Annotated in this window: 57 protein-coding genes (2 of these 57 only partly in view); 46 read left to right on the plus strand and 11 right to left on the minus strand. The window is 40.8% G+C overall.

The window, feature by feature from the left end; genetic code table 11:
- The 33 genes from QQK05_RS04540 to QQK05_RS04700 form a co-directional block, all read left to right on the plus strand.
- A protein-coding gene (locus tag QQK05_RS04540; protein ID WP_284296264.1) for an acetyltransferase crosses the window boundary here: on the plus strand, positions 1-46 show its 3' end. The gene continues 608 nt to the left of window position 1, outside the view; the window shows 46 of its 654 coding nt (coding positions 609-654); its start codon lies beyond the left edge, outside the window; the stop codon is at positions 44-46.
- A gap of 139 nt (positions 47-185) precedes the next feature.
- Positions 186-1,316 carry a sensor histidine kinase gene (locus QQK05_RS04545; protein ID WP_284296266.1) on the plus strand — a complete coding sequence of 377 codons (1,131 nt, stop codon included), beginning with the start codon at positions 186-188 and terminating at the stop codon, positions 1,314-1,316.
- Position 1,317: 1 nt separating this feature from the next.
- Positions 1,318-2,661: a sigma-54-dependent transcriptional regulator gene (locus tag QQK05_RS04550; RefSeq protein WP_284296267.1), complete on the plus strand. Its 1,344-nt coding sequence runs from the start codon at positions 1,318-1,320 to the stop codon at positions 2,659-2,661.
- A 170-nt stretch (positions 2,662-2,831) separates the two neighbouring features.
- Positions 2,832-3,170: a flagellar hook-basal body complex protein FliE gene (gene fliE / locus QQK05_RS04555; RefSeq protein ID WP_284296268.1), complete on the plus strand. Its 339-nt coding sequence runs from the start codon at positions 2,832-2,834 to the stop codon at positions 3,168-3,170.
- 14 nt (positions 3,171-3,184) lie between these two features.
- Positions 3,185-4,909 (plus strand): flagellar basal-body MS-ring/collar protein FliF, encoded by a 1,725-nt coding sequence (gene fliF, locus QQK05_RS04560; protein WP_407704850.1) that lies wholly within the window; start codon positions 3,185-3,187, stop codon positions 4,907-4,909.
- A gap of 34 nt (positions 4,910-4,943) precedes the next feature.
- Positions 4,944-5,972 (plus strand): flagellar motor switch protein FliG, encoded by a 1,029-nt coding sequence (gene fliG, locus QQK05_RS04565; RefSeq protein WP_284296453.1) that lies wholly within the window; start codon positions 4,944-4,946, stop codon positions 5,970-5,972.
- Between the two features lie 27 nt (positions 5,973-5,999).
- Positions 6,000-6,791 carry a flagellar assembly protein FliH gene (fliH, locus tag QQK05_RS04570; RefSeq protein ID WP_284296269.1) on the plus strand — a complete coding sequence of 264 codons (792 nt, stop codon included), beginning with the start codon at positions 6,000-6,002 and terminating at the stop codon, positions 6,789-6,791.
- Between the two features lie 24 nt (positions 6,792-6,815).
- Complete coding sequence (gene fliI / locus QQK05_RS04575) at positions 6,816-8,192, plus strand: flagellar protein export ATPase FliI (RefSeq protein ID WP_284296270.1); 1,377 nt, start codon at positions 6,816-6,818, stop codon at positions 8,190-8,192.
- Between the two features lie 11 nt (positions 8,193-8,203).
- On the plus strand, positions 8,204-8,647 hold the full coding sequence (gene fliJ / locus QQK05_RS04580; RefSeq protein ID WP_284296271.1) for a flagellar export protein FliJ: 444 nt from the start codon (positions 8,204-8,206) through the stop codon (positions 8,645-8,647).
- A 97-nt stretch (positions 8,648-8,744) separates the two neighbouring features.
- Positions 8,745-10,736 carry a flagellar hook-length control protein FliK gene (locus QQK05_RS04585; protein WP_284296273.1) on the plus strand — a complete coding sequence of 664 codons (1,992 nt, stop codon included), beginning with the start codon at positions 8,745-8,747 and terminating at the stop codon, positions 10,734-10,736.
- Positions 10,737-10,827: 91 nt separating this feature from the next.
- Positions 10,828-11,361 carry a flagellar basal body-associated protein FliL gene (gene fliL / locus QQK05_RS04590; RefSeq protein WP_284296275.1) on the plus strand — a complete coding sequence of 178 codons (534 nt, stop codon included), beginning with the start codon at positions 10,828-10,830 and terminating at the stop codon, positions 11,359-11,361.
- A 38-nt stretch (positions 11,362-11,399) separates the two neighbouring features.
- The gene (gene fliM / locus QQK05_RS04595) at positions 11,400-12,467 is read left to right on the plus strand and encodes a flagellar motor switch protein FliM (RefSeq protein ID WP_284296277.1); all 1,068 of its coding nucleotides are present in this window, start codon (positions 11,400-11,402) and stop codon (positions 12,465-12,467) included.
- 17 nt (positions 12,468-12,484) lie between these two features.
- Entirely contained in the window at positions 12,485-12,874 is a 390-nt protein-coding gene (fliN, locus tag QQK05_RS04600) for a flagellar motor switch protein FliN (RefSeq protein WP_284296278.1), read from the plus strand.
- Entirely contained in the window at positions 12,874-13,278 is a 405-nt protein-coding gene (fliO, locus tag QQK05_RS04605) for a flagellar biosynthetic protein FliO (protein ID WP_284296279.1), read from the plus strand. The genes fliN and fliO overlap by 1 nt, the downstream gene beginning before the upstream one ends.
- 8 nt (positions 13,279-13,286) lie before the next feature.
- Positions 13,287-14,051, plus strand: a complete 765-nt coding sequence (fliP, locus tag QQK05_RS04610; RefSeq protein WP_284296280.1) for a flagellar type III secretion system pore protein FliP — start codon at positions 13,287-13,289, stop codon at positions 14,049-14,051.
- The gene (gene fliQ / locus QQK05_RS04615; protein WP_284296281.1) at positions 14,051-14,320 is read left to right on the plus strand and encodes a flagellar biosynthesis protein FliQ; all 270 of its coding nucleotides are present in this window, start codon (positions 14,051-14,053) and stop codon (positions 14,318-14,320) included. Before fliP ends, fliQ begins: the two co-directional genes overlap by 1 nt.
- The gene (gene fliR / locus QQK05_RS04620; protein WP_284296283.1) at positions 14,321-15,103 is read left to right on the plus strand and encodes a flagellar biosynthetic protein FliR; all 783 of its coding nucleotides are present in this window, start codon (positions 14,321-14,323) and stop codon (positions 15,101-15,103) included. It abuts the gene before it with no gap.
- Positions 15,103-16,233 (plus strand): flagellar biosynthesis protein FlhB, encoded by a 1,131-nt coding sequence (flhB, locus tag QQK05_RS04625; RefSeq protein WP_284296286.1) that lies wholly within the window; start codon positions 15,103-15,105, stop codon positions 16,231-16,233. Before fliR ends, flhB begins: the two co-directional genes overlap by 1 nt.
- 96 nt (positions 16,234-16,329) lie before the next feature.
- Positions 16,330-18,432 (plus strand): flagellar biosynthesis protein FlhA, encoded by a 2,103-nt coding sequence (flhA, locus tag QQK05_RS04630; protein ID WP_284296287.1) that lies wholly within the window; start codon positions 16,330-16,332, stop codon positions 18,430-18,432.
- A gap of 32 nt (positions 18,433-18,464) precedes the next feature.
- Positions 18,465-19,946, plus strand: coding sequence for a flagellar biosynthesis protein FlhF (gene flhF / locus QQK05_RS04635; RefSeq protein ID WP_284296288.1), 1,482 nt, complete (start codon positions 18,465-18,467; stop codon positions 19,944-19,946).
- Between the two features lie 33 nt (positions 19,947-19,979).
- Positions 19,980-20,822, plus strand: coding sequence for a MinD/ParA family protein (locus tag QQK05_RS04640; protein WP_284296289.1), 843 nt, complete (start codon positions 19,980-19,982; stop codon positions 20,820-20,822).
- 27 nt (positions 20,823-20,849) lie between these two features.
- The gene (locus tag QQK05_RS04645) at positions 20,850-21,569 is read left to right on the plus strand and encodes an RNA polymerase sigma factor FliA (RefSeq protein ID WP_284296291.1); all 720 of its coding nucleotides are present in this window, start codon (positions 20,850-20,852) and stop codon (positions 21,567-21,569) included.
- A 39-nt stretch (positions 21,570-21,608) separates the two neighbouring features.
- Complete coding sequence (gene cheY / locus QQK05_RS04650) at positions 21,609-21,992, plus strand: chemotaxis response regulator CheY (protein WP_193023680.1); 384 nt, start codon at positions 21,609-21,611, stop codon at positions 21,990-21,992.
- Positions 21,993-22,033: 41 nt separating this feature from the next.
- A complete protein-coding gene (locus QQK05_RS04655; RefSeq protein ID WP_284296292.1) occupies positions 22,034-22,768 on the plus strand; it encodes a protein phosphatase CheZ in 735 nt (244 codons plus the stop codon).
- 15 nt (positions 22,769-22,783) lie between these two features.
- Entirely contained in the window at positions 22,784-24,937 is a 2,154-nt protein-coding gene (locus tag QQK05_RS04660) for a chemotaxis protein CheA (protein ID WP_284296294.1), read from the plus strand.
- A gap of 14 nt (positions 24,938-24,951) precedes the next feature.
- A complete protein-coding gene (locus QQK05_RS04665; protein WP_284296296.1) occupies positions 24,952-26,067 on the plus strand; it encodes a protein-glutamate methylesterase/protein-glutamine glutaminase in 1,116 nt (371 codons plus the stop codon).
- Positions 26,060-26,806 carry a flagellar motor protein gene (locus tag QQK05_RS04670; RefSeq protein ID WP_284296297.1) on the plus strand — a complete coding sequence of 249 codons (747 nt, stop codon included), beginning with the start codon at positions 26,060-26,062 and terminating at the stop codon, positions 26,804-26,806. The genes QQK05_RS04665 and QQK05_RS04670 overlap by 8 nt, the downstream gene beginning before the upstream one ends.
- A complete protein-coding gene (locus QQK05_RS04675) occupies positions 26,803-27,765 on the plus strand; it encodes a flagellar motor protein MotB (RefSeq protein WP_284296298.1) in 963 nt (320 codons plus the stop codon). The genes QQK05_RS04670 and QQK05_RS04675 overlap by 4 nt, the downstream gene beginning before the upstream one ends.
- A gap of 14 nt (positions 27,766-27,779) precedes the next feature.
- Positions 27,780-28,559, plus strand: coding sequence for a ParA family protein (locus tag QQK05_RS04680; protein ID WP_284296299.1), 780 nt, complete (start codon positions 27,780-27,782; stop codon positions 28,557-28,559).
- Positions 28,556-29,299, plus strand: a complete 744-nt coding sequence (locus QQK05_RS04685) for a chemotaxis protein CheW (RefSeq protein WP_284296300.1) — start codon at positions 28,556-28,558, stop codon at positions 29,297-29,299. The genes QQK05_RS04680 and QQK05_RS04685 overlap by 4 nt, the downstream gene beginning before the upstream one ends.
- A gap of 63 nt (positions 29,300-29,362) precedes the next feature.
- Positions 29,363-29,854, plus strand: coding sequence for a chemotaxis protein CheW (locus QQK05_RS04690; protein WP_284296301.1), 492 nt, complete (start codon positions 29,363-29,365; stop codon positions 29,852-29,854).
- A gap of 47 nt (positions 29,855-29,901) precedes the next feature.
- The gene (locus QQK05_RS04695) at positions 29,902-30,351 is read left to right on the plus strand and encodes a DUF2802 domain-containing protein (protein ID WP_284296303.1); all 450 of its coding nucleotides are present in this window, start codon (positions 29,902-29,904) and stop codon (positions 30,349-30,351) included.
- A 109-nt stretch (positions 30,352-30,460) separates the two neighbouring features.
- Positions 30,461-31,276: an MlaA family lipoprotein gene (locus tag QQK05_RS04700; RefSeq protein ID WP_284296304.1), complete on the plus strand. Its 816-nt coding sequence runs from the start codon at positions 30,461-30,463 to the stop codon at positions 31,274-31,276.
- 58 nt (positions 31,277-31,334) lie between these two features.
- Here QQK05_RS04700 and QQK05_RS04705 read toward each other — a convergent pair whose 3' ends face one another.
- Positions 31,335-33,182, minus strand: coding sequence for a M2 family metallopeptidase (locus tag QQK05_RS04705; protein ID WP_284296306.1), 1,848 nt, complete (start codon positions 33,180-33,182; stop codon positions 31,335-31,337).
- A 1,084-nt stretch (positions 33,183-34,266) separates the two neighbouring features.
- Between QQK05_RS04705 and QQK05_RS04710 the strand changes: the two genes are divergently transcribed.
- The 4 genes from QQK05_RS04710 (at position 34,267) to QQK05_RS04725 (ending at position 37,898) form a co-directional block, all read left to right on the plus strand.
- A complete protein-coding gene (locus tag QQK05_RS04710) occupies positions 34,267-34,893 on the plus strand; it encodes a TetR/AcrR family transcriptional regulator (protein WP_284296307.1) in 627 nt (208 codons plus the stop codon).
- A 246-nt stretch (positions 34,894-35,139) separates the two neighbouring features.
- The gene (gene nagZ, locus QQK05_RS04715; protein ID WP_284296308.1) at positions 35,140-36,156 is read left to right on the plus strand and encodes a beta-N-acetylhexosaminidase; all 1,017 of its coding nucleotides are present in this window, start codon (positions 35,140-35,142) and stop codon (positions 36,154-36,156) included.
- Positions 36,137-37,522, plus strand: coding sequence for an SLC13 family permease (locus QQK05_RS04720; protein ID WP_284296309.1), 1,386 nt, complete (start codon positions 36,137-36,139; stop codon positions 37,520-37,522). The genes nagZ and QQK05_RS04720 overlap by 20 nt, the downstream gene beginning before the upstream one ends.
- A gap of 10 nt (positions 37,523-37,532) precedes the next feature.
- Positions 37,533-37,898: a hypothetical protein gene (locus tag QQK05_RS04725; RefSeq protein ID WP_284296310.1), complete on the plus strand. Its 366-nt coding sequence runs from the start codon at positions 37,533-37,535 to the stop codon at positions 37,896-37,898.
- 38 nt (positions 37,899-37,936) lie between these two features.
- Here QQK05_RS04725 and dsbB read toward each other — a convergent pair whose 3' ends face one another.
- A complete protein-coding gene (gene dsbB, locus QQK05_RS04730) occupies positions 37,937-38,455 on the minus strand; it encodes a disulfide bond formation protein DsbB (protein ID WP_284296311.1) in 519 nt (172 codons plus the stop codon).
- Positions 38,456-38,522: 67 nt separating this feature from the next.
- A complete protein-coding gene (gene nhaB / locus QQK05_RS04735) occupies positions 38,523-40,118 on the minus strand; it encodes a sodium/proton antiporter NhaB (protein WP_284296312.1) in 1,596 nt (531 codons plus the stop codon).
- Between the two features lie 218 nt (positions 40,119-40,336).
- Here nhaB and fadR point away from each other — a divergent pair, with 218 nt between their 5' ends.
- Positions 40,337-41,047, plus strand: coding sequence for a fatty acid metabolism transcriptional regulator FadR (fadR, locus tag QQK05_RS04740; RefSeq protein ID WP_284296313.1), 711 nt, complete (start codon positions 40,337-40,339; stop codon positions 41,045-41,047).
- Positions 41,048-41,082: 35 nt separating this feature from the next.
- Here fadR and QQK05_RS04745 read toward each other — a convergent pair whose 3' ends face one another.
- From QQK05_RS04745 to QQK05_RS04755, 3 genes are read right to left on the minus strand one after another with little or no spacing between them, the layout of a single operon-like run.
- Positions 41,083-42,597 (minus strand): SpoVR family protein, encoded by a 1,515-nt coding sequence (locus QQK05_RS04745; protein ID WP_284296315.1) that lies wholly within the window; start codon positions 42,595-42,597, stop codon positions 41,083-41,085.
- 11 nt (positions 42,598-42,608) lie between these two features.
- Entirely contained in the window at positions 42,609-43,886 is a 1,278-nt protein-coding gene (locus tag QQK05_RS04750; protein ID WP_284296316.1) for a YeaH/YhbH family protein, read from the minus strand.
- 15 nt (positions 43,887-43,901) lie between these two features.
- Entirely contained in the window at positions 43,902-45,836 is a 1,935-nt protein-coding gene (locus tag QQK05_RS04755) for a PrkA family serine protein kinase (RefSeq protein ID WP_284296317.1), read from the minus strand.
- Between the two features lie 373 nt (positions 45,837-46,209).
- Here QQK05_RS04755 and QQK05_RS04760 point away from each other — a divergent pair, with 373 nt between their 5' ends.
- The 3 genes from QQK05_RS04760 to QQK05_RS04770 are packed head-to-tail and all read left to right on the plus strand — an operon-like array spanning position 46,210 to position 49,441.
- Positions 46,210-47,829 carry a methyl-accepting chemotaxis protein gene (locus QQK05_RS04760; protein WP_284296319.1) on the plus strand — a complete coding sequence of 540 codons (1,620 nt, stop codon included), beginning with the start codon at positions 46,210-46,212 and terminating at the stop codon, positions 47,827-47,829.
- A 46-nt stretch (positions 47,830-47,875) separates the two neighbouring features.
- On the plus strand, positions 47,876-49,015 hold the full coding sequence (locus tag QQK05_RS04765) for a porin (protein ID WP_284296321.1): 1,140 nt from the start codon (positions 47,876-47,878) through the stop codon (positions 49,013-49,015).
- 9 nt (positions 49,016-49,024) lie between these two features.
- Complete coding sequence (locus QQK05_RS04770; RefSeq protein WP_284296323.1) at positions 49,025-49,441, plus strand: type 2 periplasmic-binding domain-containing protein; 417 nt, start codon at positions 49,025-49,027, stop codon at positions 49,439-49,441.
- 70 nt (positions 49,442-49,511) lie between these two features.
- Here the strand turns inward: QQK05_RS04770 and sodB are convergent, their stop codons facing one another.
- Entirely contained in the window at positions 49,512-50,096 is a 585-nt protein-coding gene (sodB, locus tag QQK05_RS04775) for a superoxide dismutase [Fe] (RefSeq protein WP_284296324.1), read from the minus strand.
- Positions 50,097-50,350: 254 nt separating this feature from the next.
- Here sodB and grxD point away from each other — a divergent pair, with 254 nt between their 5' ends.
- From grxD to QQK05_RS04790, 3 genes are all read left to right on the plus strand, one after another.
- Positions 50,351-50,683, plus strand: a complete 333-nt coding sequence (grxD, locus tag QQK05_RS04780; protein WP_284296326.1) for a Grx4 family monothiol glutaredoxin — start codon at positions 50,351-50,353, stop codon at positions 50,681-50,683.
- Positions 50,684-50,793: 110 nt separating this feature from the next.
- Positions 50,794-51,399 (plus strand): peroxiredoxin, encoded by a 606-nt coding sequence (locus QQK05_RS04785; RefSeq protein WP_284296327.1) that lies wholly within the window; start codon positions 50,794-50,796, stop codon positions 51,397-51,399.
- Positions 51,400-51,536: 137 nt separating this feature from the next.
- The gene (locus QQK05_RS04790; RefSeq protein ID WP_284296330.1) at positions 51,537-51,893 is read left to right on the plus strand and encodes a hypothetical protein; all 357 of its coding nucleotides are present in this window, start codon (positions 51,537-51,539) and stop codon (positions 51,891-51,893) included.
- Here QQK05_RS04790 and rnt read toward each other — a convergent pair.
- Entirely contained in the window at positions 51,890-52,591 is a 702-nt protein-coding gene (gene rnt / locus QQK05_RS04795) for a ribonuclease T (protein ID WP_284296455.1), read from the minus strand. The two genes, QQK05_RS04790 and rnt, sit on opposite strands and share 4 nt — an antisense overlap.
- Before the next feature lie 171 nt (positions 52,592-52,762).
- Here rnt and QQK05_RS04800 point away from each other — a divergent pair, with 171 nt between their 5' ends.
- Both QQK05_RS04800 and QQK05_RS04805 read left to right on the plus strand, forming a co-directional pair.
- The gene (locus QQK05_RS04800; RefSeq protein ID WP_284296457.1) at positions 52,763-53,629 is read left to right on the plus strand and encodes a flagellar protein MotY; all 867 of its coding nucleotides are present in this window, start codon (positions 52,763-52,765) and stop codon (positions 53,627-53,629) included.
- A 78-nt stretch (positions 53,630-53,707) separates the two neighbouring features.
- On the plus strand, positions 53,708-55,549 hold the full coding sequence (locus tag QQK05_RS04805; protein WP_407704851.1) for a M1 family metallopeptidase: 1,842 nt from the start codon (positions 53,708-53,710) through the stop codon (positions 55,547-55,549).
- A 63-nt stretch (positions 55,550-55,612) separates the two neighbouring features.
- On the opposite strand, the gene QQK05_RS04810 is transcribed toward QQK05_RS04805, so the two are convergent.
- The 3 genes in view from QQK05_RS04810 to QQK05_RS04820 are tightly spaced (each overlapping or abutting the next) and all read right to left on the minus strand, a layout consistent with a single transcriptional unit that may run on beyond the window.
- Complete coding sequence (locus QQK05_RS04810; protein ID WP_284296332.1) at positions 55,613-56,404, minus strand: ATP-binding cassette domain-containing protein; 792 nt, start codon at positions 56,402-56,404, stop codon at positions 55,613-55,615.
- On the minus strand, positions 56,401-57,390 hold the full coding sequence (locus QQK05_RS04815; protein WP_284296334.1) for a peptide ABC transporter ATP-binding protein: 990 nt from the start codon (positions 57,388-57,390) through the stop codon (positions 56,401-56,403). The genes QQK05_RS04810 and QQK05_RS04815 overlap by 4 nt, the downstream gene beginning before the upstream one ends.
- Positions 57,390-57,671, minus strand: partial view of an ABC transporter permease subunit gene (locus QQK05_RS04820; protein WP_284296336.1) — the 3' portion only. It continues 612 nt past the right edge of the window; the window shows 282 of its 894 coding nt (coding positions 613-894); the start codon falls outside the window, past its right edge — the gene reads right to left on this strand; it ends in the stop codon at positions 57,390-57,392. The genes QQK05_RS04815 and QQK05_RS04820 overlap by 1 nt, the downstream gene beginning before the upstream one ends.

Here is a 57,671-nt window from a genome sequence, read left to right on the forward strand (position 1 = left end):
GAATAGCATCGTTTATCCCGCTCGAAATTACATAACTTCTCGCTAAACTTCCTACCATGCTTTATTACCGACAAACAATTGACTATCGTCTTTGTTTTGTTGGTAAGTTAATGAAAAATATGTATTTATTTTAATTGGCTTGTATTTTGCTCCACTCCAGCTGAGTTTATTATGGAGTGAGCAATATGACCATCGCGGTACCGTCATCTGTGCAGAAATCGAGAATTAATACGCCTAATGTATTGAACATTACAGGCGGGTTTCCGGTTTACCAGTCAAATAAGCAGATCAATGCACTTAAAGAAGAAAACCAACAACTCAATGAGTTGATTGATTTGATGCCCAATGGTGTCGTCATTCTTGATGGTAACGGTATTGTCACAAAGATTAATAAAATGGCGAAATCTTTACTCGATGAACCTATTTTGGGGCAAGCTTGGGCAAATGTCATCCAACGCTCATTCAAACCAAGAAAAGATGATTGGCATGAGGTGTCATTGAAAGATGGTCGCCGTGTTAAATTAGAAATTTCAGCCCTTGGTAACAAGCCAGGGCAACTAATAACCATTACGGATTTAACCGAAACTCGTTTATTACAAGATAAAATCTCCCACATGCAACGCCTATCTTCGCTGGGCAAAATGGTCTCAAGTTTAGCGCATCAAATCCGCACTCCTTTGTCTTCAGCAATGCTTTACTGTGCAAACTTAAAGAGCGGCAAGTTAGCCAACGAAGCTCGAGAGAAGTTTCAAGATAAGCTGATGACAAGACTTCAAGATTTAGAGAGCCAAGTGAATGACATGTTGCTGTTTTCGAAAAGTGGTAATGAACAGGTCGTTGAGGCTATTTCGGTAAATGACACAGTTAAGCAGGCTTATTCAACTGTTGAAGCTACCTGTGAAAGCACCAATGCAAAAATAAACTTACAGTTATGTGATGACGACTGCCAGATTTTAGCGAATCAACATGCGCTTAGTGGGGCTATTCAGAACTTAATTAATAATAGTGTAGAAATTATTGGTAGTGGTGCGCAAATCAATATTCGTACTTACTGCAGCCCAAGCGCAGCCTTTATTTCGGTTCAAGACAACGGCCCTGGTATTTCGCCAGAGTTGGCCCAAAAGGTTTTCGAACCATTTTACACTTCGCGTTCACAAGGCACAGGTCTTGGCTTAGCTGTTGTTAAGTCAGTGGTCAAAGCACATCAAGGCCAGGTTCATTTGCTAAGCAAAGCTGATGAAGGCGCGCATTTCTGTATCGAAATTCCGCTTGCAAATCAGATTGTCAATTCAGCAGAAAGTCATTCGGAGGCATAATATGAGTAACAAAAAAATCCTCGTCGTAGAAGATGATTTTGGTTTACGAGAAGCACTTGTAGATACCTTAACGTTAGCTGGGTTTGAATGCGTAGAAGCTGATAGTGGTGAAGCTGCGCTACTTCAGTTAAAAGAGACTGACGTGGACATGGTTATCTCTGATGTTCAGATGGGCGGTATGTCAGGGTTGAACTTGCTAAAAAATATTAAAAATAGTTTTCCTGATTTGCCTGTGTTGATCATGACAGCCTACGGCACGATTAACGATGCGGTACAAGCAATGAAAGACGGTGCGAGTAATTATATGGCGAAACCTTTTGCGCCAGAAGTATTACTAAACTTAGTCAATCAATATATGCCAGCCGAGCTAGATGGCGATAACCAACCCGTAGTTGCGGATGTTAGAAGTGTGGAATTGCTTCAACTTGCCAAAAAAGTGGCGACGACAGATGCATCGGTCATGGTCCTTGGGCCAAGTGGTTCAGGTAAAGAAGTATTAGCGCAATATGTACACAACAACTCTATGCGCAAAGAAAAGCCATTTGTTGCGATAAATTGTGCCGCAATACCTGAAAATATGCTTGAAGCGACATTGTTTGGTTATGAGAAAGGCGCATTTACAGGGGCAATACAAGCGTGTCCAGGTAAATTTGAACAAGCGCAAGGTGGCACGATTCTGCTTGATGAAATTACCGAAATGGATCTTGGCTTGCAGGCTAAAATTTTACGTGTCTTGCAAGAGCGTGAAGTTGAGCGATTGGGTGGCAGAAAAACTATTGACCTTGATGTTCGCGTGATCGCAACAAGTAACCGAGATCTCAAAGAGGCGGTTAGTGAAGGCGTTTTTCGTGAAGATCTGTACTATCGCTTAAATGTTTTCCCGTTAACATGGCTACCTCTTTCACAGCGCAGTGAAGACATTGTGCCTTTGGCTGAGCATCTTATAGCTCGTCATTGTCAAAAAAGTGCGCAGCCACTTTCTAATTTGAGTCAGTCAGCAAAACATAAACTGACATCTTATGGTTGGCCGGGTAACGTGAGAGAGTTGGATAACGTTATTCAACGCGCATTAATTTTGCAAAGTGATAATGTGATTGATTCGAGTGATATTTTAATCGAAAACCTTGAGCCTATTGCCATTCAGACAGCTAAAGTTGAGCAAAAGAAACTGGATGACAACTTAGGCAACGAATTAAAGCAACAAGAGCATCAGATCATTCTTGATACACTGCAAGCTTGCCAAGGTAGCCGAAAAGCTGTTGCTGAAAAGCTTGGTATAAGTCCAAGAACTCTTCGATATAAAATTGCTAAAATGCGTGAGAATGGTATCGCTATTCCTGCATAGATTTCTCTTCACTATTTTTTATAAGGCCAAAACCTCTCGTTTTGGCCTTGTTTTTATTATGTATATCAGTTAGTTATTAATGTGTAAAAAAATGTAATGCGTTGGCATTATGCTTGCTTTGATAGGTTATAGGTTTTTATAAACAAATAATTGACACAAGCGAGTTCATCATGGATATCAAAGGCAATTCTCTTTACGCTCAAATGCAAAGTATGGCAGTTGAAGCAACAGGTAATCGTTTGCCTACTCAAATGAATACCCAAGTCAATCAAATCAATAATTCAGGTAGTGATTTTGCAAACTTGCTATCGGATGCCGTTAATAAAGTTAACGAAGTCCAAAAAGAAGCTGGCGAGAAAAGAACAGCGTTTGAATTAGGTGATCAAAATGTTACGCTTGCCGAAACGATGATAGCAGCACAAAAAGCTAGCGTTGCATTTGATGCGACAGTTCAGGTTCGTAATAAGTTTGTAGAAGCGTACAAAGAAATTATGAGTATGCCGGTTTAAGCTAGCGGAGAAGTATGGTGTCTGATACGAATTCTACCTCAATGATGTCAACAGACGTTGGCACAGACCTAATCGCAAACGACTCTGAACCTAACGTCGAGAGCGAACAAAAATCCGGCTTTGCTGCCGCTATGGGTAATGTTGATGTTTTACGTCAAATTACCATTATTTTGGCGTTAGCTATTTGTTTAGCTATCGCAGTGTTTGTTTTGATGTGGGCTAATGAGCCTGAATACCGATTTTTGGCTAAGCAGCCAACAGAGCAGTTGATCAAAACAATGGATTACCTTGACGCAAACAAAGTTGAATACCGTCAAGAAAACAACACCATCTCAGTTCCTGAAGATCAATATCAACAAGTTAAAATGATGTTAGTACGTGAAGGCTTAACGAAAGAAAAAGAGCCTGGCACTGACATTATCATGCAAGATATGGGATTTGGTGTTAGCCAGCGTCTAGAAACAGAGCGATTAAAGCACTCACGTGAACAGCAGCTTGCTCGCACGATTGAAGCACTTCAATCAATTGCTAGCGCTAAAGTTTTACTTGCTATTCCTAGAGAAAATGTCTTTGCTCGAAAATCAAAAAATCCATCTGCAACCGTAGTGTTAACTATGCAGCGTGGTCGAATCTTGTCTGAAGAAGAAGTTGACTCAGTGGTGGATATTGTTGCATCTGCTGTTCAGGGGTTGAGTCCAAATAGGGTGACCGTGACAGACCAAAATGGTCGCTTGTTAAATTCAGGCTCCCAAGATTCTATTTCATCTCGTTCTCGCAAAGAATTAGAGATTGAAGAGAAGCGTGAACAACAATACATGGAAAAAATTGACTCAATTATGATTCCTGTTGTTGGCCTGGGTAATTACACCGCGCAAGTTGATGTGACGATGGACTTTACTAATACGGAAGAGACTTCTCGTCGTTACAACCCTGATATGCCAGCACTTCGAAGTGAAATGCGCGTTGAAGATACATCAATTGGTGGTGCCTTAGGTGGCATTCCGGGGGCATTGACTAATCAACCGCCACTAGAATCTGATATCCCAGAAAATGCGACAGGCGGTGCTTCACAACAAATGATGCCAAGCCGTAAACACGAAGAATCAACGAAGAACTTTGAACTTGACGAGTCGATTAGCTACACCAAACAGCAAACGGGTGTTGTTCGTCGTGTCAGTGTATCGGTCGCTATTGATTATACGTCGGTTGCTGGCGCAGACGGTGCAACCACACAAGAGCCGCGCAGTGTTCAAGAACTCGCAAACATTCGTCGATTACTCCAAGGTAGTATTGGTTTCAACTTACAACGCGGCGATATTTTGGAAGTCGTGACCATTCCGTTCTCTCGTATCGAACTTGGCGAAGCCGTGGAATTACCAATTTATGAGCAGCCTTGGTTCATCAAAACGCTAAAATTAGTGATGGGTGGCTTGGTGATCATCACATTGATTGTTTTCGTGATTCGTCCAATGTTAAATCGTTTGATGTACCCTGATCAAACGCCTGATGACTACGGTGAAAAATCACTTGATTCGAATGTTGATTTAGGTGATGACACGATGGATATGTTAACAGCTGATTTTGATGAAGATGCTGTAGGATTCGCGCCAGATGGCAGTTTACAATTACCAGACTTGCATCGTGATGAAGATGTATTGAAAGCGGTTCGTGCCTTAGTTGCAAATGAACCAGAGTTATCATCGCAAGTTGTTAAAAGTTGGTTGATGGAAGATGAGTGATATAGCAACAACTGAAAATGCCCCACAAGGTAATATGGTAGAAATGTCAGGTGGTTTTGACGTTTCAAAACTTGATGGGTCAGAAAAAGCGGCAATCTTATTATTGAGCTTGTCGGAAGAAGATGCAGCTCAAATTTTAAAGCACCTTGAGCCAAAACAAGTACAGCAGGTCGGTATGATCATGGCGGGTATGCAAGACTTTACCCAAGAAAAGATCACGGCTGTACATAAGGTCTTTATTAATGAAATTCAAAACTTCTCTACCATAGGGTTCCAGTCTGAAGAATTCGTCAGAAAAGCCTTAACGGCAGCGCTTGGTGAAGACAAAGCGGGTAACTTAATTGACCAAATTGTTATGGGGTCTGGTGCCAAAGGCCTTGATTCACTCAAGTGGATGGACTCTAAGCAGGTAGCAAATATTATTCGTAATGAGCATCCTCAGATCCAAACAATTGTTCTATCTTATCTTGAGCCAGAGCAATCAGCAGAGATTTTAGGCCAATTTGCAGATAAAGTTCGACTAGACTTAATGATGCGTATTGCCAACTTAGAAGAAGTGCAGCCAGCAGCATTGCAGGAATTAAACGAAATCATGGAGAAACAGTTTGCGGGCCAAGCTGGTGCTCAAGCAGCGAAGATGGGTGGCTTGAAAGCAGCTGCTGATATTATGAACTACCTAGATACGAACGTTGAAGGTGTCTTAATGGATGCAATTCGTGAGCATGACGGAGAAATGAGTCAACAAATTCAAGACTTAATGTTTGTCTTTGAAAACTTAGCTGATGTTGATGACCGTGGTATTCAGGCTATTTTACGTGAAGTACAGCAAGATACGTTAATGAAAGCCATTAAAGGTTGTGACGAGGCACTCAAAGATAAGATCCTGGGTAATATGTCTAAACGTGCTGCAGAAATGCTTGCCGATGATCTTGAAGCCATGGGGCCAGTGCGTATTAGTGAAGTTGAAGCCGCGCAGAAAGAGATCCTGTCAATCGCTCGTCGTTTATCTGATGCAGGTGAAATTATGTTAGGTGGCGCAGGCGGTGGTGACGAATTCTTGTAATTCATTGCCTTTTTAGCAGAGTGAAATATGACCAAAATTAGTCAAAAAACATCGACGAGACAGATGCTTACCAATCAAGATGCTTCTTCTTGGCAGTTGCCCGATGTTGAAGACCGTAGTCACGATGAAGAAGTTAACGCTCTGGGGTTTAAAAAAGGGTGGAAATATGAGCCACCTGAAGAATCTCAAGAAGAAGAGGTGGTGCCATTAACCGCTGAAGATATTGAAGCGATTCGACAAGCTGCATATGAAGAAGGGTTCAGCCAAGGTAAAGAAGAGGGTTTTGCTCAAGGTTACGAAGAAGGGAAAGCCCAAGGACATCAAGAAGGTATTGTCAGCGGTCATGATGAAGGACTTGCCCAGGGGCTTGCCCAAGGTGAAGAGCAAATTACTCAACTAGCAAATAATTGGACTGAGATGGTTGACGAATTGCACCAGCCATTAGCCAAGGTAGTAGGAAATGTTGAACAGCAACTGCTTGAATTAGTTGTCCAGTTAACCCAGGCGGTCACGCTTGAAGAAGGGAAAATTAATCCTGATATCATATTCCAAGCACTAGACCGTGGAATGAAAGCATTACCGAGTCAAGAAGCTCAAACACAAATCTATTTAAATCCAATAGACTTAAAACTTGTCGAAGCACAATATGGTCCCGAGTTTCTCCAAGAGAAAGGCTGGCGTCTTTTGCCTGCTCCTCATGTTGAGCAAGGTGGATGTCAAATAGAGAATGCAACCTCAAACATTGATCTCACCATGAAGTCGCGTTTAAAAGACGTGTTGGACTCTTTTTTGCAAGAAGCACTACATCAATCAAATTAAGCTACAACGAGTCAAATCCTTGTCATGCTAGATATTAGCCAACTGCAACAACGACTAGAAAACTGCAAAAACTTTGTCCATGCACAACCTGTGTCTGTTGCTGGGCGCTTAGTTCGTGTGGTTGGCTTGACGCTTGAGGCTGTAGGAGTGAAGGCACCAGTGGGTAGCCAGTGCCTTGTTGAAACCTCAAGTGGGGATCTTATTGCTGAAGTTGTCGGATTTGACGGTGAACATACGTACTTAATGCCCGAGCAGTCTCTGCAAGGGGTGTTGCCAGGCGCACGAGTCTTACCGCTAAATCAAAAGTCTCAGATACCGCTTACTATGAACTTACTTGGCAGGGTTATTGATGGTGTCGGCAAGCCACTAGACGGCAAAGGCCCTGTTAAGGTTGAAGAACATTATCAGCACAATCAGGCGCCATTGAATCCATTGTCACGTCGAGCTATTTCTGAACCACTCGATGTAGGTGTGCGCTCAATTAATAGTTTTATTACGGTAGGCAAAGGCCAGCGTATGGGCCTGTTTGCCGGCTCTGGTGTCGGTAAAAGTGTCCTTTTGGGGATGATGACTCGCGGCACGACGGCGGATGTTATTGTTGTTGGCTTAGTTGGAGAGCGTGGCCGAGAAGTAAAAGAATTTATCGAAGAGATCCTAGGTGAAGAGGGTAGACAGCGCTCCGTAGTCGTTGCGGCACCAGCTGATAACTCACCGCTCATGCGCTTAAAAGGCTGTGAAACGGCAGTAGCAATCAGTGAATATTTTCGAGATCAAGGTTTAAATGTGTTGTTATTGCTTGACTCAATTACTCGGTATGCTCAAGCGCAACGTGAAATTGCACTTGCTGTTGGCGAGCCTCCAGCGACCAAAGGTTATCCACCTTCAGTATTTTCAAAGCTTCCACAACTTGTCGAACGAGCGGGTAATGGTGGCGATGGACAAGGGTCGATTACTGCTTTCTATACCGTATTGACAGAAGGGGACGATTTACAAGATCCGATTGCTGATGCATCACGTGCAATATTGGATGGACATATTGTTCTTTCCAGGGAATTGGCGGACGCGGGTCACTACCCAGCAGTTGATATCGAAGCTTCTATTTCGCGCGTAATGCCGATGGTGACCAGTGAGGAGCATCAACAATTAGCCCGCTCATTGAAGCAAAATTATTCCTTGTATCAACAAAATAAAGATTTAATTTCTATCGGTGCGTATAGCGCAGGGAGTGATCCTCGAATTGATCAAGCGATTAAACTTCAACCTGTCATAAACTTTTTCCTTCAACAGCAAATGAAAGAAGTTATTCCTTACGACCAGAGTTTAGGCCAACTGCAAGAGATTATTCAGGCCGCTCAAGCTCATGCTCAACAAAACCAGCAGCAAACGCAGCCTCAGGGCTAAGGTAATCGGTCATGTCCTTGAAGCAACTGAATACACTTTATAAATTTGAAAAAGACAAAGAGCATCAAGCTGCAACAGCACTACAGCATGCCGAAGCGGATTACCAACAAAATATTGCTCGTTTGCAAAGTGTGAGTGACTATCGACTAGAGTATATGAAACGTTTGGATGAACGCTCTAAAGTCGGGATTGATTCAGCAACTTATACACATTTCCATGCTTTTGTTGCAAAGCTTGATTATGCATCTGGCCAAGTTGAGATTGCGTTGAAGCAAGCCAAAGCCCTAGTAGAACAAAGAAAACAACAATGGTTTGCGCAACAACAAAAAGTCCAAGCTGTTGAATTGTTGCGTGAAAAATTTATAGCTAAACAACAATTAAAGGCACAAAAACTAGAACAAAAGATGTTTGATGAAATTGCTACCCAGCAATTTATCCGAAGAAAACTGCGATAGCCCTACTGCCTAAGATAACTTGGTATTGCTTTTGCTTAATAACTACTAGCCCGAGACAATATCGTTTTCTGGTAAGAAGAATTAGAGATTAATATTCATGAGCCAAGCTATTAATATTTCATTAGATTTGCCTGCTACACCTGAGTTTAGCGCGTATGTTGCGACCGATGGTGAACCAGGGCAAGGGCAAAACCCTGCATTTGCTCAAGAGCTCGAACGGCAAGTATTCGCCCATGAAAACCACTCAAAGACTGATGTTGCCGCGCATGCTTCTGATGAAGTACGAGATGATAGTTGGGCGGCTTCAATATCGTCACCTGATATCTTAGCTGATGAACAGGTTTCAGATGCTCAACAAGTATTAGATACTGAAAATACGCAAGAAAATGAGGCAGCCATCATACAGAAAGCAGACGCTCAGCAGACTACTATAATCACTGATGTTGTGCGTGACACGCTGACTGCTAGTACTCAATCAAATGATGAAGAGTCATTGGTTAAAGGTTCTGTAACCAATAAAAATATTGCACCAGAAAAATTGTTGCAAATGCTGGACAGTGCTCAGCAAATGGTCACTAGCAAGACTTATGTCGCACCTGCCGTGTTGACTACGCAACAGCAAGTGAGTCCAAAACTAAGTGTTGCTTCGACAACGGAGTCTGTGGTTACAGCATCAGAAAAACTAGCTGCTACAACGACTCAAATTAATCCTACCGACAATGAGGGTGAGCAGTTAGCTCAACAAGTTATTAGCGAGCAAAAGCCTGTTATTGCAAAGCCAGATGCTGATAATGACAATCTTGTTATCGATCGCAGAGTAAAAGCCGACACAACTAAGTTTATTGCATTAACTAAGCCTGAAAATAATGTCGCAGTTGCTGATGACTTGAAGGCAAATGCCAATGACGGGTTGATTCACGTGTCACTTTCAAAAAGAGAGTTCAGCCAATCGCAAGCACAAATTAACGAGTTGGTTGCTAACACACCAAAGAACCAGAGCACCAAACTGGAATCTGTGAATCATGCCACTGTAGCAATAGATGATGATGTTGACTTGTTGAAAGCAAAAGAGTTTGAAAAGCTTTCATTAACACAGAAAGCAGAGTTGGCTAATGAGCTAACTGGAAAACAAGCAACGAAAACACAAGAAACACCATCAGTTCAGTCAAATATTAACAAAGGTATTTCTAACCAAGAGAAGTTGCCTAGCAAAGAAGCTCAATTAGACTCGGTGAAAGGGAAACTAGAAGTCATTGAAAATCAGGAGTTTAGTGATATCAAGCCGCTTCGTGGTCCAGTTGCAACTCCATTGACTGCAGAGCCACAAAAAGTAGAACGCCAAATAAATGTCGCGACGGCGCAGCCTGTTCAATTCATTGAGAGCTCTGAAGGCGCAAGCACAAAAACTGCAGAAATGGATGTGGTTGATGAGCTGGTCATTGATAATGACAAAGAAATGAAGTCTTCAATGTTAACTGGTGACGCTATTGTAAAATCAAATGCTGGAACACAAACCGTCGATAGCCCAACAATCCGAGTGACGAACATCAATGGTCAAGAAAGTGCTCAGGCTATTCACCAGCAGCAAACTCATAGTCAACCCCTTGAAGAGCAAGTAACCCAGCAGCAAAACTTAAAACAAGTTGAAAAAGTAGCAACCGAAGTGATTAATGTTAATCACAAAAACTTTTCTCAACAGGTTAAAGAAAAAGTTATGGTCATGATCTCTCAGAAACTACAATCTGTAGATATTCAGCTTGATCCGCCTGAATTGGGTAATGTTCATGTCAGAGTAAACCTTCAAGGTGAGCAGGCGATGGTTAATTTCGTTGTTCAGCAACCGCAAGCGAAGGAAGCAATTGAACAGCATATGAATAGACTACGCGATATGTTATCAGAATCTGGTATCGACTTAGGCGATACAGATGTGCAGCAACAGTTCTCTCAAAATGATACTGAATTTAATGACAATGAGGGATTAGAAAATAGTCAATCGTCTTCTGAAGCGCTAGTTGAGGACGATCAGAATATACAAAATGATAAGCAAGTGGTTAATGTGCAATCAATTGGCATTGATTACTTCGCTTAATGCGAGAAATCTATAAGCATTACCTTGGCTTAAACTGTGCTTAACGCTATAGTGGGCAACATATATTCGACAATTATTATGAGAGTAAACAATGGCTGATGAAGAAAAAGAACTCGAATTAGAAGATGGTGGTAAGAAGAAAAAGCTGATTATCATTATCGCTATTGTTGTAATTCTTGCTGCGGCAGGTGGTGGTGCATTTTTCTTTATGGGTGGTGAGGAAGAGCCTAGCCAAGCGGAGGTTGATGCTGCGTTAGCTAGCGGTGAAGCTCCTGCTGCTGAAGAAGCAGCTGCGGGTGAGACAGGATCCGCACTATACGTACCAATGCCTCGTCCTTTCAGATTTAATGTACCTGGCGCATCACGCGATAGGTATGTAGAGATTCGTGCGCAATTACTGGTACGTGGCGCTGAAAATGAAGAGGAAGCTAAGAAACATGTGCCGTTAATTGAGAGTACATTGCTTGGCGTCTTTTCATTGGCAAATGCAGATGATTTATCTACGAGTGCTGGTAAAACGTCATTAAAGCAGTTGTCATTGTCGGAAGTTCAAAAAGTTATGGTAGAAATATCAGGACGAAAAGTTGTAGAGCAAGTGTTATTCACTGGCTTTGTAATGCAGTAAATAAAATCGTTGATACTGGATAATTAAGAGAAAGTTACGTGAGTGATTTATTATCGCAAGACGAAATTGACGCGCTACTCCATGGCGTTGACGAAGTTGAAGAAGAAGAGATAGTTGAGGACGTCGAACATACCGAAGGTATGACCGACTACGACTTCTCGTCTCAAGATCGCATCGTTCGTGGTCGTATGCCGACCCTCGAAATGGTGAACGAACGCTTCGCTCGTCATATGCGTATCAGTCTGTTCAATATGATGCGACGCACTGCTGAACTATCAATAAACGGCATTCAAATGATTAAGTTTGGTGAGTACGTACATACCTTGTTTGTTCCGACAAGCTTGAACATGGTTCGTTTTAGACCATTAAAAGGTACTGCCTTAATTACGATGGAAGCGCGATTAGTTTTCATTTTGGTAGATAACTTTTTTGGTGGTGATGGCCGTTATCACGCAAAAATTGAAGGTCGTGAATTTACGCCGACTGAACGACGAATTATTCAAATGTTGCTTAAGCTTATCTTCGAAGACTACAAAGAAGCATGGTCACCTGTGATGGATGTTTCTTTTGAATATTTAGATTCTGAAGTTAACCCGTCGATGGCGAATATTGTAAGTCCAACCGAAGTCGTTGTTATCAGTTCATTTCATATCGAGCTTGACGGTGGTGGTGGTGACTTCCATGTGGCGTTACCTTATTCAATGCTTGAACCGATTCGTGAATTGCTTGATGCAGGTGTGCAGTCAGATAAAGAAGATACTGACATGCGTTGGTCTAAGGCCTTACGTGACGAAATAATGGATGTTCCAGTCGAGCTCTCAACTAAGTTTATCGAAGTTGATATACCGTTATCTCGCGTGCAAACCCTCAAAGAGGGGGACATTATACCGATTGAAATGCCAGACCATATTACGGTGTTAATTGAAGATCTTCCAACTTATCGTGCTCAACTAGGCAAAAGTCGCGATAACTTGGCATTAAAGATTCAAGAGAAAATTAAACGTCCAGAGTCAGTTAAATCAGAGCTGACGATTCTAACAAAAGGTGGTAAGCGTTTAGACAGTGATGCAGAGCTCCACATGTTAGAAGATGACTTAGAGTATTAAAGAAAGAGGTTAGTGACATGAGCACTGAAAATGAAGACGGTTTAGACATGTGGGCGGAAGCGATGGACGAACAGGCCGCCGCTGAAGCTGAGAGTGTTGAGCTAGATGAGCTTGAAGAAGAAGCGCCAGCAGTCTCGGGTGACGACCAGCGACGCTTAGATACTATTTTAGATATTCCCGTTACGATTTCTATGGAAGTAGGGCGTAGCCAAATTAGTATCCGTAACCTATTACAATTAAACCAAGGCTCTGTTGTCGAACTTGACCGTGTTGCAGGTGAAGCCCTTGATGTGATGGTTAATGGTACTCTGATTGCTCACGGGGAAGTGGTTGTGGTCAATGATAAGTTTGGTATCCGTTTAACAGATGTTATCAGTCAAGTAGAACGTATTAAAAAGTTACGATAATGAAGCTGATTATCACGCTAATTGGTTTATTAACTGCAAGTTTTTCAAGCTTTGCAGAACAAGCGCAAGTAGGTAAAAATGTCGCAGGCAACATGGACGCGTTTTCTATGTTGCTTTCGTTATTTATGGTGCTTGGTTTGATCATTGTTTGTGCGTTAGTTTTAAAGAAGTTTCAAACTAATCAGCAGCATATTTCAGGTATGAAAGTCGTGTCTACGCTTCATTTATCAACCAAAGAAAAACTCGTTGTTGTTGAAGTTGCCGGTAAGCAAATGCTACTAGGGGTAACTGCCAATCAAATTAGCAAATTAGAAACATTAGATGAGCCACTAGAGCTTAATCAACCTGCTCAGTCATTATCTCAGTCATGGGCACAAATGAAAAAGAACGTATTAAAACAATAAGAACGGTTATGAATAATTACGCTAAAGCTTTTCTCGCATTCCTATTATTTTTCGCCTTTGCTGGCTCGGCTTTAGCGCAACAAGACTTGTCTTTGCCGGCATTTACCATGTCGACAAACCCAGATGGTTCACAGGAGTATTCTGTAACCCTCCAAATTCTGATTTTTATGACGGCGCTGAGTTTTATACCAGCAGCCATCATTATGATGACATCGTTTACTCGTATCGTTGTTATTATGGCAATACTACGCCAAGCGTTCGGCTTGCAACAAACACCATCTAACCAAGTAATATTGGGCTTAACGCTTTTTTTGACGCTCTTTATTATGACGCCGGTATATAACCAAGTTAATGAAGTAGCGATTCAGCCATATTTAAACGATCAATTAACCTCTGTAGAGGCAATAGATAGAGGTAAAGAGCCTTTGCGAGCGTTTATGCTTGAGCAAACGCGCTTAAAAGACCTCAATACGCTTGCTTCAATGTCTGGTATTGAGGATATTGGTGAACCACATACGTTGCCTATGACGGTAATTATTCCTGCCTTTATCATCAGTGAATTAAAAACAGCGTTCCAGATTGGCTTTATTTTGTTTATACCCTTCTTAATCATTGATCTTGTTGTGGCGAGTATTTTGATGGCAATGGGTATGATGATGTTATCGCCTATGATCGTATCATTGCCGTTTAAGCTCATGCTGTTTGTCTTAGTTGATGGATGGAATTTAGTTATAGGAACCATTGCAACAAGTTACGGATTAGGAGCAACCTGATGAGCCCTGAAGTCTTTGTTGATATTCTTAGAGATGCGTTATTTTTAGTTATCATTTTGGTAAGTGCGGTTATTGTTCCAAGTTTGTTAGTCGGTTTAATTGTGGCAGTTTTTCAAGCAGCAACATCAATCAATGAACAAACCCTAAGCTTTTTACCTCGTTTGATTGTTACTTTATTAGCCTTAATCGTTGGCGGCCATTGGTTAGTACAAAAATTAATGGATTATACCTTCAGACTGGTCGCAAGCATCCCTTCAGTGGTGAGCTAAATGGAGTTTACCGAGTCAGTTATTAATCAATACCTGGCTGATTTTCTTTTGCCATTAACACGTATCTCGGCATTGATTATGGCGATGATTGGCTTAGGTGCGCAAACGACGCCGACGCGAGTTAAATTGTTTTTATCGCTTGCTATTACTGTTTGTGTGATGCCTGCAATCCCCCCCGCAAAAGTTGATAACTTGTTTAGCTTTGCAACTACATTACTTGTCTTTGAGCAGATTATCATTGGCGTGATGATAGGCTTTATTACTGTCATGGTAATTAATACGTTTACGCTAGCTGGTCAAATCATTGCGATGCAAACGGGCTTGGGTTTTGCCTCGCTGGTTGATCCCGCGTCAGGGACGAGCGTACCGGCTGTAGGTCAATTTTTCTTAATATTATCAACATTATTGTTCTGGGCGTTAGATGGACATTTAGCGTTTCTTCAATTTGTCGTTGCGAGTTTTCAAACGATTCCTATCCCTTCTGGTGATTTTGAAGTCGTCAAATTTAGAGAAATCGTCGAGTGGGGTGGTTGGATGTTTTCAACGGCAATGTCATTGGCTTTGGCTCCACTGACCGCTATGTTATTGATTAACTTCTCATTCGGTATTATGACTCGTGCAGCACCACAGCTTAATATTTTTGCTATTGGTTTTCCGATAACGATGACCGCGGGTTTGATTATTATGTGGTTAACCATGAGTAACTTCTTGGTTCACTTTGAGGCACAATGGCAACGTGCCGTTGATTTTAGCTGTTACCTCATTGATTGTGGGGCACCTTAATGGCTGAAAGTGATAGCGGTGAACGCACCGAGGAACCCACACCCAAAAAGCTTGCTGATGCCCGCAAAAAAGGACAAATTGCGAGGTCTAAAGACCTTGGAACAATGTTTGTCCTCCTTGGTAGTGCAGCAGCCATGTTACTCGTCGGAGAGTCTCTAACGAGAGCGCTTAAGTCAATTATGACAAGGCTATTTACGTTAACTCGTGAGGAAGCCTTAGATGTTAGTGCGTTGTTTGACCTTATTTCCGATGCCGTTTTTACGATCATGACGCCCATGTTATGGATGTTTTTTATTATCGTTTTAGCTGCTTTTATTGGTAACACTATTCTCGGCGGGATGAGTTTTTCGTGGGAAGCGGCAGCGCCAAAATTAAACAAAATGTCGCCAATTGCAGGGTTCAAGCGAATGTTTGGTTTGCAGGCGTTGGTTGAGTTTATTAAGTCTTTGCTAAAGTTTCTGGTTGTTGTCATCGTCGCATACTTTTTACTCGTTGGCCTATTTGAAGAAATTCTGCATTTAAGTATTGAGCTAAGTCCAGGCAACTTTGGTCACGCAGTTAACATGCTACTTTGGATGTTTATAGCGTTATCTATGTCATTAATCATCATTGCTGCTATTGATGCACCTTATCAAAAGTGGAATCACACGCGCCAACTTAAAATGACGAAACAAGAAGTCAAAGATGAGATGAAAAACGCCGATGGTAACCCGGAGATCAAAGGTCGTATTCGACGATTGCAATATGAAATGTCTCAACGACGAATGATGCAAGAAGTACCGAATGCTGATGTCGTTATCACGAACCCAACACATTACTCTGTCGCGATTAAATACGATCCTAATGGCTCAGGTGCACCAACTGTTATCGCTAAAGGCATTGATGAAATGGCTATTCATATTCGCACGATTGCAAAAGAGCACGGCGTTGAGATTTTAGCTTCTCCTGCACTAGCAAGAAGCCTGTATTATACGACTGAAGTTGATGATGAAATACCGGAACAGTTATTCGCTGCCGTTGCTCAAGTTCTTGCCTTTGTCTTCCAGCTAAACTTGTATAAGGAGGGCAAAGGGAAACGCCCAGTACCTGTTGCTAATAATTTACCTATTCCAGATGAGTTTAAGTATTAACTGGTGGATTAAACAGCAAGTGATTCGCAATAACTAACAACTGGTATAGTTATTGCCTTTTATTAACTATGAGTCAAAAAATTATCATAGTTGTACATGCAATTACTCGCTCAATTTAATCGATTTGATAAGAATAAATTATCGTTTTTGTCAGGCTTAGGTACGCCACTTCTGATTATTGCTGCCCTTGGTATGGTGATCTTACCTATGCCGGCGGCGCTTCTTGATATTTTATTTTCTTTCAACATTGCCCTTGCATTGATTGTTCTATTAATCACGGTTTATACCCTAAAACCACTTGAGTTTGGCTCCTTTCCTTCAGTACTTTTGATAGCGACAATTTTACGTCTTGCATTAAATGTTGCCAGCACACGAGTGGTTCTGCTTGAGGGACACCAAGGTCCAGATGCCGCGGGTAAAGTGATCGAGGCTTTTGGCTCCGTTGTTATAGGAGGCAATTACGCTGTTGGTTTGGTTGTTTTCTTAATTCTAATCATTATCAACTTTGTCGTGGTCACTAAAGGTGCTGGTCGCATTTCAGAAGTAACAGCTCGTTTTACATTAGATGCGATGCCGGGTAAACAGATGGCGATAGATGCTGATCTTAATGCCGGTTTTATTACTGCCGATCAAGCGCGTGAACGACGTCAAGAAGTTACCTCTGAAGCAGATTTTTATGGTTCGATGGATGGTGCCAGTAAGTTTGTGAAAGGCGATGCGATTGCCGGTATTCTGATTTTATTTATTAATATCATTGGTGGTCTTGTTATCGGTATGGTTCAACATGATTTAGAGTTCTCTCAAGCTGTTGAAATTTATACCTTATTAACCATTGGTGACGGTTTAGTGGCGCAGATCCCTGGCCTTCTATTATCAGTAGCAACAGCGATTGTTGTTACGCGTCAAAATACGGCCCAAGACATGGGCGAGCAAATGAGCTCTCAGCTTGGTCAAGAGCGCAGTTTATATATTGCAGCTGCCGTGATGTTCGTGATGGGCATCGTGCCAGGAATGCCGCACTTTGCATTCTTATTATTTGCGATAATGATAGCTGCCTCAGCATACTTTGGTGGTCGATATAAGGCCGCTAAAGCGGTCAAGGAAAAAGAGGAACAAGCGAAAACACAAGCTGATGAATCACAGCAAGCCGAAGAAGTTAAAGAATTAGGCTGGGATGATGTCAATCATGTTGATGTTATCGGGCTAGAAATTGGTTATCGTTTAATTCCACTTGTAGATAAAGCCCAAGGCGGTGAATTGCTTAACCGAATTAAAGGTGTTCGTAAAAAACTATCACAAGAATTTGGTTTCCTAGTTCCTGCCGTTCATATCCGTGACAATTTAGATCTTGATCCAAATAGCTATCAAATTACGCTTATGGGCGTAACCGTGGGTGAGGCTGAAATTCGTCATGATCATGAACTTGCGATTAATCCAGGCCAAGTATTTGGTAACTTGGAAGGTATCGCAACGAAGGATCCTGCATTTGGTTTAGATGCTGTGTGGATTAAACAAGATCAAAGAGAACATGCACAAGCACTTGGTTATACCGTTGTTGATGCAACGACCGTGTTAGCAACTCACTTGAGTCAGATTTTAACGAATAATGCTTCACAATTGCTTGGCCATGAAGAAGTGCAAAACTTACTTGATATGCTAGCGAAAAGCTATCCTAAGTTGGTTGAAGGTCTGGTACCAGATATTTTACCGCTAGGTACGGTAGTGAAAGTTCTACAGAATCTTATGAATGAAGGTGTGGCTGTTCGTGATATGCGTTCAATCGCTCAAACGTTAGTTGAGTATGGTACGAAAAGTCAGGATCCTGATGTGTTAACCGCAGCTGCACGTATTTCTCTGCGCAAGTTCATTGTTCAAGATATGGTCGGTTCGAATAATGAGATACCTGTCATAACATTGTCGCCTGAGTTGGAACAGATGTTGCATCAGTCAATGCAAATGGCTGGCGATGATGGCGCAGGCATTGAACCAGGACTTGCTGAACGTATGCAAAAATCTTTAACAGAAGGTGCGCATCAGCAAGAATTGGCAGGAGATACGCCAATTTTACTAACATCAGGTATTTTAAGAACGGTTTTAGCTAAGTTCGTAAAATACACGATTCCTGGATTACGAGTGATCTCTTATCAAGAGGTTCCGGACGATAAACAAATTAAAATCGTTAGCGCCATCGGACAATAACCAGTAGCTGATTATGTTGTAAGGGGTTAACAATGAAAATTAAACGTTTTGTCGCACGTGACATGAAAACTGCATTAGCAGAAATCAAGGAAGTACTTGGCGCTGATGCTGTGATTATGTCGAACAAAAAAATCCCTGAAGGTATCGAAATTATGGCGGCTGTTGATTACAACCAGCAGCCGGCTGCACAAGAAGAAGTGGCGCAAGAACCAACGCCAACGACCGCTCGAGAGGTTGCAGATGATGTGGTTTCAATTGGCTCATCGCCAGCAAGTTCTCAACCTGCTGGTGTATCTGCGCAAACCAGAATGCCTAAAGTACCAGAGAGCTTAGCTGAATTGTTAAATCGAGATGTTCAACAAGAACGTATTGAGCCTCAGCTAAACGCATCAGCGGCTGATATTACTACCAACTCATCGGCAGAAACAATCGAACAACAATTTAAGGATTTCACCGACCGTCTTTCTAATGCCCATGCGCAAAGTGATGAGCATAGTGCCGTTAATGGTTCTCCTACTGAAAATCCAGCTGAAAGCTCGTTCAGTCAAAATGAACCAGTGCAAGCCAGTATCCCTCCTCACAATGAGGAGTTTGAACGAATGAAACAAGAAATGGCATCAATTCGCCAACTTCTTGAACATCAAGTTGCTGGATTATTATGGCAAGACCGAGTAAATAAAGATCCTAATCGTGCCGTCTTAGTCAGCAAGCTAACTTCAATGGGCATTGACGCACAAATGGCTGACCAATTAGCGGGTTTCATTCCAAGCCAACTTACTGAGCAAGAAGCGTGGCAGCAAGTTAAGCATTTACTTGCCAACCAACTACAAACGACGAACAATGAAATTATTCGTCATGGTGGTGTGTTCTCATTGGTAGGTCCAACAGGCGTAGGAAAAACGACTACGATAGCTAAAATAGCAGCTCGATTTGCACAAATACACGGTGCTGATTCAGTGGCATTAATTTCAACAGATACATACCGTATTGCCGGCTATGAGCAGTTAACGACATACGCAAAGATTATCGGCTGTCCGGTAAAATTAGCACAGGATGCTAAAGAACTTGATATGTTATTGGCACAGTTCTCTACCAAAAAGTTAGTATTGATTGATACGGCAGGCATGGGGCAACGCGACATGCGATTAAATGAACATTTAACAACCTTAGTCTCAAACAGTCGCTCGCGAATTAAAAATTACTTAGTGTTGGCGGCTAATACCCAAGCAGGTGTAATGACTGAGAATGTTCAACGTTTCAACAAGATCCCATTGTCAGGATGCATATATACTAAGTTAGATGAGAGCCTAAGTGTGGGGGAATTAATCGCAACTTCTATACAAAATAACCTCCCCGTTGGTTATTTAACCGACGGTCAGCGAGTACCTGAAGATATTAAGGTTGCAAATGCTGAAAAGTTAGTTACGCTTGCTGATAAAATGTTTACAAAACAACGTAAACAAACACCTATAAATTGGACTCATCAATCGATGGCCTCTCATGCCATGATGTAGAGAAAGACAACAATAAGTAGTAAGAATTAAAAGATGTTAGATCAAGCGAGTGGCTTACGAAAAATGCAAGAACCAAAAAAAATTAAGGTCATTGCTGTTTCTGGTGGTAAAGGTGGTGTTGGTAAAACAAATGTTTCATTAAATACCGCCATTTCAATGGCACAAATGGGTAAAAAAGTTTTAGTGTTAGACGCCGATTTAGGTTTAGCTAATGTCGACGTTATGCTTGGCCTTCGTGTGAAGAAAAACTTATCCCATGTGATGTCAGGTGAATGTGAACTTGATGACATCATTATCGATGGCCCAGCAGGAATCAAAATCATTCCAGCTACATCAGGCACGCAAACGATGGTTGATCTGACGCCATCAGAACATGCGGGGCTGATTCGTGCATTTAGCGATATGGAAACAGAGTTCGATGTACTGATTGTCGACACGGCAGCAGGTATCTCCGACATGGTATTAAGCTTTGCTCGTGCATCCCAAGACGTTATGTTGGTTGTTTGTGATGAGCCTACATCGATTACCGATTGTTATGCATTGATGAAATTGCTCAGCCGTGATCACGGTGTATTTAAATTTAAAGTTGTTGCTAACATGGTTCGCAGCCCTAAGGAAGGGCAACAATTATTTGCTAAACTAACAAAAGTTAGTGATAGATTTTTAGATGTAGCACTAGAACTAGTTGGTGTTGTTCCTTTTGACGAAAACATCAGAAAGTCAGTGCGTAAACAACAAGCTATTGTAGAAGCATTTCCAGATTCTCCGGCATCTAAAGGCTTCAAGCGTATAGCTAAAAATGCCTTAGAATGGCCAATACCTCATCAACCATCAGGGCATCTAGAGTTTTTTATCGAACAGTTATTAGATAAATAATAACGACAACTTATGAGCGGGTATTAAGTGGTAAAAACGCAAGCCTATATTGATCAGATAGACAAGACTGCCTTGATAGAGCAGCAAACTGTCTTGGTTAAAAGAATTGCCTATCATTTAATGGCTAGGCTTCCTGCGAGTGTTCAAGTAGATGACTTAATTCAAGCTGGCATGATCGGATTACTCGAAGCGTCGAATAACTTTGATGCCAGTAAAGGTGCTAGTTTTGAAACTTTTGCAGGAATTCGTATTCGAGGCGCGATGCTCGACGAAATACGCCGAGGCGATTGGACACCTCGCTCTGTACACCGAAATTCACGTCTCATAAGCGATACAATCAAATCATTAGAAGCAGAATACGGTCGAGATGTCACTGATAGTGAAGTTGCAAATAAACTAAATGTCTCATTGAACGAATATCATGATATGCTTAATGAGGTAAGCTCTGGTAAAATAATAGGTATTGAGGATCTTGGTGTTAACGAAGATGCCATCAATTTTGCTCATGATGCGACAATCGAAAGCCCTCATGACGAAATTGAACATAGTGCCTTTAAAAAAGCATTGGCAGGTTGTATAACTTCATTACCAGAGCGTGAATCCTTAGTGTTATCATTGTATTATGATGAAGAATTAAATTTACGTGAAATTGGCCAAGTGTTAGATGTTAGTGAATCTCGCGTTAGCCAAATTCATAGCCAAGCAATGCATAGACTCAAAGCGAGAATGCAATCTTGGCAAAGTTAAGAATTAAATTAGTAAAAACAGACTCTTTCGGAGGGTGCCTTGGATAAAAATATGAAAGTGCTTGTTGTTGATGACTTTTCGACAATGAGACGTATTGTGAAAAATTTATTACGTGATTTAGGCTTTACCAATATTCAAGAAGCTGACGACGGTTCAACTGCTTTGCCTATGTTACAAGGCGGCGATTTTGACTTCGTGGTAACTGACTGGAATATGCCTGGTATGCAAGGTATTGATTTACTTCGTGCTATCAGAGCCGATGAAAAGTTAGCTCATATCCCTGTGTTAATGGTTACTGCGGAAGCGAAAAAAGAGCAAATCGTGATGGCTGCACAAGCTGGTGTTAATGGCTACATTGTTAAGCCGTTTACTGCTGCTACATTGAAAACTAAGCTAGACAAAATTTTTGAACGCTTAGCTTAATAAACACGACTGAATGTTGGTTAAACAATAGGAGTGTTTAAATGAGCGCTTTAATTTCGCTAGAACAAGCAAAGCAATTGGTTGCTTACTTAGAAGCTGGTCAAAATGACGAAGCGGATCAGCTAATTGCTGATGTTCAAACACCGATCAATACCGAGCTTTTTGAAGAGATTGGTAAGTTGACTCGTCAACTACATGACTCGTTAATGAACTTCCAAATTGATACTCGCCTCAATGACCTTGCGACTGCAGATATTCCTGACGCAAAAGAGCGATTAAATTACGTTATCGAGCGAACAGAAGAAGCTGCGAATAAGACCATGGACGCAGTTGAATCTATTTTTCCTGTACTAGATAAGGTGCAATCACAAGTCAGTAACGTGAAACCACAATGGCAAAAGTTGATGAAGAACCAGCTTGAGCTAGAAGGGTTCAAATCATTATGCCATGAAATTGACGCATTGTTGGTGACAACCGACAAAGAAGCTGAACATATTCATGCATTGATGACCGATGTATTGATGGCGCAAGACTTCCAAGATTTAACGGGTCAAGTTATTCGCAAAGTTATTGATCTTGTTAGAGAAGTAGAAGATAGTTTAATCAATATGTTAACCATGTTTGGTGTTAACAAAGCTGATGGTCAAGAAACGGTCGCAAAACCAAGTGTTGGAGAAAACTTGGTAGAAGGGCCTATAGTTAATACTGAAGCACGCGATGACGTTGTTTCAGGTCAAGATGATGTTGATGACCTATTATCAAGCTTAGGATTCTAAGGGGAAGTTCGAATTATGTCCTTCGAAGCAGATGAAGAAATACTACAGGATTTTTTAATTGAGGCTGGCGAAATTCTTGAGTTGCTCTCCGAGCAGCTTGTTGAGCTAGAGAATGATCCTGATAATGCGGATTTATTAAACGCAATCTTCCGTGGCTTTCATACGGTGAAAGGGGGAGCAGGCTTTTTATCACTAACTAACTTAGTGGATGCCTGTCACGGTGCTGAAAACGTGTTCGATATTTTACGAACAGGTCAGCGCAAAGTAACTCCAGAATTGATGGACATAATTTTACAGGCGTTAGATACAATTAACGAGATGTTTGCACAAGTGCAAAATCGCGAAGAAATTGATGCTGCTGATCCTGTATTGCTCGAAGAATTACACAGATTAAGTGCTCCAGAAGGTGAGGAACCTGAGCGGGCAGTAGAGGTTATCGCTGAACCTGAGCCAACGCCGGAACCAGCTCCAGTAGCTAGCGCTGAAGCGGGATCTTCTGACGAGATGACTGAAGACGAATTCGAAGCACTGCTCGACCAATTGCATGGTTCTGGTGGTTCACCTAAGCCAGCTGACACAGCACCTGCACAAAAAGAATCGGGCATTCAACCTTCTGACGAAATCACTGATGATGAGTTTGAATCGCTACTGGATGAACTGCATGGTCAAGGTGCGTTTTCATCATCTAATGCAGGACAAGCTTCTGCGGCTCCGGCCTCAAACTCGGATGAAATTAATGACGATGAATTTGAAGCGCTATTAGACGAGCTTCACGGAAAAGGTCAAGGACCTAAAGCAGCAGCTTCGGCGCCAACACCAGCGGCTACACCGACTCCTGCACCGAAACCAACTCCTGTTGCAAAGACACCAACCCCTGCAGCTAAACCAGCTGCAAAAGCACCAGCAGCGAAGGCAGCAGCTAAGCCAGCAGCCAAAGCGGGGGCGGACAAAAAGGCTGGCCAAAGTGCTAGCCCTCAAGGTGAAACTACTGTTCGTGTAGATACTAAGCGTCTTGACCAGATCATGAATATGGTCGGCGAATTAGTATTGGTGCGTAACCGTTTAACCAGTTTAGGTCTGACTAAAGAGGATGAAGAGCTTACTAAAGCTGTTTCGAATTTAGATGCCGTAACTACCGACTTACAAGGTGCGGTAATGAAAACGCGCATGCAGCCAATCAAAAAAGTTTTTGGCCGCTTCCCTCGCGTTGTACGTGACCTTGCGCGTAGTTTAAAGAAAGAAATCAAACTTATCTTAGAAGGTGAAGAAACCGATTTAGATAAAAACTTGGTAGAGGCACTTGCCGATCCACTAGTTCACTTGGTTCGCAACTCTGTGGACCATGGCATTGAAGAGCCAGATACTCGTGAAGCCAATGGTAAACCAAGAGAAGGAACGGTAATCTTATCTGCTTCTCAAGAAGGCGATCATATTTTACTGACTATCAAAGATGATGGTGCAGGTATGAATGCCGATAAGTTAAAAGATATTGCTATTGAACGAGGGGTACTAGATGCGGAAGCAGCAGCTCGTATGCCTGAAAAAGAAGCGTTTAATTTAATTTTTGCACCTGGCTTTTCGACTAAAACCGAAATTTCTGAAGTGTCTGGCCGCGGTGTCGGCATGGACGTTGTTAAGACAAAAATTACGCAGCTCAATGGTACGGTAAATATTGATTCTGAGTTAGGTAAAGGGACTGTATTAGAAATCAAAGTACCACTAACGCTGGCGATCTTACCGACCTTGATGGTAGTCGTTGGAGAACAAACGTTTGCGTTGCCATTAGCTGGCGTGAACGAAATTTTCCATTTAGATTTGACCAATACTAATATGGTAGACGGTCAACTGACCATTATTGTTCGAGAAAAAGCTATTCCACTGTTCTACTTAGATCAATGGTTAGTGAAAGATATTGAAGATAAACCAAGAGATAAAGGGCATGTAGTGATTGTCCAGCTTGGAACGCAACAAATTGGTTTTGTCGTCGACAGTCTAATCGGACAAGAAGAAGTGGTAATCAAGCCATTAGATCGATTGTTACACGGTACGCCTGGTATGGCAGGTGCGACAATTACTAGTGATGGTGGTATCGCGCTCATTCTTGATGTACCAAATATGCTTAAGTACTACGCGAAAAAGTCAAACGTCCACAAAAAGCTGGGCGCATAAGATAGAGATAATAAATGGCTTACAAGGTGTTAGTTGTTGATGATTCAAGTTTTTTTCGTCGACGTGTATCAGATATTCTTAATAGTGAAGCAAATCTAGAAGTTATTGATGTTGCCGTTAATGGTAAGGAAGCCGTTGAGAAAGCTAGTACCTTAAAGCCAGACGTGATCACCATGGATATTGAAATGCCGGTGTTAAACGGTATTGATGCTGTAAAACAAATTATGGCCCAATGTCCTACACCGATTTTGATGTTTTCATCATTGACTCACCAAGGCGCCAAAGCAACCTTAGATGCTCTCGATGCAGGTGCGCTAGACTTCTTACCTAAGAAATTTAATGAAATCGCTGCCAATAATGATGATGCAGGTGCTTTGTTAAAGCAACGAGTGCAGCAACTTGCAAGAAGACGAGTGTCGATGAGACGCTCAACCTCTGCTGGTATTGTCACTCGAAAATCACAGGCACAGCAGGCAAACTCAACATTAGCGTCAAAAACTCGACCAACACCTGCTTTTTCGCCGAGTAACCACCGTGTCAAAACCGATAAAACATACAAATTACTTGCGATAGGTACTTCTACGGGTGGGCCTATTGCTTTGCAGACTATCCTGACAAAACTTCCTCAGGACTACCCTTTACCTATTATTTTAGTGCAGCACATGCCTGCAGCCTTTACCGCTGCATTTGCTAACCGTTTAAATAACCTTTGCCAGATTAACATTAAAGAAGCAGAGGATGGCGATATGCTCAAGCCTGGTTGTGCATATTTAGCACCTGGTGGTAAGCAAATGATCATCACTGGTACGGAAAATGCTAAGAAGATTAAGATACTAGAAGATGACAGCGAAAGACTGACATATAAGCCTAGTGTTGATATTAGTTTTGGCTCAGCCGCAAAAGTTTACCAAGGTGATGTATTAGCGGTGATTTTAACGGGGATGGGCCATGATGGAAGGGAAGGTTCTCGTATGTTAAAGAGTAAAGGCGCAACAATTTGGGCGCAAGACGAACAATCTTGCGTTGTTTATGGCATGCCACAGGCCGTTACTACGGCTGGTTTGTCAGAATTATCACTACCACTTAATGAATTTTCATCGGCTATATTAAAGGAAACTGGCAATGGATAAACTCAGTATTGCTGGGCTTATCATTGCGGTTGTTGCTATATATCTTGGTTATGCTATTGATGGTGGTTCAATAACCTCACTGCTTCAGTTTCCAGCATTTATAATCGTCGTGGGTGGTACAATTGGGGCTGTTATGTTGCAGTCTTCAAGAACTGAATTTGTCCACGCGATTACTATTTTAAAATGGGTATTCACTCCACCGAAATTCGACGTTGATAAAGGTATTCAAGACATTGTTTCTTGGTCAATCATGTCACGAGAATCCGGTTATCTTGCGCTTGAAAATATTGCACTAGATGAAGTTGATCCTTTTATCAACAAAGGATTAAACCTACTTGTTGACGGTGTGGAAGTTGACAATTTTAAAGAATCTTTAGAGTTAGACTTGGATTTATACCGAGAACATAACCTGCGAGCGGCAAATGTTTTTGAATCGATGGGGGGCTATAGCCCAACTATCGGTATTTTAGGAGCTGTTCTAGGATTAATCCATGCAATGGTAAATATAAATAATCCAGAGCTATTGGGGCACGGTATCGCGACTGCGTTTGTTGCAACAATTTACGGTGTAGGTTTTGCTAACCTAATTTATTTACCAATCGCGAACAAGCTACGTTCGATTATTCATCAAGAAACCTTGTATCGCGAGATGATTTTAGAGGGTCTTACTGCGATTGTCTTAGGTGAAAACCCGCATGCAATAGAGAATAAACTCTCTGCATTTAGGTTAGTAAAATGAGACGCTTTCATAGTGATCGGCACGAAGTAAATAATGATAATGTTCATCGTTGGCTTATTTCTTATGCCGACTATATGACATTACTTTTTGCTTTATTTGTTGTCTTATATGCGATGGCTATTATTCATGAAGAGCCATTTGAAACGATGACGGACTCTATAGGGCGTGTGTTTCAATCCGAAGAAGAGCAAACAAAAAATAGAGGCCAAGGCGACGATATTCTACCCGTTAATTCGAGGAAATCAGACACTCGGTTATATGGTGATGGGATTTTAGAAGAAGCAGGACCAGAGCTCACCGATGGTGAAAATGAATTGTCGAATATCGAGGAGAGCGAAATTGGCACTAACTTAGAATCTCTTGAAGAGGAGCTTCATACGGCGTTATTCGAACTCGTTGAAGCAGGTTACGCCGAACTTGAAGTTAACGGTGAATGGCTAGAAATAGAGTTAAGTAGCGGTTTATTGTTTCCTAGTGGTAGTGCGTCTGCAACGAACAATGCGGACACGATTCTCTCGGCAATTACGCCTATAATTAAAGATGTGACGAATTATCTTAGGGTACGAGGGTATACCGATGATCAACCGATCAATACAGAAGTTTTTGAGTCCAATTGGGAACTCAGTGTCGCGCGTGCAGTGGCGATATTGAGGTTGTTGGAAGAACAGGAAATAGTGCCAGCAAGAATGGCCATAGAGGGTTATGGCCAATACTCTCCTAAGGTAGAAAATGATACGGATGATGCTAGGTTGCAAAACAGGCGCGTTGTTATCGCCATTTCAAAATATGGCTTAGAGCGCGAAAATGTGCTTGATACACCCTCGATTAGTGTAAAAGATATCGATGCGATTAAACAAGAAGTTGATTCTGCTCAACAAGGCAATAAAATTAGAGTTATTGAATTAGAAAACGGTGGTATTCGAATTACCACTCGTGATGATGATAATCAGAATAATTAAAACTAGGAACACTTTTGGTTGTTTGGACAGTAGCAAATCAGAAAGGTGGTGTTGGTAAAACCACAACAACGATAACACTTGGTGGTCTCTTGGCGTCAATGGGCTACAAAGTGCTATTGGTTGACACCGATCCTCATGCATCGCTAAGTTATTATTTTGGCATAGAGTCAGAAGACTTAGATTTGAGCGTTTATGACTTGTTTGTTCAAGACTCAACTAAAGAACAGATACTACAGAGTCTCTGTCCTACTCAGTACAGTAATATTGATATTTTGCCAGCGACGATGGGGCTGGCGACGTTAGATAGAGCACTTGGTTCAAAAGGTGGTATGGGCCTGGTATTAAAAAAGGCGCTTGCCAAAATATCTAACGAATATGACTTTGTGTTAATGGACTGCCCGCCAATTTTGGGCGTCTTGATGGTCAATGCACTAGCGGCATCAGAGCGAATTATCGTACCAGTACAAACAGAGTTTTTAGCGCTTAAAGGTTTAGATCGAATGATGCGGACCTTAGAGATGATGCAAACTGAAAAAGAATCTGAGTTTACTTATACTATCGTCCCGACGATGTTCGACAAAAGGACCAAGGCGTCAATCTTATCTTATAAAAAGTTACAAGAAACCTACCCCAATAGTGTATGGCAAGGGGTAATTCCTATTGATACCAACTTTAGAAATGCGAGCTTAGCTCAAAAAGTACCGTCGGATTATGCAATGAACACGCGTGGCGTCTATGCGTATAAAACGTTATTAACTTACTTACTCAAACAGACAAAAGTGAAGGCATCATGAGTAAATCATTATCGGCAAGCAACAAAATAATGAAAAACTATTTGTCTGAGTTATTAACGGATGTAGCTGAAGAAAAAAATAGTATCGATGAACTTGAAAAGCAGGCCAAAGACAAGCAGCTTGAGTCACTGCTCGATAAAGTAAATTTAGCAAAGCAAGACAATGCCGCTATGCCGCTATCTCGTCATCCTCACGATGAGAGAGCGCCTGAACCAGTAGATGATTTACAAATTGCGCCTGTTAAAACACGTAAAAGTAGAGCAGCTGGAACATCTCCAACTAAATCAGTTAATCGAGATAGTTTTCAGGCAATGTTTTTTGAGGTCGCAGGCTTGACCGTTGCAGTACCTTTAATTGAATTAGGTGGCATTCATCACATCGAAAAAACCAACACGTTGATGGGTAAACCTAATTGGTATAAAGGCGTAATGGTTCACAGAGAACAAAACATTAATGTGGTTGATACCGCGATGTGGGTTATGCCAGAAAAATGCAATCAGGAATTGCTAGATAGTATTAAATATCAGTATGTTATCATGTTAAATGATAGTGACTGGGGATTGGCCGCAGAACACCTAGTAGACACAGTTACGTTACAACATGATGATGTTAAATGGCTCGACAATCCTTCTAAACGAAAATGGTTAGCAGGGTTAGTGAAGGATAAAATGTGCGCATTACTCGACGTGGATTCGTTAATAGATCTACTAGAAGATGGCGTAAATATTAATCATGACTAAACTATAATACATTGATAGAATATCTTTGATGTATAAGACAAATTTTAATTGAGGACGAGTAGTATGTCTGACGAAAGACGCACTTCTAATGACGCTGTAGATAATGATGAGGTTCTACAGTGGGTAACATTTAAATTGGATAGCGAAACATACGGTATCAACGTAATGCAAGTTCAAGAAGTATTACGTCATACAGAGATCGCACCCGTTCCAGGCGCTCCTGGCTATGTACTTGGTATTATCAACTTACGTGGTAATGTTGTTACCGTCATAGATACTCGCGCAAGATTTGGCTTAGAAGCAGGTGAAGTTACTGATAACACCCGCATCGTTATTATTGAAGCTGAAAAGCAAGTTATTGGTATTATGGTCGACAGTGTTGCTGAGGTTGTTTATTTGAAAGCTTCAGAAATCGATATAGCACCTAATGTGGGTAACGACGAAAGTGCTAAGTTCATTCAAGGTGTATCCAACCGTGATGGCGAGCTACTTATTTTAGTCGATTTAAATAAGTTACTTACTGATGATGAGTGGGATGAGCTTAAACAGTTCTAATACTGCTCAAGCTATTTCTTATTGATGAAATAAGAATTGGACGTCTTATGATATCGGTTGAATTAGTCGCCTTAATAGTACTTGCTTTACTGGTTGTATTGCTTTTTGTATTGCTCATCAAACAAAAAGCAACACTTTCCAGTATTCAGGATAAGCAAAACGTACAAGACTCGTTATTCAACCAGCAAACTCAATCCCTAGCCTCATTAGAACAATCTTACCAGCAGTTATCAGAACAAGAGTCTGAGCACTTCAGTGAAAACAATCAAGTTTCAAAGCAATTGGAACACAGAATAGCAACATTAAAACAGCAACTTGCACAGTTAGAGGAAAAGCTGTTGTCTATCGAACATCAAACACCTGAAGATAAGTTTTATGCTCGGGCATTAAAGCTCGCTCAAAAAGGTGCCGATGTTGAGGAAATCGTCCAAGAGTGCGAAATTCCTCGTGCCGAGGCCGAGATGCTGCTGTCTGTTCATGCACGTAAAAAGTTTTAGTGTTCATTTACTAATTTTTACAATTAAGCATAAGATAGTTATTAATTCTTTTTTAACAAAAATCCCAACGTGATAAACTTCACCGTTATCGAAAGTATTGGATTGTGTCATGATTAAATTTGAGGCTTTAACGAAGTCCACCATATCAACTTTTTTTGTCTTAGCGTTTTCAATCTTGTCTGTAGGTTGTTCAAGTACGCCTGAGCAACAAGATGCACCTGCGGCTGAGATAAATGACCCTTTAGAGTCAATTAACCGTCCTTTATGGGTATTTACATGGGAATATGCTGATAAATACGTTACGCGCCCAGTAACAAACGCCTACGTTGCTATTATGCCGATGTTTATGCGTGAAGGGTTATTGAATATGGCTGAAAACCTTAATGAGCCTTCTTCAATGATCAACAATTTGTTGCAAGGTAAATTTAAGGCTGCTGGTAATGACGCAGGACGATTTATTATTAATTCGACTGTTGGGTTGCTAGGCTTCTATGATCCTGCGAGCGACTTTGAGCTTGAACAAAGCCAAGAAGAGTTTGGTGAGGTACTTGCAACTTATGGCGTTGGTGACGGTGCTTATCTAATGATACCTGTGCTAGGGCCGTCATCAGTTCGCGAAGAAGTCGGTGATTTTATTGATCACAGCTATTTCCCGATAGGAGATCTAGCGTTTTGGCCTGGAATTTTCAGACGAGCGATTATTGGATTAGAGGCGCGTGCTGATTTTGGCGAACGAGAGCAAATTATTGATAATTCGGTTGATTCATATCAGTTTGTAAAAACCAGTTACTATCAAAATATGCTATTTCGTGTGTATGATGGAAATCCTCCAGTTTTCGTCGATGAAGACGAAGAGGCAGAACTTGATGATTATCTAGAGTCGCTGGACGAAATTGATTTAGACGAAATTGAAGAACAAGAATAGGAAAAAAAAGGTAAGGCATTATGCCTTACCTTTTTCAATTTACGGTTTTTTATTTAAACTAAAAACCACATTGACGATTTTTATTTTTATCTTTTAGCCACGTATGTAAAGGTGCAAAGTAATCCAAGATAGCTGTTGCATCCATCTGTTCATTTCCTGTCACCACTTTATAAGCTTCTTGCCAAGGGCGACTTGAACCCATCTCAAGCATAGAGTTTAGCTTTTCGCCTGCTACTTTACTCTGGTATATCGAACAGCGATGTATCGCTTCAGTATTACCTGCAAGTTCACATAATGAACGATGGAATTCAAATTGTTGAATGTGTGCTAAGAAGTAGCGAGAGTATGGAGTATTTGCAGGAACATGGTACTTTGCTCCAGGATCAAATGCTTCTGCATCACGAGCAATTGGTGCGGATACCCCTTGATATTTCTCGCGTAATTCCCACCATGCTTTATTGTAGTTTTCAGGTGAAATCTCGCCTGAAAATACTTTCCAACGCCATTGATCGACAAGCAAGCCAAAAGGAATAAAAGCAACTTTGTCCAACGCCATCTTCATCAAAAGACCTATGTCTTTCGATTCATCAGGAATGCTGTCAATTAAACCAATTTCTTTCAAGTACTTTGGCGTAACCGATAGTGCAATAGTATCGCCAATCGCTTCGTGGAATCCATCATTAGCACTATTTTGAAATAATACAGATTGATTCTTATACGCGCGTTGGTAAAAGTTATGGCCTAATTCATGGTGAATGGTAGAAAAATCTTCACCAGTTTTCTGGATACACATTTTAATACGAATATCGTCTTGCGTATCCAAACTCCATGCAGATGCATGGCACATTACGTCGCGGTCTTTCGGCTTAGTAAATAACGAACGACTCCAAAATGTTTCTGGTAATGGCTCGAAACCTAACGAGGTAAAAAAGTTCTCTGCGCCTTTTACCATTTTTATTTCATCGTAATTATGTGCAGCAAGCTGGGTTGTTACGTCATAGCCTGGATCAGCATTCTCAGGAGCAACGAGATCGTAGATGTTACCCCATTGTTGAGCCCACATATTGCCAAGAAGGTGAGCAGGGATAGGACCATCTTGAGGAACTTTGTCTTCTCCATATTCTTTGCCTAATTCGGCACGAACATAACAATGAAGGTCGTCATATAGTGGTTTAACTTGCCCCCACAGCCTATCAAGCTCTATTGCAAACTCATCAGGTGTCATGTCGTAGTTTGAACGCCACATTGCGCCAAGGTCCTTATATCCAAGCCCTTGTGCTCCCTCGTTAGCTAAGTCGACTTGTCGGCTGTATAAAGGCTTCATTTCAGGGCTAACGGTTCGCCACCCCTGCCATAACTCTAGTAGCTCATCATAGTCACGTGAACTTGCCATTTTGGCCGACATATCAACAAGGCTTAGCTTTTCACCTGTTTTTGTTGTGTAGGTACCTTTACCGTATATGCTTCCCATATCCGCAGCTAACTTAGCCAGCTCTGCTGATTTGGCAGAGTCTTGCGGTGCTGGTATTACTAAGCTCTGTTTTAATATGTTCAGCTTTCTTCGCTGTTCAGGTGTAACATCAACATCATCAAATTTAGCGGCTTCCATCGCATATTTTACGCCGGCTTCGGTGTATCGTTGATTTTGCTCAGATGCTAGGGAACTCGTATCTTCGGTAATAAAGTTTTGATAGATCCATTCTGCTCTAGAGGCCTCAATGATTAATGCTGTCATTTGAGCTTCTACTTCTTGCAAAAAATCTTGAGCGTCTTGTTGCGTCAATTGCTGGGGTTGTGTTGTTGCTGATTGACTAACTTGTTGCGTGTTTTCGGTTGAGTTATTACATCCTGTAATTGACAAAAGTAGTGCCGTGGCAATCCCTGACAGTTTGATTGTTTTTTTCATGAGCTTCTATCTTGTTATTTTAATTGTCAAAAGGAGTATAACGTATTGTCTTTATTAGCTCTAGCTAGCGAAAATTACCAGTTTATGAGTGGAAAAAGTCAGCTAAAAAAAAAGCTCATCAATAATGATGAGCCGTCAATAAGGGAGAGTATAACAAAATTGTCTTAAAAGGTGTCGACCTAAATAAGATGAGTAAATATTAGATGGATTGCTTGTTTTTTACTGTGTGTAGTTTGTTTAAATGTGTAACTTGGCCTTATTTTTTTAAAAAAAAGCTCATCGCAAAGATGAGCATAATAAGGAGAGTATCAATTGCTTTCATAGGGTTTGAAAAGCAAGTTAATGATAAGTACAACTATCGTTAATGTCTGTTTAATAAGTGCTAAAAAATGTACAAGCAGGGTAACTGACTAAGCCTGAAAATGATTAGGTTGCCAAATAAAAAACGCTCACCGAGAGGGTGAGTGAAAAGAGAGTATCAAATGCTTTCAAATTGGTTGGGTTAAAAGCAAGGTAATCATAAAACGGTTCGTCAGAGCTTTCTTGAAGAATCTTGTATTCAAGTGTTAACAGATGTATTGCCAACTTCAATAGGCAATTAGCAAAATGTAAAGCGCAAAAAAAAGCTCATCAAAGTGATGAGCTGTCAATAAGGGAGAGTATAACAAAATTTTGTCTTAAGGGGTGTTGACCTCAATAAGATGGGAAAATAGTAACCAACTAACGCGTTTAATACTGTAGGTAAAACGTTAAGAAGTGTAATCCTTTATAATCAAGCAAAAAAAAAGCTCGAAAATTCGAGCTTTATAATAAGGGAGTATAACAATGTATTATTCGAATAATTTAAGCGAGAATAAATATGTCGAATATACGTGTGAAGCAAAATCTCATTCATGCTAATTGACAGATCAGGCATCAAGGAATACGTTCACTGTTAACTAGGAGTCATGGTTTTTTAGAAAGTTCAAAAGAATTCAAAAAAAATTTAAAAAATTTCTGATTCTAGGAAAATAACAACGTGTTGTAATAACTAAAACATCTGTTTAAACTAAATGTTTAAAACGCAGTAGGGTTATATTAGTTAATGAGTACCAAAGAAAAAATACTGGATGCAGCGGAAAAGCTTTTTTCTGATAACGGCTTCAATGGCACTTCTTTAAGAGAAATTACTAGCCAAGCCGAGGTTAACTTAGCAGCCGTAAATTATCACTTTGGTTCTAAGAGAGAACTCATTAAAGCTGTGATGTCTAGGTACATGAATGAACTTTCTCCTCGTTTAATGACAACATTAACGAGTGTACAGGCTAAAGATAAACCAACATTGATAGAGGTGTTCTCTGCGTTTGTCGAGCCGCTTCTTGCATTAAATACGTTTCGTGAAAATGGCACGTCTATTTTCCTACAGCTTCTAGGACGAGGATATACAGATTCACAAGGATTCCTGCGTTGGTTTTTAACCACCAAATATCCTCAAGTCATTGAGAGCTTTATCGCGGCAGTTCAAAAAGCTTACCCAGAATTAGAACCTGAAGAAATGTTTTGGCGTTTGCATTTCACTATGGGAACCGTTGTTTTTACCATGTCATCGAGTGATGCGTTAATCGATATTGCGCAAAACGATTACGGCCAACATATTAATATCGAAGACGTCATCGAAAAGCTGATCCCTTATGTTGCAGCAGGCGTCGGTGCACCAATTCAACAAAAATAAGCTGACTTCACATTAAATAAGTTTATTTACGCATGTGATTTAGGCAAAATGCTTACTAAGTTTTATCGAAAGCATAGATTTGTTGACTTCATTTCTCCATGTAAAAGGCTTAATGGTGAGCCTTTTCATTGGTTCAATTTAAAACTTTTGAAGGCTTTGTTATCAAAATAGCTTAATTGTATTCAACAGAAATCTTGCTTTCTTTGTCATCTAATAATAACAGGAAGGACCAAGATGGGACCTTTAATGATTGATGTGCATGGCACGTCATTATCACAGGAAGATAAAGAGCTACTGCAGCACCCGCTTGTTGGTGGCATTATTCTTTTCAGTCGAAACTACCAATCTCCACAGCAAGTCGCTCAATTAACGAGTGAAATTCGTAAAGCCGCCAAGCAACCAATACTTATCGCCGTTGATCACGAAGGCGGCCGAGTCCAGCGCTTTAGAGATCAATTTACTGCTATCCCTGCAATGTATGATTTATGGCGTTCCAGCGGGGAATCACTAGCGACGTCTCAACAATATGCATATGCCTGCGGTTATGTTATGGCACTGGAGGTGGTTTCAGTCGGCATCGATATTAGCTTTGCACCTGTACTTGATATTAATCACATCAGTGATGTAATTGGCGATAGAGCGTTTCATCATGAACCACAAGCGGTGGCATCAATCGCACAGCAATTCATTCAAGGGATGCATGATGCTGGTATGAAATCAACAGGAAAGCATTTTCCTGGTCATGGCAGTGTAAAAGAAGATTCTCACATTGCCCTCCCAATAGATAAGCGTGAAAAATCAACGATTTTCTCGACAGATATGGTGCCATTTACGCAACTTATTCAGCAAAATAAGCTGGATGCAATAATGCCTGCTCATGTGATTTACCCAAGTGTGGATGCTGATGCAGTAGGCTTCTCAAAGTATTGGATAAAAGATGTATTGAGAAATTCGTTAGGTTTTGATGGTGTAATCTTTAGTGATGATTTAACCATGGCTGGCGCTCATTACATAGGTGGCTATGTGGAAAGAGCTGAGGCAGCTCAAGCAGCTGGTTGCGACATGTTACTTGTATGTAATAGCCGAAAAGCGAGCATTGAGATCATTGATAATGCGAATCTTGTTGTTGATAACAAGTCCGAACAGCGTCTTGCCAAGTTAGTGGCAAAGCAAGGACTTGATTGGTCTCAAATGGCAACAAATAGTCGTTGGCAAGAAAATGTTGAAGTGGTTAGTAGTATTCATGAACTTGCTCAAAAATAACAATTTTTACATCGTTATAGCGCCTATTGCTGCATTTTGCTTCTACTTTGCACTGACACTGGTCGGTTTAGAAAGCAAACCAGCAATAGCCGCAAGTATTACCTTGCTGACCGTTATTTTGTGGGTGAGTGAAGCGATTCCCATTCCTGCTACATCCTTAATTCCTTTTGCGTTGTTACCGCTATTTGGCATCGTTGATCATCGCACGGTGGCGTCCTCTCTTGGCAGCCATGTGATTCTACTTTTGATGGGGGCTTTTATGCTATCTAAGGCCCTTGAGAAAAGTAATGTCCACGAAAGGCTAGCAATCTACATGATAAATCTTGTTGGTTTATCAAGCGGTAAACGGCTCGTTTTTGCTTTTATGTTAGCCGCAGCTATTTTGAGTATGTGGATTTCGAATACCGCGACAACCTTGATAATGCTGCCTATTGCGCTTGCAATTCTAAAGAGTGTAAATGATCATCGGCTTTCTATAGCACTCGTGTTAGGTATTGCCTATGCGGCGAGTTTAGGAGGCGTTGCAACACCGATAGGTACGCCACCTAATGTAATTTTCATGGCGCTTTACCAGGAGATTACGGGGCAAGAGATGGGCTTCTTGTCATGGATGAAGGTTGGTGTTCCTGTCGTCATTATTGCGCTGCCACTGATGGCGTTGTGGTTAACTCGTCACGTCAAGAACAAGCTGACGTTATCACTACCAGAACTCAAAGCCTGGACGATAGCTGAACGACGCGTTCTGATTGTTTTTGGCTTAACGGCTTTGGCGTGGATAACCCGTCAAGAACCATTTGGCGGTTGGACTGGCTTATTGGGGCTTTCTGGTATCGGTGATAGCACAGTCGCACTTGCTGCGGTGGTGATCATGTTTATTGTGCCTGATGGTAAAAAAGGCCGACTACTTGATTGGCAAACAGCTCAAACAATTCCATGGGGAATGTTATTACTGTTTGCTGGTGGTATTGCTATAGCCAAAGGTTTTGTTGCTTCTGGGTTGAGTGATCTACTTGGGCAGTGGTTAACGTCTTTTGCTGACATTAATATATTTTTACTTATCGTGATTATCTGTTTAGTGATTACTTACCTTACAGAAATTACAAGTAACACTGCGACGGCGACTTTGTTGTTACCTATTTTAGGTGTAACCGCAACATCATTAGGCTACGATCCGCTTCTGTTAATGGTACCTGCGACGATTTGTGCTAGTTGCGCATTTATGTTGCCTGTGGCGACTGCACCTAACGCAATTGTCTACGGAACCGGCAAAGTGCAAATCAAAGAAATGGTACGAGAAGGTTTTGTTTTAAGTTTGATTACCGTTGTTGTCGTGTCGACCGTGAGTTATTTCATGTTAACTGAGTAAGTATAGACATATGCTATTAGTGGCATTGTTGGGGGCAGGCATGCTTGGATTTGGGCTTTTTATGTTTTTAAAGCCTGAAAGGTTTGCTTGCCAACTCATGGTGTTTAGCCAGAAAACTTGGTTCCATGGCTTTGAAATAACGACGCGTTTTGTTATTGGGTTGATGTTTCTATTAGTAGCTAATTCGGGACGTTGGTATTTAATAGTAGAATTTTTAGGCTGGTTGTTATGTTTTGTCAGCCTATTTTTGGTATTGATTGGTGAGCGCCGTCACAGAAAGTTCGCTCAGTTGACGGCCAAATTAGGAAGAGGGTTTAGGTATGTTGGCATCTTCGCTATTTTCCTTGGCACCATATTGATAATGGTGAGCTTATAAAAAAAGCACGCTTTGCGTGCTTTTTTTATTCGTAAAGGCTATAGCTTTTTATTCACCTTTAAACAACTTGCCGTGACTACCAACCAAATAAGGCTGTATGCTGCAAAAACCACGACCATCCATTGTGGCATAGAATAACCCAAAAACTCCCAGCTTATCTTTCCACAGTCACCTGTTGCGGCGAAAATGCTTGGTAACCACTCATGTAATGGTGCCCAACTTGGGAAGTTTGGTACGACTTCACAGCTAAATAAGAATGACATAGTCGAGGTTTGCATTTCGACATGTTCTAAGGCAATGATGAGGCCCCATATAGCGCTCACTCCCCACGTTAAAAATGCTAACGTTCGAGTCACGATATTGTCACTGCCAATAAAACCAATAATACCGGCAAATAATACACCAAACACAGCGACACGCTGGTAGATGCACATAATGCATGGTTCTAAGTTAAGAATATACTGAAAGTAAAGTGCGCAACCCTCAAAAACCAACGCGCTAAAAGCTAATAGAAGCCACGCTTGCGGATTGTTATGTAAATTTGCAAAGAATTTCACTGATGTTCCTGTTATTACTTTTATCGTGAAAAAAGCGCCCTAAGGCGCTTTTTTAAACATTGTTTTTCTAGTGAGCGCTTGGTGCGCTCTCCATTGCTTCTTCTACTGTGTGGTGCTTAATCCAGCCACGTTCGTAGAACGCATCAGTTTCACTCTGCAATAGGCCTGATTGAATTGTGATTAAACCAACAATCGTTAACACGATAGTGTATGGGAAAGCCATGATTACCATACGACCATATGAAAGTCTGATTAGAGGCGCTAAAGCAGAGGTCAATAAGAATAGGAACGCTGCTTGACCGTTTGGCGTTGCAACACTCGGTAGGTTTGTACCTGTGTTGATTGCAACAGCTAATAAGTCGAACTGATCACGAGTGATTTGTCCAGCTAATAGTGCTTTCTTAACTTCTGTGATGTATACGGTACCTACGAATACGTTGTCACTTACCATTGATAAGAAACCATTGGCTAGGTAGAACATCACGAGCTGCATATTACCTTCGAAACCTAATACCCAAGTAATGACCGGCGTAAATAATTGTTGGTCGATAATAACGGCAACAACAGCAAAGAAAACGGCTAATAGGGCGGTAAACGGTAGCGCTTCCTCAAATGCATGACCAATCTGATGCTCTTCTGTCACACCAGTAAACGATGTTGCTAGAATAATAACGGTTAAACCAATAAGTCCAACAGCAGCTAAATGAAGTGCAAGTGCAACAATCAACCAAAGGCCAACGATACCTTGCATAACAAGTTTCACATTGTCTTGTTTTGTGCGGCGTTGAGATTTCTCTTGGTCAAACTGTTTTAAAACGTTTAATACGTTTTCAGGAATTTCAACACCGTAACCAAACCATTTAAGTTTTTCTAATGCATAACACGTAATTAAACCAGCAATTAATACCGGGAAAGTCACCGGTGACATGCGTATCGCGAACTCAACGAATTGCCAGCCTGCTTGTTGACCAATGATTAAGTTTTGCGGTTCACCAACAATAGTACATACGCCACCTAGTGCTGTACCCACACCTGCGTGCATCATAATATTTCGTAAAAATGCACGGAACTGTTCTAAATCTTCTCGAGAATATTCAGTCACTTCTTGGTCGTGCGTATGGTCATGGTCATCATGGTGGGTCTGTTTGCCGGACGCTACTTTGTGGTAAACCGAGTAGAAGCCGACGGCGACACTAATGATAACAGCAATAACAGTTAAAGCGTCTAGGAAGGCTGATAAAAAGGCACTTGAGAAACAAAATAAAAGCGCAACTGCTTTCTTAGAGCGGACTTTTGTAATTATTTTAGTAAATAAAAACAGGAGTAAGTCTTTCATGAAGTAAATACCCGCTACCATGAAAATTAATAGCAGAAGTACTTCAATATTAAGGACAATTTCATGCATTACTTGGTATGGTGATGTCATACCAATAATCACTGCCTCTATCGCTAATAAGCCCCCAGGCTGTAATGGATAACATTTTAGTGCCATTGCTAGCGTGAAAATAAACTCTAATACTAATGCCCAGCCAGCAATATACGGGTCGACATAAAAGTACAGAATAGGGTTTAGGAATAAAAAGAAAATGATCGCTTTTTTATACCATTCAGGCGAGTTACCTAAAAAGTTTTTATAAAAAGCACTCATAAATGATTGCTGCATGTTAGACCTTTATTTATTAGTGTTTGTCGATACTCAATGGCGAGTCCGACTTTATTATCAATATATCATACTATATTTTAGAATTTTAATAGTATAAACAAGAGACAACGTACCATATATGAAAAATAAGGTTAATAAATTTTATCAAACTTGTTTGAAAGTTATCTTCTGGTACAATCAGTTGAATCGTTAAAATAATAAAGGGTTTAAAATACCGCATGGTAATTAAAGCACAAAGTCCTGCAGGTTTTGCTGAGCAGTGGATAGTTGAATCTATTTGGAATGGGGGCTTCCCGCCAGGCTCAATTTTGCCGGCGGAGCGAGAATTGTCAGAATTAATCGGTGTAACCCGCACAACATTGCGTGAAGTTTTACAGCGTTTAGCTCGTGATGGTTGGTTAACAATAAAACACGGAAAGCCAACAAAAGTTAACGATTTTTGGGAAACCTCTAGCTTAAATATTTTAGAAACATTGGCACAACTTGATCAAGATGGGATTCCTGACCTTGTTGACAACCTGATGTCGGCGCGCACCAACATTAGTGCTATTTACGTACGTGGTGCGATTAAAAATAATCCTGAAAAAACAATTGAGCTATTAGAAGCGTATCAAAGTGTCGCCGACGAAGGTGAAGCGTTCGCGGAATTTGATTATCGCCTCAATAAGGAGCTTGCAGTAGCTTCTGGCAACCCTATTTACTTATTAATACTTAATGGCTTTGCGGGATTATATTCTCGATTAGGTGGTTTGTATTTTGAAAATCCAAAAGGTCGAGATATTTCACGTAAGTATTATCAACGTTTAATGGAATTAGCGCAAAAAGGTGAGTTCGATGAAGCGGTATTTGCGGTTCGTAAGTACGGTATTGAATCTGGACGCCTTTGGTTAGAGCTAAAAGAAGATGTTTTAAAAGAATTATCTGAATAAGCGAATAAGTCTAACCCGATAAGAAAAAAGCGAGCTCAGCTCGCTTTTTTTGACTCTTTTTCTGGCCATTGAGAAAGCGTCTTAACCTGACCACTGCCAATGTCTTCGACAAGTTTTACGTCAAACTTCCATAAATAATGAAGATGTTTTAGTACTTCTTGATGTGTATTCGCCAGTGGAACTTGATTTTGAGGCGTATAGCACAGTGTTAACGAGCGATCGCCATTTACATCCGCTTCTGTGATTTGAATATTAGATTCAAGAATACTTAAGTTGTATTGTTGTGATAGTTTACTACGTATCTCTTTATATCCAGCCTCATTGTGAATCGCACTGACTTCAACATAACTGTTATGCTGATCGTCATGAATGTTAAAGAACTTCATGTCACGCATCAATTTTGGTGATAGATACTGCAAGATGAAGCTTTCATCTTTAAAATTCTCCATTGCAAAGTGCAAGGTTTCTAGCCAGTCACTTCCTGCAATCTCAGGAAACCAATACTTGTCCTCATCAGTAGGTTCCAGACAAATTCTTTTAATGTCCATGAACATATTGAAACCTAATGCGTACGGGTTGATTCCAGAATAAAATTTACTGTTATAACTGGGCTGAGCTACAACACTAGTGTGGCTGTGCAAAAATTCCATCATGAATTTGTCGGTTACTTTTCCCTCGTCATATAAATGATTGAGGATAGTGTAGTGCCAAAAACAGGCCCACCCCTCATTCATAACTTGTGTCTGTTTTTGTGGATAAAAATACTGGGATATTTTTCTTACGATACGTACTAATTCACGTTGCCATGGTGCCAATAAAGGAGCGTTTTTCTCGATGAAATATAGTATGTTTTCCTGTGGCTCTCTCGGGAACTTCTTCTCCTTTGTCGCAGCGTGTGATTCTTGCTCTGGCAAAGTTCGCCATAATAGGTTGACCTGAGACTGCAAATATTCTGCTCTTGCCTCTTGCTGTTTCAATTCTTCATCTAAAGACAGTTTTTGGGGACGTTTGTAACGATCTACACCGTGATTCATCAGCGCGTGACATGCATCTAAGCAGGTTTCAACCTCATCTATACCGTACTTTTGTTCACATTTTGCGACGTAGCTTTTAGCGAATAAAAGGTAGTCGATGATCGAACTTGCATCCGTCCATGATTTAAATAAGTAGTTGTTTTTGAAGAAGGAGTTGTGACCATAACAAGCGTGTGCCATCACTAAAGCCTGCATTGTCATCGAGTTTTCTTCCATTAAGTATGCGATACAAGGATCGGAGTTAATAACAATCTCATAAGCAAGCCCCATATAACCACGTTTATAGGTTTGTTGAGTTTCAATAAATTTTTTACCAAATGTCCAATGGTTGTAACCAATAGGCATGCCGATACTCGCATATGCGTCCATCATTTGCTCGGCGGTAATCACTTCTATCTGATTAGGGTAGGTCGTTAATCGGTAGTGTTCAGCAACCCTTGCAATTTCATCTTGATAAGTTTGTAGTAACGGAAATGTCCAATCTGGACCATCATCTAATGGGTAGGTGTTAGCCATGATCAGTCTCCTTAAGCTGCTTGAGCTGATTTTTTGCTAAACAACTCTCTAAATACTGGGTAAATATCTTCAACCGTTTTTATATGAGCCATAGCAAAGTGAGAGGTAGACTTTTGCAATAACTCATATTGTTGCCAGAGCGTTTGGTGGGCGCGTTGAGTGATTTCGATATAGCTAAAATAGCGGCATTTTGGCATTAAATCCTTTTCAAGCAATTGTTTGCAATAAGGGGAGTCATCTGCCCAGTTGTCGCCATCTGAAGCCTGAGCACCATAAATATTCCATTGTGAATCGTTGTAGCGTTGCTCTATTATTTCCTTCATAAGCTCTAATGCGCTTGATGCTATCGTGCCACCCGTTTCTTGAGAGTAGAAAAACTCTTGTTCATCGACTTCTTTTGCTTGGGTGTGATGACGAATATAGACGACGTCAATTGACTTGTAAGTTTTTGTTAGAAAAAGGTATAACAAAATGTAGAACCGTTTTGCGATATCTTTAGTCGCTTGGTCCATAGAGCCTGATACGTCCATTAAGCAAAACATAACTGCTTTTGAGGTTGGAACAGCCTGTTTTGCGTAATTTCGATAACGTAAATCAAAGCTATCAATAAAAGGCACTTTAGCTATTTTTGCTTCAAGTGCTTCTATATCTGCATGAAGTCTCTGTTTCTCTTGGCTATTGTCTATCGGAGAATCATTTAATTCACAAAGCTGTGCCTTTAACGCTTTAAGCTCTCTGCGCTTGCTACTTGTCATTGCAATTCTGCGGGCGATAGAGCCTTGTAACGATTTCACAATGTCAATATTTGCCGGTACACCCTCGGCGCAGTACCCATTGCGCACTGTTTTGTACTCGATGAGTTTATCTAGCTGATTTTTCTCCAAGTTTGGTAACTCGAGATTTTCAAACAAGATATTTAAGTACTCGTCTTTTGAAATTGAGAAAACGAAATCATCATCGCCTTCTCCATCATTACTTGCGTTACCTTCTCCGCTACCTTGCCCTTGGCCACCTTGTGGACGAGGTATTTTGTCACCAGGGCTGAATTGATCATTTCCCGGATGAACTTGATCTCGCACACCACCTTTACCGCGGTGAAAAGCTGGTTCCGACAGATCTTTCTTGGTGATAGATACATCTTCGCCGGAGCTAACATCGGTAACGCCTCGTTTGTTAATCGCGCCTTCAACAGATTGCTTTATCTGGTTTTTGTAGCGCCTGATAAAGCGTTGTCTGTTTACGGTACTTTTATTCTTGGCATTTAATCTACGATCTATAAAATTTGCCATAGTACCCTCCATTTCCTAAGTTGACTTCCTTACTCTTAAATACCACTCTGATAGGAGTCTGACTTGTTTTTGGGTATATCCCTTGTCCATCATGCGCTCAACAAAATTGTCGTGTTTTTTCTGATCTTCAGATGACGTTTTGGTGTTAAACGAAATTACAGGTAGTAGATCTTCAGTATTTGAGAACATTTTCTTCTCGATGACTGATTTTAGCTTCTCGTAACTTGTCCAATTTGGGTTCTTGCCATTGTTGTTTGCTTTAGCACGTAAAACAAAATTAACAATCTCGTTACGAAAATCTTTAGGATTACTAATACCTGCAGGTTTTTCTATTTTTTCTAACTCATTGTTAAGCGCCTCGCGATCAAATAGTTGTCCCGTCTCTGTATCGCGGTACTCTTGATCCTGAATCCAGAAATCTGCATAAGTAACATATCGATCAAAAATATTTTGGCCATACTCAGAATAGGACTCTAAATATGCGGTTTGAATTTCTTTGCCGATAAAGTCTATGTATTCTGGAATTAAGAACTCTTTAATGAAAGATAGATATTTTTCAGAGATTTCTTGTGGAAGCTGTTCACGCTCAATTTGCTGTTCAAGTACATAAAACAAATGAACGGGGTTTGCTGCAACCTCGAGGTGATCAAAGTTAAATACTCTCGATAATATTTTGAAGGCAAATCGAGTGGATAACCCCGCCATTCCCTCGTCAACGCCGGCAAAATCTCGATATTCTTGGTACGACTTTGCTTTGGGATCGGTGTCTTTCAAACTATCGCCGTCGTATACTCGCATTTTAGAAAATATGCTTGAATTTTCAGGTGATTTTAATCGAGAAAGTACGCTGAATTTAGCGAGTGTCTCGAGCGTATCTGGCGCACACTGTGCCTCGTTAAGCTCACTGTTTTCGATGAGTTTCTGATAAATTTTTACTTCTTCGGTTACTCGCATACAATAAGGCACTTTCACAATATAAACGCGGTCTAAGAATGCCTCGTTGTTTTTGTTATTGCGAAAAGTTTGCCATTCTGATTCATTTGAATGGGCTAAAATAATGCCATCGAACGGCAGCGCAGATAAACCTTCAGTAGGATTGTAATTGCCTTCTTGTGTCGCTGTTAATAAGGGATGTAGCACTTTTATTGGCGCTTTAAACATCTCTACAAACTCCATAACCCCTTGGTTTGCTCGGCAAAGCGCGCCAGAGTAGCTATATGCATCGGCGTCATTCTGCGCAAAATGCTCCAATTGGCGTATGTCGACCTTACCTACCAAAGATGAAATATCTTGGTTGTTGTCATCTCCGGGCTCTGTTTTTGCGATTGCAATCTGATCCAGAATAGAAGGGTAGGTTTTAACAACTTCGAACTTCGCAATATCACCTTTAAATTCGTGCAAGCGCTTGGCTGCCCATGGTGACATGATAGTTTTCAGGTAACGTTTTGGAACCTGGTATTCTTCCTGTAATATTTTGCCGTCTGCGTTGGCATCGAATAAACAAAACGGGTGGTCATTAACGGGACTGCACTCGCCATTTGCGCACAACACATAGATTGGCTCTTGTTGCATTAAGGCCTTAAGCTTCTCGGCTAATGATGATTTGCCGCCACCAACCGGGCCTAGCAAATAAAGAATCTGTTTCTGTTCTTCAAGCCCTTGTGAAGCGTGAGTTAAGTAGGAAACAATTTGCTCTATAGCGTCTTCCATTCCATAAAACTCAGAAAACGCAGGGTAGCGAGCAATCACTCGGTTCGAAAAAATTCGGCTTAACCTAGCATCCGATGATGTATCAACCATTTCTGGCTCACCAATGGCGTGCAACAGTCTTTGCGCGGCACTGGCATAAGCCATTGGATTATCGCGACATATATCTAGAAATTGTTGAATGCTGTAACGCTCCTCGAGCGCCTCGTCGTAACGATTTTTAAAATGTTGAAAAATAGACATATCCCCTCCAACGCTTTTTCAAAAAAAAGACTACATATAAGTAGACCGGGAAATTCAGAGACCTATTTTAAGCCTAGTTGGTTTAGCGAAATTTTCGAGGAAATTTAATAAATTGTTGTGAAATTTTAATTAAATGTGGAAACGATTTATCGTCAGTGGGTCGCTGAATTGGTGAGCGTCGACACGATAATAAAGTGACATTTTATTTTTCACTGAGCATCTATAAACATGTAACTCTTACAGTGCACCCGCTTATAACCCCTCAAATATCACCAATTATTGTTTAGCCATATAAAAAATAAGGCATTTTTTCAGATGTTTTCTAAACTTAAGAAAACACGACTCAATTGGCTACCAGGTGAGAAGATAACTTATGAATTGGTTTAGTTCATTATCGATACAAATAAAAATACTCGTGATACCTGTTGTTGGTGCGATAGGTTTCTGTATTTATCTGACAACGAGTTTGGTGACCATGTCTCAAACACAGTCTTTGTTAAATAACGCTTATAAGGTTGAATTTAGACTATTGACGGCGTCAGAGTTTGCCATTGTTCGATTGGATAAAATTAAAGAAACGTTAGCCAATGCAGCTACGATGGGTGAGGCTGAGTTAGTTGATAGCGCTAGAGAGACGGCAAATGAGCTTAATGAGCGATTAATGTCTGTTGCCTCACTTGATCAAAACAGTGGTCGATTTATAAGAGATTGGTTGAAAGATTTTGACGGTTATTTGATTGAGGCAAGCGAGCTCTCTAATCAAATGATTGATGGCACTGCTGATTTTGACAAAATTGCTGATAAAGCAGCAAGAATAAATGGCAAGTTTGAGTCGATAAAGTCTCAAATTAAAGATTTTCAAAGCGCACGATTAACATCGTTTAATCAAGCCTTTGAGTCAGTTGTAGATAAAGCAGAGTCCACAGGGCAAACAGGGATTATCATAGGCATTGTTACTATCGTTGCACTGTTTGCAGCGGCAATCCCTATTGCTTTAATCGCAAAACGAAGCTTAGTTGAGCTGATAGCGTCAATGAAAGATATCGCTCAAGAAAATGGCGATTTGACTGTAAGAATCCAAACCCAAAGCCAGGATGAAATAGGTGAGTTAGTTCATTGGTTCAATAGCTTTATAGAAAAGCTTCAAAAAGTGATTAAAAACGTTGTTGAGACAGCAGAACCCGTAGCCAACACAGCTAACAGTATACAAAGTCTTTCGAATCAAACGATTGCCTCATTTGAAAAGCAAAGTAATGCCGTTGTTCAATCGAGGCAGTCTGTTGAAGAAATGAGTCACTCCGTTGCTGACATCACGCGCAATGCAGCTGATGCAGCAGATGCGGCAAATAATGCTAACAACGAAGCAGAACAAGGTCGAGAGGTTGTTCAACAAACGGTCGATGGCATTAAGGATTTGGAGCAAACCGTCTCTACCGCCGCAGAAACCATTAACCAGCTCCAAGAAGACACGAATAGAGTAAATGTCGTTCTAGATGTGATTAAAGGTATCGCAGAGCAGACAAACTTACTCGCATTGAATGCTGCAATCGAGGCAGCTAGAGCCGGTGAGCAAGGCCGTGGTTTTGCCGTGGTTGCAGACGAAGTGCGTAATTTAGCTTCTAGAACTCAAGAATCTACAGAAGAAATTAACCAAATGCTTGAGCAGCTTCAGACTGCTGCTGGTAAAGCAGTTGATATGATGGATAGTTCTCGCTCTAGAGTTGAAGCCTCTGTTGAAAGTGCGAATCAAGCAGGCGACCGCCTATCTGTTATCACCAGTACCGTAAACACGATATCTGATATGAATGGTGCAATCGCTGTGGCAACCGAAGAACAAAATACAGTTGCGGGCCTCATGGTAGAGCAAGTTGAAGATATTCAACATTGTGCTGAAGAAGCATCAACAGCATCGCTTGAAATAGCTTCAGTTTCTAATCAATTAAATGATCTGGCCGCAGAGCTAGCAGACGTAACTTCTAAATTTAAAGTTTAATTTTTACGACATGAAACAACGCCAAAGCAGGCGGGGGAGAGCAAGTATGAAAACAAAACTAAGTGCGCTAGCAATAGCATCACTTATCTCAACGTCGGTTAGTGCTGTCGACATCAATTGGAATGGTTTTGCTTCTATTGTTGCAGGGCAGACGATGTCTAGTGATGAAAGCCTATACGGCTTTGATGATTCAATTAACTTTGACAATGGATCATTGATTGCAATTCAAGCAAGCTCCGATTTAGGAAATGGACTTGGTGTTATCGCGCAAATATTAGCAAAAGGAGAAGATGATTGGGATCCAGAGTTTGCTTGGGCCTACATTAGTTATGACTTTACTGATAACCTGCGAATGCTGGTAGGTCGTCAACGTGCTCCGTTTTACATGTATTCTGATTTTCTAGATGTTTCTTACGCTTATCCTTGGATAACGCCTCCAGAGGGAGTTTATAGTTTACCATTCGATACGTTTGACGGGGTGGGCTTTATCTATAATGCATCCCTTGGAAGTTTCGATACCACGACTCACTTCACTTACGGTTCAAATGACAATGAAGCCGTGATTGCAGGTGCGGTAGTCGACCCAACATTTGACGATATCGCTGCACTCTCTTTTACCGCGACTCGTGATTGGTTTACATTTCGTGTGGCTTATGCTGTTGCGACATCTACGATCCCTGTAGAAGATATTGATGCTTTGGCTGCTGGTTGGGCACAGACGCCGTATGCAAGTGTTGGCAATCTATTAAAAATGGAAGAAGACGATGGCGATTTTCTCGAAGTCGGCTTCCAGATTGATTATAACGATTGGTTAGTGGTTGGTGAGTATACCGAAATTGATACCGGTGATACTTTTTTACATGAAAATGACTCGTACTATGTCATGCTCGGTAAACGAGTAAACACCGTAACTTATCATGTTACTTACGGAGCCGATAATAATGATGGAGCATCATTAACCGCAGGCATTCCTGTTGGTGTGGATCCCACTCTTGATTTCTTGATTGCGTCGACAAACGGTGCAACACAATCTCAAGCTGAAGATACGACATTTATTACCTTAGGTGCTCGCTGGGATTTTCATGATTCGGCGGCATTAAAATTTGAATACACCGATTATTCCGATGATTTAGACTCAAGTGGTGATGCTGGTCTATTGCGCATGGCATTAGTGACGGTATTTTAAGGGGGATGTATGAAACGTTTAATAACTTTAGTTTTATGTAGTTTAATGTTTGTATCACCTGCTGTTGTTGCTGAAGTAGTTGTGATTGTTGGTGCCGCCAATGCAAATAGTGTCGCAGGCAGTGATGTGTCGCGTATCTTCTTGGGAAAACTTAAGAAATTTGGTGATGGTAGCTCTGTGACTCCGGTCAATCTTGCTGCAGGCTCTCCAGTGCGTGAAGCATTCGAGAAAAATGCGCTTGGAAAAAGCTCGAGTCAGATAAAGGCGTATTGGTCTAAACAAGTTTTCTCAGGAAAAGGGAAACCGCCAAAAGAGTTGGGGTCTGATGCTGACGTTATTAATTTTGTTAGCAGTAACCCTGGGGCTATTGGCTACGTTGATGCGGGAAGTGTTAACGATAGTGTAAAAGTGATAGCTAATTTCTAGCTCGAACCGTAAACCAAAAAAATGGGGTTAGCACGATGTGCTAACCCCATTTTGTCATTCTTTATCAGCATTAACCTGCGAAGTTCGCCTCAGCGAAATCCCAGTTAGCTAGTGCCCAGAAAGCTTCCATGTAGCTTGGACGTAAGTTACGGTAATCGATGTAGTATGCATGTTCCCATAAATCAACAGTGATTAACGGCGTAACGCCTTCTTCTGTTAGTGGAGTTGCAGCATTAGACGTGTTAACGATTGCTAGGCTACCGTCTGCATTTTTTACTAACCATGTCCAGCTAGAACCAAAGTTATTTACTGCGCTGTCGTTAAACTTGGCTTTGAATTCATCGAATGAACCAAATTGAGCGTTAATAGCATCTGCTAATGCACCTTTTGGCTCGCCACCAGCGTTTGGTGCTAGTGAGTTCCAGTAAAACGTGTGGTTCCAAATTTGAGCAGCATTGTTGAATACGCCACCTTCAGAAGACTTAACGATATCTTCTAAAGATTTGCCTGCAAAGTCAGTACCTTCGATTAGGCCGTTAAGTTTAACAACGTATGTGTTGTGGTGCTTACCGTAGTGATACTCTAAAGTTTCTTTTGAAATGTGTGGCTCAAGTGCATCTTGAGCGTAAGGTAACGCTGGTAATTCAATTGCCATTTTTCTCTCCAGGAATGGTTTATGTAATTTTAATCTTGAACAAAAACAAAGAAAGAGTTTGCTTTTGTTAAAAACCTAGTAAAATACTCAAGTTTTTTAAGATAAGCTTATTTTACTCATATTTATGGGGTTTGCCATAGGTTTTATCAAGACCAATTTGTTTTTTTATAGAAGATAAAAAAATGATCCTAACTTGATATTACGTAACAAAGTCACCATAAACTAATGCATTAAGCTAAACGATAGAGGTTATTATGGATACGATTGAACGTATTAAAGAACAGATTTCTCAAAACGCTATTTTATTGTACATGAAAGGGTCACCAAAATTACCTAGTTGTGGCTTTTCTTCTCAAGCTGCTCAGGCAATGATGTCTATCGGTGAAAAATTTGCTTACGTTGATATTTTACAAAACCCTGATATTCGCGCAGAACTTCCTAAATATGCTGATTGGCCAACATTCCCTCAATTATGGATAAATGGCGAATTGATTGGTGGTTGTGACATTATTTTAGAAATGTACCAGCAAGGCGAATTACAAGAGCTTGTTAAAGAAGCAGCGCAAGCAGATAGCGAAAACGCATAAAAAATTATTTATTGCTGTTGAATTTATTTTTTAAATCCGCATCTATATAAATGCTGATTATTTAACAGTTTACTTTACACATAATATTTAAAAAAATATTGGAGAAAAAAATGAGTGTATTAGTTGGTCGTCCAGCACCAGACTTTACTGCTGCTGCGGTATTAGGTTCTGGTGAAATCGTTGATGAGTTCACGCTTAGCGAAGCAATCAAAGGTAAAAAAGCAGTAGTATTTTTCTACCCATTAGACTTCACATTCGTATGTCCTTCAGAGTTACTTGCTTTTGACCACCGTATGGAAGAGTTTAAAGCACGTGGTGTTGAAGTAATTGGTGTTTCAATTGATTCACAGTTCTCACACAATGCATGGCGTAACACGCCAGTAAACGAAGGTGGTATTGGTCCAGTTAAATACACTTTAGTTGCTGACGTTAAGCACGAAATCTGTCAAGCATACGATGTTGAGCACCCAGAAGCAGGTGTTGCGTTCCGTGGTTCTTTCTTAATTGACGAAGAAGGTAATGTACGTCATCAAGTAGTTAACGACTTACCATTAGGTCGTAACGTTGACGAAATGATCCGCATGGTTGACGCGCTTCAATTCCACCAAGAGCACGGTGAAGTTTGTCCTGCTGGTTGGAACAAAGGTGATGACGGTATGACAGCTTCTCCAGAAGGTGTTGCATCATACTTATCTGACAATGCAGACAAATTATAATTAATAAACATATTACATAGTTTTTAATTAAAAAATTGTATAAAAAAAAGTCAGCTCTTAGCTGGCTTTTTTGTTTATTCGGCGTAAAATCTTTGCTCGAATTTTAAACGGAACTATCTATTGATTAAGGATTGATCATGAAAGTCTTACCACTTATTTGTTTTGTATTTTGTATTTGGGCGGTCGCCACAAAAGCGCCTCAACATATTATGTTATGGGCGATATCGTTGTATTGTTTGGCAAGCGTTATTACGGTTCAGTTTTATTTGTCGTATAAAAACAAACATCCATTTGGCAAACGAACTTTGAAAGCTCGGTTACCGCACCTAATTTACGAATATTTACCGTTTTTATATGGATTTATTGCGTTAGCAATTATTTATATCAGCCAGCATTTAGCGATTACGTTATGCGCCATTGGATTGATGGTTATTGCGATGAGACATCTTTTGTGTCGTTTTCATAACCGTGTGTTTCAACCATCAAGATTTTAAGCTGAGTCTTCTGCTACTGGTAAGGGCCAGCCACCTAACGATTGCCATTTATTGACAATAAAACAGAACAACTCTGCCGTACGTTCTGTATCATAGAGTGCACTGTGTGCTTCTTTATTGTCGAAATCGATCATTGCAGCTTCACAGGCTTTAGCTAATACCGTTTGACCGAGAGCAAGTCCAGCTAATGTTGCGGTATCAAAACTTACGAAAGGATGAAAAGGACTACGTTTTATATTCGTTCTTTCAATTGCCGCATTTAAAAAGCCTAAATCAAAAGCAGCATTATGAGCGACCATGATCGCTCGCTGGCAACCTGCTGCTTTCATTTTTTTCCTAACCAATTTAAATATTGTTTTTAGTGCTTCAGATTCTTCAATATTGCCGCGTAAAGGGTGCGTAGGATCTATACCGGTAAAAGCGAGCGCTGATGGCTCTAAATTTGCACCTTCAAAAGGCTCAATGTTGAAACTAATGCTTTCATCTAGCGAGAGCGCACCGGTTTCTTCATCCATTGTTAACGTGGTTGCTGCAATCTCCAACAGCGCATCTGTTTTGGCGTTGAAGCCAGCTGTTTCAACATCTACAACCACAGGGAAATATCCTCTAAAGCGTTGAGCAAATAAAGATTTTGCTTTGATTTCTGTCTGAGTCGTGGTTGTTTGAGAGGTTGCTGAATTAACTGGCGCTTGTGACATGTAATTGGATAATTGATTAGATTTATTCATAATTATCTCAGAAAATAGGGGCAATACCAACGATAAGCTATACCAGTTGATAGTTATTTCGCGCTTTAAGGAAAATTATATTAAAGTAGTGGGTATAGATGCCGATAAAATAGTGACGAATAACGATAGTTGGCCCCAATGATGAGATTATTACCTTTTGCCTTAAGTGCACTTGTTACGGCTTTTTCAAGTCATGCAATGGTGCGCCAGTATGAAGCTGATTTGTATGATTCTCGATGGCAACTCGCTGAAAATTCACGTTTGAAGTGTACGCTTTCACATGAAATTCCAAATTATGGTGAGGCAACTTTTTCTTCAGTAGCCAATCGCCAAATGAATATGCAGTTTGAACTAGATATGTTGCGGTTGCCTGATACTTACGGTGTTGCCGAAGTTCGATCAGTTCCACCAAGCTGGAAGCCCGGACATAAAGGGCGAGTGATTGCTCAAATGGATCTACATAAGCAGTTTTCTCCAAGTTTACCTAAGAAAGTCGCTTGGACAATGTTGACTGAGCTCGAGCAAGGAATGAATCCTAAGGTTTATTATCAAGATTGGTATAACGATACCAATAAAGTTGCTGTCGGTTTATCACCAGCTAGGTTTGGAAAAGCCTATGAAGATTTTGTTGGCTGTGTAGGTAGTTTATTAAATTACAGTTTTGATGATATTGCATACACAGTGCTCAATTATGAGTCAAACACAGATGAATTAACTAAAGCGTCGAAGAAGCGTATCTCCATGATTACCGAGTACCTATCGCTTGATACAGATTTAGAATTAGTGTTAATCGACGCATATACCGATAGTTATGGTGGTCGTTGGCCAAACCTGAAGCTGTCTGAACGTCGTGCGGCAAAAATTCAACAATATTTCGTCGATGCAGGTATTGATATAGCAAGAATTTCAGCAACTGGCTACGGAGAAAAACGTCATATTGCTTCAAACCAAACAATCCTTGGTCGAGAGCAAAACCGACGCGTTGTCATTCGAATGGACAAGCCATAGATATTAACTGATAAATTTATTGAATAGGCCTAGAGGTTGTGACAACCTTTAGGCCTTATTTTTTTGGGGAGAGTAAATTTGTATTATACAAAAGTGCTAGTGTTAGCGAGTTTGTTATTCACCAGTATCAGCTGGGCGCAGAAAAATGACGCATATACTTACGCTAACTATGATCAAGTCAATGTATCGCACCTTTATCTAGACTTAACTGTTGATTTTGAAAAAAAGCAGTTAATTGGATTTGCTGATTTATCCTTAAATTGGTTAAATGAAAAGACAACAACCGTTATTTTGGATACACGTGATCTAGTTATAAAACAAGCAATGGCAAGAACGCCTAATGGTAGCTGGAAATCGGTAGAGTTTACGTTAGGAAGTTATGACGATGTTTTAGGCCAAGAGCTCACATTGAATATTGGCTTTCAAGCCCAAGCATTGCGTGTATATTACCACTCTACACCGAAAGCATCAGGCTTACAGTGGTTAACACCTGCTCAAACAGCAGGTAAAAAGCAACCATTTATGTTTAGTCAGTCTCAAGCAATACATGCAAGATCTTGGATGCCAATTCAAGATACACCCAGTGTTAGAATGACATATTCTGCTCGAATTAAAACACCTGAGCAACTGCTGGCGGTAATGAGCGCAAACAATGAACCAGAGACGAAACGAGACGGTGATTATTATTTTGAGATGCCGCAAGCTATCCCACCTTATTTGATTGCAATTGCTGCTGGTGATCTAACCTTCAAACCAATGAGCAGTATTACAGGTATCTATGGTGAACCAAGTATTGTTGATTCGGCTGTCGCTGAATTTAACGACACTCAGAAAATGATTGATGAGACGGAACAATTATTTGGTGAGTATCGTTGGGGGCGTTACGATTTATTAGTACTTCCTCCTAGCTTTCCATTTGGCGGCATGGAAAATCCTCGCTTGTCATTTATCACACCAACGGTTATTGCTGGTGACAAAAGCTTAGTTAACTTAATTGCCCATGAACTGGCTCACTCTTGGTCTGGCAATCTAGTGACAAATGAAACATGGCGCGATTTATGGCTTAATGAAGGTTTCACGAGTTATGTTGAGAATCGCATAATGGAGCAAGTGTTTGGCACAAAACGCGCGATGATGGAGCAAGCGTTAGATACCCAGAGTTTAGGCTATGAACTTGCTGAATTAGCACCGGGCGATACGCAGTTATACATTGACCTTGCGGGCAGAGATCCAGATGACGCGTTTTCAGGCGTGCCGTATATAAAAGGTCAGCAGTTCCTCGTTTACCTAGAGCATCAATATGGTCGTGAAAAGTTTGATCGCTTTATTCGAAAGTATTTTGACGATCATGCTTTTCAAAGCCTAGGTACCAAAGCTTTTGAACAATATTTAATGACCAACTTAATCAATAAGTATCCAGGGGTTGTAAGCGAGAAGCAGGCTAGAGAGTGGATTTATGAACAAGGACTACCAGCTTATGCACCAAAACCAACATCTGATGCCTTCACCACCATTGATAAACAAATTTTTGATTTATTGGCTGGACAGCTGGACTTAGCGTTATTGCCAACTGACGGTTGGACAGTACATGAGTGGTTGCATTTTATTAATAATTTACCACTTAATATTTCACAAGAATGGATGTCAAAGCTTGATCAAGCATATAATTTGACTTCTAGTACTAACGCGGAAGTTGCTCATGCTTGGTATTTATTATCACTTCGTGTTGGCTACGATAACATTTATCCGGCAATGGAAGATTACTTAGTCAGTATCGGTCGTCGAAAGTTAATTGTACCTTTGTATAAAAAGCTTTCAGAGTCTGCTGAAGGAAAACAATGGGCGCAAAGAGTTTATGCTATTGCTCGCCCAGGTTATCACCCATTAGCTCAAGGAACGGTTGATAACATATTAAAATAGCACCGCTGTATTGATTGGATAAAAAAGCTCAACAATGTGTTGAGCTTTTTTGTTTTCATCTTATCAGGTCGTTGGATGGCCTAGCTTCAAGTGTTGGCTCATCATCAACATTTTTGTGTATTTGTCTTTGGGGTTGTTGAACACTTGTTGTGTTGGCCCTTGCTCTACAACTTTTCCATCTTTTAGCACGATTAAATGATCGCTGGCATGCCTTACAATACCTAAGTTTTGCGATATCAGTACAAAGGCTAGTCCCATTTGTTGTTGAAGATCTAGTAATAGATTCAACATTTGTGAGCGCAGTGAAGGGTCCAGTGCTGCCAACGCCTCATCTAAAATGAGCACTTTAGGCTGAAGAATTATTGCTCTTGCTAGCGAGATGCGTTGCTTTTGTCCACCAGAAAACATATGAGGATAAAAGTGTAGATGTTCAGGGAGCATACCGACTTTTTTTAACGTCTCACGCATTAATTCCATGCGCTCCAAATCATTTAACTGTGTATTTAATTTAAGTGGCTCATCTAATATTTGCTGTATCGTTAAACTTGGGTTAAGTGTTGTCCCTGAATCTTGAAATATCATCCTTACTTTCTGGCATCGTTGACTAAAATCGCCAGTGTGCAGCGTTTCTCCACCTAATTCTATCTTGCCAGTTGTAGGGTCTTCAGCGCCAACGAGTAATTTTGCAAGTGTAGACTTTCCGGAACCAACTTCACCGACTATCGCAAGCGTTTGGTTGGCGTCTATGTTGAATGTTATAGGATCAAGCGCAGTAAAAGTTTTCTTGTTTAACCAGTAGCCCGGTAACTTAAACGTTTTACTTAAATCGGTGACCTTAAGTAAGCAACTCATCATGAACTCTCTTTAAGGTTAAAATGACAACTGACTACGTGGCCATGATAGTTTTTTGCTTTAGGTGCGGTAACACATTTCCTTTGCGCTTTAGGGCATCTCGGTCCTAACCTGCACCCGATAGGTAAATGTTGTAGTACAGGAATACTGCCAGGCAAGGCTTTTAATCGTGATTTTGGCGGCAATTCCATATTGGCGGCAGGACTGCTGTCTACTAGTGCTCTGGTATACGGATGCAAAGGGGTCTTAAATATTTGTTTGGTCGTACCGGCTTCAACAAACTGGCCGCTATACATCACAGTAATTGTGTTTGTCCAATGTGTCACGTTTTCTAAATCATGACTAATTAACAATATAGACATGCTTTTTAATTGATTAAGGCTCGCCAGCAGACGAAAAATCTGTCCTTGATTGCGGCTCTCCATTGCAGCAGTTGGCTCATCGGCAATCAATAAAATAGGCTTTTTAGCTAACGCTATCGCAATCATTACACGTTGGCAAAGTGCCTCAGTAAGTTCATGAGGGTAACTCGAGGTACAGATCTCGTGGTGTTTAATCCCCACTTTGTGAAGCAATATAATGGCTTCTGCTTTCCTAGCTTTACGACGCTGCCAAAAACCACCTTCAAGTGATGATGGATCGATTGCTTCTTCAACTTGTTCGCCAATCGTTGTTGTTGGATCCAAGCTAGACATAGGTTCCTGAAAAATCATGGCGACATCTTTAGCGATTATTGCCTTTCGTTCATCAGGGGCTAAGTTCATTAGATCTTTGCCACGCCAATGAAAACGGTCGGCAGACACCGTCCACTTATCATCTAATACGCCCATTATCGCTTGAGCAAGTAGTGACTTTCCTGAGCCCGATTCGCCAACTAGGCCTCTAACTTCACCTTCTTTCATTGCTAGTGAAACGCGATCAACGGCAAGAATATCCGTGTCATTGGATCTTAATGAGATTGATAGATTTCTAATATCAAATAAGTTCATTACTTTTCTTTAACCTCTTTAATTGCGTGTCGAATGCCTTCACCTACGAGGTTAGTTATCAGTACTGCTATGAAAATGGCCATTCCTGGAAAATAAATGGTCCATGGTGCAATGTAAAACAAGTCGATACCATCTGACAGCATAGCGCCCCATTCAGGCATTGGGATAGGTGCACCTAATCCAAGGAACCCGAGCGCAGCAATATCTATGATTGCAGCAGACTGTGCGAATGTTGCTTGGGTAACAATTTTTTCTAGGATATTCGGAAAAATAGAATACGT

It is taken from the genome of Thalassotalea loyana (genome assembly GCF_030161435.1).
GTDB classification, from domain to species: Bacteria; Pseudomonadota; Gammaproteobacteria; order Enterobacterales; family Alteromonadaceae; genus Thalassotalea_G; species Thalassotalea_G loyana.

What these genes read in the sequence shown, in the direction of transcription:
- nhaB (WP_284296312.1), bottom strand. Translation starts at nt 40,118, where the DNA reads ATGCAGCAATCATTTATGAGTGCTTTTTATAAAAACTTTTTAGGTAAC.
- QQK05_RS04545 (WP_284296266.1), top strand. Translation starts at nt 186, where the DNA reads ATGACCATCGCGGTACCGTCATCTGTGCAGAAATCGAGAATTAATACG.
- QQK05_RS04790 (WP_284296330.1), top strand. Translation starts at nt 51,537, where the DNA reads ATGAAAGTCTTACCACTTATTTGTTTTGTATTTTGTATTTGGGCGGTC.
- QQK05_RS04690 (WP_284296301.1), top strand. Translation starts at nt 29,363, where the DNA reads ATGTCTGACGAAAGACGCACTTCTAATGACGCTGTAGATAATGATGAG.
- QQK05_RS04585 (WP_284296273.1), top strand. Translation starts at nt 8,745, where the DNA reads ATGAGCCAAGCTATTAATATTTCATTAGATTTGCCTGCTACACCTGAG.
- QQK05_RS04810 (WP_284296332.1), bottom strand. Translation starts at nt 56,404, where the DNA reads ATGATGAGTTGCTTACTTAAGGTCACCGATTTAAGTAAAACGTTTAAG.
- QQK05_RS04705 (WP_284296306.1), bottom strand. Translation starts at nt 33,182, where the DNA reads ATGAAAAAAACAATCAAACTGTCAGGGATTGCCACGGCACTACTTTTG.
- QQK05_RS04655 (WP_284296292.1), top strand. Translation starts at nt 22,034, where the DNA reads ATGAGCGCTTTAATTTCGCTAGAACAAGCAAAGCAATTGGTTGCTTAC.
- QQK05_RS04750 (WP_284296316.1), bottom strand. Translation starts at nt 43,886, where the DNA reads ATGGCAAATTTTATAGATCGTAGATTAAATGCCAAGAATAAAAGTACC.
- QQK05_RS04725 (WP_284296310.1), top strand. Translation starts at nt 37,533, where the DNA reads ATGCTATTAGTGGCATTGTTGGGGGCAGGCATGCTTGGATTTGGGCTT.
- QQK05_RS04675 (WP_284296298.1), top strand. Translation starts at nt 26,803, where the DNA reads ATGAGACGCTTTCATAGTGATCGGCACGAAGTAAATAATGATAATGTT.
- QQK05_RS04800 (WP_284296457.1), top strand. Translation starts at nt 52,763, where the DNA reads ATGAGATTATTACCTTTTGCCTTAAGTGCACTTGTTACGGCTTTTTCA.
- fliH (WP_284296269.1), top strand. Translation starts at nt 6,000, where the DNA reads ATGACCAAAATTAGTCAAAAAACATCGACGAGACAGATGCTTACCAAT.
- fliG (WP_284296453.1), top strand. Translation starts at nt 4,944, where the DNA reads ATGGTAGAAATGTCAGGTGGTTTTGACGTTTCAAAACTTGATGGGTCA.
- QQK05_RS04785 (WP_284296327.1), top strand. Translation starts at nt 50,794, where the DNA reads ATGAGTGTATTAGTTGGTCGTCCAGCACCAGACTTTACTGCTGCTGCG.
- QQK05_RS04700 (WP_284296304.1), top strand. Translation starts at nt 30,461, where the DNA reads ATGATTAAATTTGAGGCTTTAACGAAGTCCACCATATCAACTTTTTTT.
- fliE (WP_284296268.1), top strand. Translation starts at nt 2,832, where the DNA reads ATGGATATCAAAGGCAATTCTCTTTACGCTCAAATGCAAAGTATGGCA.
- QQK05_RS04770 (WP_284296323.1), top strand. Translation starts at nt 49,025, where the DNA reads ATGAAACGTTTAATAACTTTAGTTTTATGTAGTTTAATGTTTGTATCA.
- fliF (WP_407704850.1), top strand. Translation starts at nt 3,185, where the DNA reads ATGGTGTCTGATACGAATTCTACCTCAATGATGTCAACAGACGTTGGC.
- fliL (WP_284296275.1), top strand. Translation starts at nt 10,828, where the DNA reads ATGGCTGATGAAGAAAAAGAACTCGAATTAGAAGATGGTGGTAAGAAG.
- fliP (WP_284296280.1), top strand. Translation starts at nt 13,287, where the DNA reads ATGAATAATTACGCTAAAGCTTTTCTCGCATTCCTATTATTTTTCGCC.
- QQK05_RS04710 (WP_284296307.1), top strand. Translation starts at nt 34,267, where the DNA reads ATGAGTACCAAAGAAAAAATACTGGATGCAGCGGAAAAGCTTTTTTCT.
- QQK05_RS04765 (WP_284296321.1), top strand. Translation starts at nt 47,876, where the DNA reads ATGAAAACAAAACTAAGTGCGCTAGCAATAGCATCACTTATCTCAACG.
- grxD (WP_284296326.1), top strand. Translation starts at nt 50,351, where the DNA reads ATGGATACGATTGAACGTATTAAAGAACAGATTTCTCAAAACGCTATT.
- QQK05_RS04660 (WP_284296294.1), top strand. Translation starts at nt 22,784, where the DNA reads ATGTCCTTCGAAGCAGATGAAGAAATACTACAGGATTTTTTAATTGAG.
- flhF (WP_284296288.1), top strand. Translation starts at nt 18,465, where the DNA reads ATGAAAATTAAACGTTTTGTCGCACGTGACATGAAAACTGCATTAGCA.
- flhB (WP_284296286.1), top strand. Translation starts at nt 15,103, where the DNA reads ATGGCTGAAAGTGATAGCGGTGAACGCACCGAGGAACCCACACCCAAA.
- fliI (WP_284296270.1), top strand. Translation starts at nt 6,816, where the DNA reads ATGCTAGATATTAGCCAACTGCAACAACGACTAGAAAACTGCAAAAAC.
- QQK05_RS04685 (WP_284296300.1), top strand. Translation starts at nt 28,556, where the DNA reads ATGAGTAAATCATTATCGGCAAGCAACAAAATAATGAAAAACTATTTG.
- QQK05_RS04670 (WP_284296297.1), top strand. Translation starts at nt 26,060, where the DNA reads ATGGATAAACTCAGTATTGCTGGGCTTATCATTGCGGTTGTTGCTATA.
- QQK05_RS04745 (WP_284296315.1), bottom strand. Translation starts at nt 42,597, where the DNA reads ATGGCTAACACCTACCCATTAGATGATGGTCCAGATTGGACATTTCCG.
- QQK05_RS04755 (WP_284296317.1), bottom strand. Translation starts at nt 45,836, where the DNA reads ATGTCTATTTTTCAACATTTTAAAAATCGTTACGACGAGGCGCTCGAG.
- QQK05_RS04815 (WP_284296334.1), bottom strand. Translation starts at nt 57,390, where the DNA reads ATGAACTTATTTGATATTAGAAATCTATCAATCTCATTAAGATCCAAT.
- flhA (WP_284296287.1), top strand. Translation starts at nt 16,330, where the DNA reads ATGCAATTACTCGCTCAATTTAATCGATTTGATAAGAATAAATTATCG.
- fliR (WP_284296283.1), top strand. Translation starts at nt 14,321, where the DNA reads ATGGAGTTTACCGAGTCAGTTATTAATCAATACCTGGCTGATTTTCTT.
- QQK05_RS04695 (WP_284296303.1), top strand. Translation starts at nt 29,902, where the DNA reads ATGATATCGGTTGAATTAGTCGCCTTAATAGTACTTGCTTTACTGGTT.
- QQK05_RS04720 (WP_284296309.1), top strand. Translation starts at nt 36,137, where the DNA reads ATGAACTTGCTCAAAAATAACAATTTTTACATCGTTATAGCGCCTATT.
- fliQ (WP_284296281.1), top strand. Translation starts at nt 14,051, where the DNA reads ATGAGCCCTGAAGTCTTTGTTGATATTCTTAGAGATGCGTTATTTTTA.
- fliN (WP_284296278.1), top strand. Translation starts at nt 12,485, where the DNA reads ATGAGCACTGAAAATGAAGACGGTTTAGACATGTGGGCGGAAGCGATG.
- fliJ (WP_284296271.1), top strand. Translation starts at nt 8,204, where the DNA reads ATGTCCTTGAAGCAACTGAATACACTTTATAAATTTGAAAAAGACAAA.
- fadR (WP_284296313.1), top strand. Translation starts at nt 40,337, where the DNA reads ATGGTAATTAAAGCACAAAGTCCTGCAGGTTTTGCTGAGCAGTGGATA.
- QQK05_RS04550 (WP_284296267.1), top strand. Translation starts at nt 1,318, where the DNA reads ATGAGTAACAAAAAAATCCTCGTCGTAGAAGATGATTTTGGTTTACGA.
- nagZ (WP_284296308.1), top strand. Translation starts at nt 35,140, where the DNA reads ATGATTGATGTGCATGGCACGTCATTATCACAGGAAGATAAAGAGCTA.
- QQK05_RS04665 (WP_284296296.1), top strand. Translation starts at nt 24,952, where the DNA reads ATGGCTTACAAGGTGTTAGTTGTTGATGATTCAAGTTTTTTTCGTCGA.
- QQK05_RS04760 (WP_284296319.1), top strand. Translation starts at nt 46,210, where the DNA reads ATGAATTGGTTTAGTTCATTATCGATACAAATAAAAATACTCGTGATA.
- fliO (WP_284296279.1), top strand. Translation starts at nt 12,874, where the DNA reads ATGAAGCTGATTATCACGCTAATTGGTTTATTAACTGCAAGTTTTTCA.
- rnt (WP_284296455.1), bottom strand. Translation starts at nt 52,591, where the DNA reads ATGTCACAAGCGCCAGTTAATTCAGCAACCTCTCAAACAACCACGACT.
- sodB (WP_284296324.1), bottom strand. Translation starts at nt 50,096, where the DNA reads ATGGCAATTGAATTACCAGCGTTACCTTACGCTCAAGATGCACTTGAG.
- QQK05_RS04640 (WP_284296289.1), top strand. Translation starts at nt 19,980, where the DNA reads ATGTTAGATCAAGCGAGTGGCTTACGAAAAATGCAAGAACCAAAAAAA.